The organism is Streptomyces sp. NPDC021100 (assembly GCF_044333095.1).
Lineage (GTDB): Bacteria > Actinomycetota > Actinomycetes > Streptomycetales > Streptomycetaceae > Streptomyces.
This window is the reverse complement of sequence record NZ_JBIRQH010000025.1, coordinates 55540-98422: the sequence shown is the minus strand read 5'-3', so window position 1 is coordinate 98422 and position 42883 is coordinate 55540. Positions and strand designations below refer to the sequence as shown.

General features: G+C 73.2%; 41 protein-coding genes (1 of these 41 cut by a window edge). 17 read left to right on the top strand and 24 right to left on the bottom strand.

Going from position 1 to position 42883, the window contains the following annotated elements; all coding sequences use genetic code 11:
• Positions 1-162: 162 nt before the first annotated feature.
• Entirely contained in the window at positions 163-1947 is a 1785-nt protein-coding gene (locus tag ACH4PU_RS31850) for a sigma-70 family RNA polymerase sigma factor (RefSeq protein ID WP_398279900.1), read from the bottom strand.
• A 948-nt stretch (positions 1948-2895) separates the two neighbouring features.
• On the opposite strand from ACH4PU_RS31850, the gene radA reads away from it, so the two are divergent.
• A complete protein-coding gene (gene radA, locus ACH4PU_RS31845) occupies positions 2896-4413 on the top strand; it encodes a DNA repair protein RadA (protein WP_398279897.1) in 1518 nt (505 codons plus the stop codon).
• 97 nt (positions 4414-4510) lie between these two features.
• Positions 4511-5644 (top strand): DNA integrity scanning diadenylate cyclase DisA, encoded by a 1134-nt coding sequence (disA, locus tag ACH4PU_RS31840; RefSeq protein ID WP_398279894.1) that lies wholly within the window; start codon positions 4511-4513, stop codon positions 5642-5644.
• Between the two features lie 105 nt (positions 5645-5749).
• Here disA and ACH4PU_RS31835 read toward each other — a convergent pair whose 3' ends face one another.
• The 3 genes from ACH4PU_RS31835 to ACH4PU_RS31825 form a co-directional block, all read right to left on the bottom strand.
• The gene (locus ACH4PU_RS31835; RefSeq protein ID WP_398279891.1) at positions 5750-6670 is read right to left on the bottom strand and encodes a hypothetical protein; all 921 of its coding nucleotides are present in this window, start codon (positions 6668-6670) and stop codon (positions 5750-5752) included.
• Positions 6671-6797: 127 nt separating this feature from the next.
• Positions 6798-7334 carry a pyridoxamine 5'-phosphate oxidase gene (locus ACH4PU_RS31830; RefSeq protein ID WP_398279888.1) on the bottom strand — a complete coding sequence of 179 codons (537 nt, stop codon included), beginning with the start codon at positions 7332-7334 and terminating at the stop codon, positions 6798-6800.
• Positions 7335-7440: 106 nt separating this feature from the next.
• A complete protein-coding gene (locus ACH4PU_RS31825; RefSeq protein ID WP_223771148.1) occupies positions 7441-7683 on the bottom strand; it encodes a hypothetical protein in 243 nt (80 codons plus the stop codon).
• 173 nt (positions 7684-7856) lie between these two features.
• Between ACH4PU_RS31825 and ACH4PU_RS31820 the strand changes: the two genes are divergently transcribed.
• The 5 genes from ACH4PU_RS31820 (at position 7857) to cseC (ending at position 12313) form a co-directional block, all read left to right on the top strand.
• On the top strand, positions 7857-8783 hold the full coding sequence (locus ACH4PU_RS31820) for an A/G-specific adenine glycosylase (protein WP_398279885.1): 927 nt from the start codon (positions 7857-7859) through the stop codon (positions 8781-8783).
• A gap of 207 nt (positions 8784-8990) precedes the next feature.
• Positions 8991-9539 carry a SigE family RNA polymerase sigma factor gene (locus ACH4PU_RS31815; RefSeq protein WP_004949546.1) on the top strand — a complete coding sequence of 183 codons (549 nt, stop codon included), beginning with the start codon at positions 8991-8993 and terminating at the stop codon, positions 9537-9539.
• Positions 9527-10213 carry a hypothetical protein gene (locus ACH4PU_RS31810; protein ID WP_398279882.1) on the top strand — a complete coding sequence of 229 codons (687 nt, stop codon included), beginning with the start codon at positions 9527-9529 and terminating at the stop codon, positions 10211-10213. The genes ACH4PU_RS31815 and ACH4PU_RS31810 overlap by 13 nt, the downstream gene beginning before the upstream one ends.
• A gap of 16 nt (positions 10214-10229) precedes the next feature.
• Entirely contained in the window at positions 10230-10940 is a 711-nt protein-coding gene (gene cseB / locus ACH4PU_RS31805; protein WP_398279879.1) for a two-component system response regulator CseB, read from the top strand.
• A 71-nt stretch (positions 10941-11011) separates the two neighbouring features.
• A complete protein-coding gene (cseC, locus tag ACH4PU_RS31800) occupies positions 11012-12313 on the top strand; it encodes a two-component system sensor histidine kinase CseC (protein ID WP_398279876.1) in 1302 nt (433 codons plus the stop codon).
• Positions 12314-12560: 247 nt separating this feature from the next.
• Here cseC and ACH4PU_RS31795 read toward each other — a convergent pair whose 3' ends face one another.
• Positions 12561-13283, bottom strand: coding sequence for a M23 family metallopeptidase (locus tag ACH4PU_RS31795; RefSeq protein ID WP_398279873.1), 723 nt, complete (start codon positions 13281-13283; stop codon positions 12561-12563).
• 343 nt (positions 13284-13626) lie between these two features.
• Here ACH4PU_RS31795 and ACH4PU_RS31790 point away from each other — a divergent pair, with 343 nt between their 5' ends.
• From ACH4PU_RS31790 to ACH4PU_RS31780, 3 genes are read left to right on the top strand one after another with little or no spacing between them, the layout of a single operon-like run.
• On the top strand, positions 13627-13977 hold the full coding sequence (locus ACH4PU_RS31790; protein ID WP_185942249.1) for a trypco2 family protein: 351 nt from the start codon (positions 13627-13629) through the stop codon (positions 13975-13977).
• Positions 13974-15938 carry an NACHT domain-containing protein gene (locus ACH4PU_RS31785; RefSeq protein ID WP_398279870.1) on the top strand — a complete coding sequence of 655 codons (1965 nt, stop codon included), beginning with the start codon at positions 13974-13976 and terminating at the stop codon, positions 15936-15938. Before ACH4PU_RS31790 ends, ACH4PU_RS31785 begins: the two co-directional genes overlap by 4 nt.
• Positions 15865-17223 (top strand): hypothetical protein, encoded by a 1359-nt coding sequence (locus tag ACH4PU_RS31780; protein WP_398279868.1) that lies wholly within the window; start codon positions 15865-15867, stop codon positions 17221-17223. The genes ACH4PU_RS31785 and ACH4PU_RS31780 overlap by 74 nt, the downstream gene beginning before the upstream one ends.
• A 75-nt stretch (positions 17224-17298) precedes the next feature.
• On the opposite strand, the gene ACH4PU_RS31775 is transcribed toward ACH4PU_RS31780, so the two are convergent.
• Positions 17299-19824 carry an ATP-dependent Clp protease ATP-binding subunit gene (locus ACH4PU_RS31775; RefSeq protein ID WP_004949520.1) on the bottom strand — a complete coding sequence of 842 codons (2526 nt, stop codon included), beginning with the start codon at positions 19822-19824 and terminating at the stop codon, positions 17299-17301.
• Between the two features lie 500 nt (positions 19825-20324).
• Between ACH4PU_RS31775 and ACH4PU_RS31770 the strand changes: the two genes are divergently transcribed.
• Positions 20325-21134 carry an SCO3374 family protein gene (locus ACH4PU_RS31770; protein WP_398279863.1) on the top strand — a complete coding sequence of 270 codons (810 nt, stop codon included), beginning with the start codon at positions 20325-20327 and terminating at the stop codon, positions 21132-21134.
• On the opposite strand, the gene ACH4PU_RS31765 is transcribed toward ACH4PU_RS31770, so the two are convergent.
• From ACH4PU_RS31765 to ACH4PU_RS31715, 11 genes are all read right to left on the bottom strand, one after another.
• Positions 21065-21403 carry an Lsr2 family protein gene (locus ACH4PU_RS31765; RefSeq protein WP_004949517.1) on the bottom strand — a complete coding sequence of 113 codons (339 nt, stop codon included), beginning with the start codon at positions 21401-21403 and terminating at the stop codon, positions 21065-21067. The two genes, ACH4PU_RS31770 and ACH4PU_RS31765, sit on opposite strands and share 70 nt — an antisense overlap.
• A 165-nt stretch (positions 21404-21568) precedes the next feature.
• Positions 21569-22117, bottom strand: a complete 549-nt coding sequence (locus ACH4PU_RS31760) for an amino-acid N-acetyltransferase (protein WP_185942251.1) — start codon at positions 22115-22117, stop codon at positions 21569-21571.
• 9 nt (positions 22118-22126) lie between these two features.
• Positions 22127-22522 (bottom strand): BlaI/MecI/CopY family transcriptional regulator, encoded by a 396-nt coding sequence (locus ACH4PU_RS31755; RefSeq protein ID WP_398279859.1) that lies wholly within the window; start codon positions 22520-22522, stop codon positions 22127-22129.
• Positions 22523-22708: 186 nt separating this feature from the next.
• The gene (locus ACH4PU_RS31750) at positions 22709-22891 is read right to left on the bottom strand and encodes a hypothetical protein (RefSeq protein ID WP_398279856.1); all 183 of its coding nucleotides are present in this window, start codon (positions 22889-22891) and stop codon (positions 22709-22711) included.
• An 85-nt stretch (positions 22892-22976) separates the two neighbouring features.
• A complete protein-coding gene (locus ACH4PU_RS31745) occupies positions 22977-23792 on the bottom strand; it encodes a hypothetical protein (protein WP_398279853.1) in 816 nt (271 codons plus the stop codon).
• 89 nt (positions 23793-23881) lie between these two features.
• Positions 23882-24679 carry a type III pantothenate kinase gene (locus tag ACH4PU_RS31740; protein ID WP_398279850.1) on the bottom strand — a complete coding sequence of 266 codons (798 nt, stop codon included), beginning with the start codon at positions 24677-24679 and terminating at the stop codon, positions 23882-23884.
• On the bottom strand, positions 24679-25677 hold the full coding sequence (gene nadC / locus ACH4PU_RS31735) for a carboxylating nicotinate-nucleotide diphosphorylase (RefSeq protein ID WP_398279847.1): 999 nt from the start codon (positions 25675-25677) through the stop codon (positions 24679-24681). The genes ACH4PU_RS31740 and nadC overlap by 1 nt, the downstream gene beginning before the upstream one ends.
• Positions 25674-27380 (bottom strand): L-aspartate oxidase, encoded by a 1707-nt coding sequence (locus ACH4PU_RS31730; protein WP_398279844.1) that lies wholly within the window; start codon positions 27378-27380, stop codon positions 25674-25676. The genes nadC and ACH4PU_RS31730 overlap by 4 nt, the downstream gene beginning before the upstream one ends.
• Positions 27377-28255: a pantoate--beta-alanine ligase gene (panC, locus tag ACH4PU_RS31725; protein ID WP_398279841.1), complete on the bottom strand. Its 879-nt coding sequence runs from the start codon at positions 28253-28255 to the stop codon at positions 27377-27379. Before panC ends, ACH4PU_RS31730 begins: the two co-directional genes overlap by 4 nt.
• Positions 28252-29262: a Rossmann-like and DUF2520 domain-containing protein gene (locus ACH4PU_RS31720; protein WP_398279838.1), complete on the bottom strand. Its 1011-nt coding sequence runs from the start codon at positions 29260-29262 to the stop codon at positions 28252-28254. Before ACH4PU_RS31720 ends, panC begins: the two co-directional genes overlap by 4 nt.
• Positions 29263-29762: 500 nt before the next feature.
• The gene (locus ACH4PU_RS31715) at positions 29763-30062 is read right to left on the bottom strand and encodes a hypothetical protein (RefSeq protein ID WP_398279835.1); all 300 of its coding nucleotides are present in this window, start codon (positions 30060-30062) and stop codon (positions 29763-29765) included.
• 105 nt (positions 30063-30167) lie between these two features.
• Between ACH4PU_RS31715 and ACH4PU_RS31710 the strand changes: the two genes are divergently transcribed.
• Positions 30168-31286 carry a DUF5937 family protein gene (locus tag ACH4PU_RS31710; protein ID WP_398279938.1) on the top strand — a complete coding sequence of 373 codons (1119 nt, stop codon included), beginning with the start codon at positions 30168-30170 and terminating at the stop codon, positions 31284-31286.
• Positions 31287-31299: 13 nt separating this feature from the next.
• On the opposite strand, the gene ACH4PU_RS31705 is transcribed toward ACH4PU_RS31710, so the two are convergent.
• Positions 31300-31902, bottom strand: coding sequence for a short chain dehydrogenase (locus ACH4PU_RS31705; protein ID WP_398279832.1), 603 nt, complete (start codon positions 31900-31902; stop codon positions 31300-31302).
• Positions 31903-32015: 113 nt separating this feature from the next.
• Between ACH4PU_RS31705 and ACH4PU_RS31700 the strand changes: the two genes are divergently transcribed.
• Together ACH4PU_RS31700 and ACH4PU_RS31695 are read left to right on the top strand one after the other, a co-directional pair.
• On the top strand, positions 32016-32888 hold the full coding sequence (locus ACH4PU_RS31700; RefSeq protein ID WP_398279829.1) for a LysR family transcriptional regulator: 873 nt from the start codon (positions 32016-32018) through the stop codon (positions 32886-32888).
• A gap of 59 nt (positions 32889-32947) precedes the next feature.
• Positions 32948-33517, top strand: a complete 570-nt coding sequence (locus ACH4PU_RS31695) for an HXXEE domain-containing protein (protein WP_398279826.1) — start codon at positions 32948-32950, stop codon at positions 33515-33517.
• A 22-nt stretch (positions 33518-33539) separates the two neighbouring features.
• Here the strand turns inward: ACH4PU_RS31695 and ACH4PU_RS31690 are convergent, their stop codons facing one another.
• Together ACH4PU_RS31690 and ACH4PU_RS31685 are read right to left on the bottom strand one after the other, a co-directional pair.
• Positions 33540-34223 carry a response regulator gene (locus ACH4PU_RS31690; RefSeq protein WP_398279823.1) on the bottom strand — a complete coding sequence of 228 codons (684 nt, stop codon included), beginning with the start codon at positions 34221-34223 and terminating at the stop codon, positions 33540-33542.
• Between the two features lie 65 nt (positions 34224-34288).
• The gene (locus tag ACH4PU_RS31685) at positions 34289-35500 is read right to left on the bottom strand and encodes a sensor histidine kinase (RefSeq protein WP_398279820.1); all 1212 of its coding nucleotides are present in this window, start codon (positions 35498-35500) and stop codon (positions 34289-34291) included.
• Between the two features lie 160 nt (positions 35501-35660).
• Between ACH4PU_RS31685 and ACH4PU_RS31680 the strand changes: the two genes are divergently transcribed.
• Together ACH4PU_RS31680 and ACH4PU_RS31675 are read left to right on the top strand one after the other, a co-directional pair.
• Positions 35661-36680, top strand: coding sequence for an SAM-dependent methyltransferase (locus tag ACH4PU_RS31680; protein ID WP_398279817.1), 1020 nt, complete (start codon positions 35661-35663; stop codon positions 36678-36680).
• Positions 36681-36692: 12 nt separating this feature from the next.
• Positions 36693-37835, top strand: a complete 1143-nt coding sequence (locus tag ACH4PU_RS31675; protein WP_398279814.1) for an NADH-quinone oxidoreductase subunit D — start codon at positions 36693-36695, stop codon at positions 37833-37835.
• A gap of 171 nt (positions 37836-38006) precedes the next feature.
• Here ACH4PU_RS31675 and ACH4PU_RS31670 read toward each other — a convergent pair whose 3' ends face one another.
• The 4 genes from ACH4PU_RS31670 to ACH4PU_RS31655 form a co-directional block, all read right to left on the bottom strand.
• Positions 38007-39002, bottom strand: a complete 996-nt coding sequence (locus tag ACH4PU_RS31670) for a hypothetical protein (RefSeq protein ID WP_398279811.1) — start codon at positions 39000-39002, stop codon at positions 38007-38009.
• Positions 39003-39201: 199 nt separating this feature from the next.
• On the bottom strand, positions 39202-40188 hold the full coding sequence (locus tag ACH4PU_RS31665; protein ID WP_398279808.1) for an ABC transporter substrate-binding protein: 987 nt from the start codon (positions 40186-40188) through the stop codon (positions 39202-39204).
• A gap of 126 nt (positions 40189-40314) precedes the next feature.
• Positions 40315-41055: an ABC transporter permease gene (locus ACH4PU_RS31660; RefSeq protein WP_398279805.1), complete on the bottom strand. Its 741-nt coding sequence runs from the start codon at positions 41053-41055 to the stop codon at positions 40315-40317.
• Positions 41055-41819, bottom strand: a complete 765-nt coding sequence (locus ACH4PU_RS31655; RefSeq protein WP_398279802.1) for an ABC transporter permease — start codon at positions 41817-41819, stop codon at positions 41055-41057. The genes ACH4PU_RS31660 and ACH4PU_RS31655 overlap by 1 nt, the downstream gene beginning before the upstream one ends.
• Positions 41820-41958: 139 nt before the next feature.
• Here ACH4PU_RS31655 and ACH4PU_RS31650 point away from each other — a divergent pair, with 139 nt between their 5' ends.
• Positions 41959-42883: the 5' portion of an ABC transporter ATP-binding protein gene (locus tag ACH4PU_RS31650; RefSeq protein ID WP_398279799.1), read on the top strand. The gene runs 254 nt beyond the window's last position; the window shows 925 of its 1179 coding nt (coding positions 1-925); the start codon lies at positions 41959-41961; its stop codon lies beyond the right edge, outside the window.

Below are 42883 nucleotides of genomic sequence, written 5' to 3'. Positions count from 1 at the left end.
GTCCGCCCAGGACCACGGGTCCGCCCAGGACCACGGGTCCGCCCAGGACCACGGGTCCGCCCAGGACCACGGGTCCGCCCAGGACCACGGGTCCGCCCAGGACCACGGGTCCGTCGGGGGCGGCACTTGCCGCCCCCGACGGACCCCGTCCTCCGCGTCGCCTCAGATGGCCTCGGTCCGTCGGAGCCGTCCCGGGCCGTCGACCGGCACCGTGGCGGGGCCCGGGGCCAGGCGGACCTGGGTCCGCCAGGGGTCGGCCGGTTCCCGGTCGGGGTCGGTGGCGACCGTGAAGGTCAGGGAGCGGCCGGGCAGGAGCACACCGCCCGTCCGGCCGAGGCGCAGCCAGGCCGCGCCGGGCGTGGCCGCCCAGTGCACCTCTCCGCCGACGGCCGTGACCGTGACGAGCGTGTCCTGACCGCTCGGCTGGGCAGCCACGGTCAGCCGCCCGAAGCCGGGCCACGGACCGGACGGGCCGGACGGACCGGGTGAGGCGGGCCGGGCGGACGGTGCGGGACGGGCGGCGGCGCGCCGCGGCGCCGTGGGAGTGGCGGTCGAGGCGGCCGGGGCCTCGGGCGCGACGATGCGTGCGGCGGGCGGAGGTGTGACGGAGGCGGTCGCGTCGGCGGTGTCGGTCCTGGCGGTGAAGACGGTCGCGTCCGTGGCGCCTGAGGCGGCGAAGGCCGCGGGCTGCGCGAAGTCTTCTGAGGGCCCGGCGGCACCGGGGCTGCCGGAGCCGCGCGGGATACCGGCGCCACTGCCGATGCCGTCGATGCCGCCGACGGGTCCGGGGGCATCCGTGGCATCCGTGTCGCCGGGATCACCGGCTTCACGGGACGCGGCGCGATCCGCCGCCCGCTCCTCGTCGTCCGGATCGGGAACGGGCGCGCGGGAGGGGCGCTCGGAATCGTCGGCGGGCGCCTCGCCGGCCGTGACGGCGCCCTCTCCCGATTCCGCGCCGTGCCGGTCGCCCGACGGCGTCTCCCTATAGGCGGCCCACAGCGCCAGGGCGGGCGCGGCGGCGACCGTCGCCACGACGGTGGTGGTGACCGCGCGGTGGCGCAGCCTGGTGCGCCGGCCCGACCGGTCCGCGGGCGGCAGCGGGAAGCCCTCGCGGTCGTAGCGCGGGCTGCCGGGGCGGGTGGCGCGGGCGTGCCGCAAGGCGGCCTGGAGAGCGCCGAGAGGGGCTTCGAACAGGGGGAGTTCCGCGCGTGACGCGGTGGTGCCCGGCCAGGGGGCGCCCGCGGTCACCCGCTCCGCCGTACGCCGGCAGCCGGGGCACTCGTCCACGTGCCGGACCAGTTCCCGGCGGGCGGCCGGGGCGAGCGGGACCCCGGGGCCCCCGCCGGCGGCGAAGCGGGCGACGGCCTGGCAGCGGCCGGCGGCGACGACGGCGAGCGCGGTGCGGGTGCGTTCGACCTCGCAGGCGGCGCCGGCGAGCAGGGCACGTGCCATCTCCGGTTCGAGCCGCAGCACGGTGGCGACGGCGTCGGACGGCAGACCGTGCCGTACGGACAACTCCAGCGCCTCGCGCTGCACCGCGTCGGTCCCGGCCGCCTCCGGCCAGGCCAGCGGATCGGCCCCGGGAGCCCACCGGGGCGCCGCTGGGCCGGCGGCGAGGCGCCGCCGGCAGGCCCAGCGGGCCAGGGCGTACAGCCAGGGTCTGGCCGGGCCGTAGGGGGCACGGTCGGCCCGGCGTTCGGCCAGGGCCAGGGCCTCGGCGAGCGCACAGGTCGCCGCGTCGGGCTCACGGAGGAGGAACAGGCAGTACGTGTAGAGGCCGTTGAGGTAGGGGGCCACACGGGAGAGGTGGAGGTGGGGCACCACAGGGGGCGGCGGGTCGTCGGGGTCGGAAGTGACGACCGAGGGCCGCGGTGAGGCCGCCGCGCCGTGGGGCGGCCGGGACCCGCCGGGGGCGTGCGGGGGCTGCTCGTACCTGCTCGTCATCATTCCGGCGACCGTAGGGGGACCCGGATGGGCGCTTCGCGGTGCTCGGCAGGGTTTACCCCGTACGGGGGAGCTCATCCCGAGAAGGGCCGCTGTATCAGTACGTTCCGGGCGACTCGACGGCGCGGAGCGCGCCGGGGCACGCCGGGGCGGGACAGGTGCGCGGGGGCGGCGGGGCACGCCGGGCGCGTACGACGGGAGCCGGCTCGGACGGACGGCCGGACGCTTCGGACGCCCGGACGCCGGGAGGCGACCGACGCCGGGAGGCGACCGACGCCGGGAAGCGGCCGGACGCCGGGAAGCGACCGGACGCCGGGAAGCGACCAGCACGTGCCGCGGCCTCTCAGGGCGGCGCTGCGTATCAGGGCGCCGCCGTGGCAGCCCCGGACGGCACGGGACGTGCACGGATGGCGCGCCGGACTCCGCCGCGCCCCGGCCCCGGGGTGTGGCGCCGGAGGGCGGACGCCCCGGCCCCCGGCTGCGGATGAGCAGGACGGCCGGTCCGCACACTTCCGAGCCGGGGGTGAGACACCCCGTCCGCCCCCGGCGGGCCCATCCGCCCCGGCGACGGCAGCGGGACGCCCGAAGCCGGCGAGGGGAAGCATGAGCAGCTCCGTCCGCCCCACCGCCGGGCGCGAGCGGCGAACCCGGACCGTCCCCACGCCGATGGCCATCGTGACGACCCGCTCACGCCCACCGACGGGCAGCGGCACGGCGCATCCGCCTACGGCAAAGGACGACGAAAGCGCCCCGCCCACCCGGTCCAAGCGCAGCGGAGCGGCCCGCCCACCCCGGCCAAGGCCGACAAGACGCCCCACCCGCCCCCGGCCAAGGCCCGCAGGACGGCCCGCCCCCACCCGCAGGCCGCGGAACACACCCCGCGCCCCCGCGCCCCTCGCCGAACCGCAGAGCGGCCGAGCGTTGTCAGTGGTTGCCGCTACGGTGACTCGCATGGCTGCTGCCCGTACCTCTCGTTCGTCCGCCAAGGACCGGCCCTCCTACCGCTGCACCGAGTGCGGCTGGACCACCGCGAAGTGGCTCGGCCGCTGTCCGGAGTGCCAGGCGTGGGGGACGGTCGAGGAATACGGCGCGCCCGCCGTGCGGACGACCGCGCCCGGGCGGGTCACGTCCGCCGCGGTGCCCATCGGGCAGGTGGACGGCCGGCAGGCCACCGCCCGCGGCACGGGCGTCCCGGAGCTCGACCGGGTGCTGGGCGGCGGCCTGGTGCCGGGGGCGGTGGTGCTGCTGGCGGGCGAGCCGGGGGTAGGCAAGTCGACGCTGCTGCTGGACGTCGCGGCGAAGTCGGCGTCCGACGCGCACCGGACGCTGTACGTGACGGGCGAGGAGTCGGCGAGCCAGGTGCGGCTGCGGGCGGACCGCATCGGCGCGCTCTCGGAGCACCTGTACCTGGCGGCCGAGACGGACCTGTCGGCCGTCCTCGCCCACCTCGACTCGGTCAAGCCCTCGCTGCTGATCCTGGACTCGGTGCAGACGGTCGCCTCCCCGGAGATCGACGGCGCCCCCGGCGGCATGGCCCAGGTGCGCGAGGTGGCCGGCGCCCTCATCCGCGCCTCGAAGGAGCGCGGGATGTCAACGCTCCTCGTCGGCCATGTGACGAAGGACGGCGCGATCGCCGGCCCCCGGCTGCTGGAGCACCTGGTGGACGTCGTCCTGCACTTCGAGGGCGACCGGCACGCCCGGCTGCGCCTGGTCCGGGGCGTGAAGAACCGCTACGGGGCGACGGACGAGGTCGGCTGCTTCGAGCTGCACGACGAGGGCATCACCGGCCTGGCCGACCCCAGCGGCCTGTTCCTCACCCGCCGGGCGGAGCCGGTGCCGGGCACGTGTCTGACGGTCACCCTGGAGGGCCGCCGCCCGCTCGTGGCCGAGGTGCAGGCGCTCACCGTGGACTCCCAGATCCCGTCGCCCCGCCGCACCACCTCGGGCCTGGAGACGTCCCGGGTCTCGATGATGCTGGCGGTGCTCGAACAGCGGGGCCGCATCAGCGCCCTGGGCAAGCGGGACATCTACAGCGCGACCGTCGGCGGTGTGAGGCTGTCCGAGCCGGCCGCCGACCTGGCCGTCGCCCTGGCCCTGGCCAGCGCCGCGAGCGACACCCCGCTGCCGAAGAACCTGGTGGCCATCGGCGAGGTGGGGCTCGCGGGCGAGGTCAGACGGGTCACGGGCGTCCAGCGCCGGCTGGCGGAGGCGCACCGGCTCGGTTTCACGCACGCCCTGGTGCCGTCCGATCCGGGCAAGGTGCCCGCCGGGATGCGGGTGCTGGAGGTCGCCGACATAGGCGATGCGCTGCGGGTACTCCCCTGCGGCCGGCGCCGGTCCGGCGGAGCCGACGGCGGGGACGAAGGCAGGGGTGACGGCAGGGGTGACGGCAGGGGTGGCGGCGGCGGGAAGGCCGCGTCGCGGGCCCGGCCGGAGGACGCCCCTCTTCAATCGGCTCGACGCCAGTAGACTTTCCCCTGGTCCCGCCCTCCCCCAGCACGCGACCGGAAACGGGGGCGCGGGGGCGGCCCGCGGCCACCGTTGACCATGCGACCGGAGGAGTGCAGTGGCAGCCAACGACCGGGCATCGGGCCCCGGCAGGGCCGGGGGCGGCTCCGGTGGCTCCCATGCCGACGGGCTGATGCGCGCCTCGCTGAGCGCCGTCGCGCCCGGCACGGCCCTGCGCGACGGCCTTGAGCGCGTTCTTCGCGGCAATACGGGCGGGCTCATCGTCCTCGGCATGGACAAGACCGTCGACTCGATGTGCACCGGCGGTTTCGTCCTCGACGTGGAGTTCACCGCGACCAGGCTCCGCGAGCTGTGCAAGCTCGACGGGGCGCTGATCCTCGACAAGGACATCACCAAGATCGTCCGGGCGGGTGTGCAGCTCGTCCCTGACGCGTCGATCCCGACGGAGGAGACCGGCACCCGGCACCGCACGGCGCAGCGGGTCTCCATCCAGTGCGGCTTCCCCGTCGTCTCCGTGAGCCAGTCGATGCGGCTGATCGCGCTGTACGTGGACGGGGAGCGGCGCGTGCTGGAGGAGTCCGGCGCGATCCTGTCCCGCGCCAACCAGGCGCTGGCCACCCTGGAGCGGTACAAGCTCCGCCTGGACGAGGTGGCCGGCACGCTCTCCGCCCTGGAGATCGAGGACCTGGTCACGGTCCGGGACGTCACGGCGGTCTCGCAGCGCCTGGAGATGGTGCGGCGCATCGCCACGGAGATCGCCGAGTACGTCGTCGAACTGGGCACCGACGGGCGCCTGCTCTCCCTCCAGCTCGACGAGTTGATCGCGGGCGTGGAGCCGGAGCGCGACCTGGTGGTCCGGGACTACGTCCCCGAGCCGACCGCCAAGCGCACCCGGACGGTCCCCGAGGCGCTCGCCGAGCTCGACTCGCTCACCCACACCGAGCTCCTCGAACTGCCCATCGTGGCGCGGGCCCTGGGCTACAGCGGCTCGCCGGAGACGCTGGACTCGGCCGTCTCGCCGCGCGGCTACCGCCTGCTGGCGAAGGTGCCGCGGCTGCCCGGCGCGATCATCGAGCGGCTGGTCGAGCACTTCGGCGGGCTGCAGAAGCTGCTGGCCGCGAGCGTGGACGACCTCCAGGCCGTGGAGGGCGTCGGCGAGGCCCGCGCCCGCTCGGTCCGCGAGGGCCTGTCCCGCCTGGCGGAGTCGTCGATCCTCGAGCGGTACGTGTAGCGGGACCGGCCCGGCGCGTAACGGTTGAAGGGGGCCCCGGCCGGGGCCCCCTTCAACCGTACGAAGCTCGCCGTCCGGCGCTCGGCTCCTTGTCCGGGACGGCGCTCAGCCCTTGTCCAGGACGAACTGCCCGCGGTCGACGACGCCTCCGACCTTGACCTCGACCCGGTAGGTGCCCGCCACGGCCACCGCGCCGGCCGGCGGGGCGGCGCACTGCGGGGCGCTGCGCTTGCGGTCCCACTCCAGGGTGCGCTTGGTCTCGCCCGAGCCGGGCACCTCCACCAGCACCTCGCCCCGGCCGCGCGGGCAGTCGTCGGACGCCCAGACGTGCTGTGTCCCGGCCGGGTCGGTGATCTTGAGGACGGCGGTCGGCGAGCCGATGTCGACCTTGCAGGCGCCGCTGCCCGTGTTCTTGAGCACGATCTCGAACTTCGGCCGCTCGCCCGGCCCGTAGGAGCCCTTGACGCTGCGTACCGTCACCCGGAACGAACCTGACGTGCAGTCAGGCACCGAAGCGTTCTTGGCCAGCACCTTGGCGTCACCGGCCCCCAGCACACCCGCGGCCGGCCCCGCACCGGAGCCACCGCCCGTACCACCGGAACCACCGGCACCGCCCGCGGAACCGGCGCCGCCGCCCGAGCCACCGCCCGTACCGCCGGCCCCGCCGCCGCTGCCGCCGCCGACGGTGCCGAGACCGCCGACGCTGCCGCCCTGGTCCTGGCCGGAACCACCGCTGCCACCGCCACTGCCCGTGCCGCCGGCACCGTTCGACTCGTCACGGCCGCCCGGCCGTTGGCTGTAGTGCGGCCCGGACGGGGTCGGGCCGGGGGTGATGGTGGCACCGCCCGAGTCGCCGCCGCCCTTGGACGCGCCGTTCTTGCCGTCGGACGACCCGTCCTCTCCGCCGAGCGTGAGCAGCCACACCACCAGGAGGGCCAGGAGGCCGAGCACGGCAAGCGCAACTCCCCTCCGGCGCCAGTAGATGGAGGAGGGAAGCGGCCCGATCGGATTGCGCAGTGATCCCACGCGAAAACTCTACGAGAGATCCGGCCGGGCTCCACCCCGTACCCGCCGTATGAGTGCCTACTTTTCTCATCATCCGACCGGCGGGATGCGCTTTTCTGTCGTTTCACGCAGCAAATCTCACGCCCCTTCAGCAGGGCGCGCCCTGCCGCCGCCATTCCGTCCGGTGCCCGAACCCCCGTCCGTTGTCGATGAGTCGGAGCCAGTCGGGGCGCAGCTCCCAGAGTTCGGTCCGGTCCATCGCCTGCCGCAGCCGCTCCGAACGTTCCACGTAGGGGAAGCGGGCGCGGTACGCGTCCCAGGCCGCCGCGCGTTCCGCGCCCCCGAGGAGGCGGCAGGTGCCGCGCCCCTGCACGCCGGTGAGGGCGGTCCACTCCTGGCCGTCGCGCTGCGCGGTGAACGCGACGCGGGCGTTCCCGGATGCGAGGGCACGGCCGTGGCGGGTGGTGGTGGAGGTGACGAAGACAAGAGAGATCCGCTCATCTCCGCCGCTTTCCCCGGGCGAACCGGGCTCGTACGGCGGCCGGTTGCGCACCGCGTAGAGCACCGCGCACGCCTGCGGCCCCTCGTCGTCGCCGTAGGCGAGGGTGAGGGTGGTGTGCGCGCCGAGGGCCGCGCGGATCTCGGGCGGCGGGTCCGCGACCGGACCGGTGTGCGTCTCCGTCATGGCCCCAGTCTCCGTCATGGCCCCGTTCCCCCGCCGGGCAGGATTCCCCCGCCGGGCAGGAGCCCTCTCGCCGGTCAGGGACCAACCCGGGTCCGGTCACATCGCGTTACGACCGGTGGCAGATGAAGCGGCGGCTCCCGTTCGCCGTCGTCTCGACGATCGCGCTCGGGCACCCCTCGGGGCAGAGCGGAGCGGCGGCGGCCGTGTTGCGGTAGCGCTCCGGCGGGTGTTTGCAGGCGGAGCAGTACCAGCCCGGCGCCAGGCCGGGGACGGGCGTCATGTCCCACCACAGCGGGTTCGCACACGCGCGGCAGCGGACCAGGGGCGGAGCTTCACGGCGGCCTTCCACGGCTCCATGGTCGGCGGACGGGCGGGCCGCCGGGCCGTCGGCCGTCCGGGATCACCCGTACGAGACCCTCGCTCCCGCGCCGTTCCGTCTCTTCCCCCGCACGAGCCTCCGAAGCACCCCCTGAAGTCGGCGTTTCCCACCCCGCGCGCGCCCGTGCCAGGATCGGGAGCGCCATGACTACGACTCCCGCCCTGCCGAAGCAGACGCCCCCTTCCGCTTCGGGCTCCGGAACCGCCCTGCACCTCCCGGTGATCGCCTGGTTCGAGGCCCACGCCCGGGACCTCCCCTGGCGGCGCCCGGAGGCCGGCCCCTGGGGCGTCATGGTCAGCGAGTTCATGCTCCAGCAGACGCCCGTCAGCCGCGTCCTGCCGGTGTACGAGGAGTGGCTCGCCCGCTGGCCGCGCCCCGCCGACCTGGCCGCGGAGCCGCCGGGGGAGGCCGTGCGCGCCTGGGGCCGGCTCGGCTACCCGCGCCGGGCACTGCGGCTGCACGCCGCTGCGACGGCGATCACCGAGCGGCACGGCGGCGCGGTGCCGGACGACCACGCCGAGCTGCTGGCGCTGCCGGGTGTCGGCGAGTACACGGCCGCCGCCGTGGCGTCCTTCGCGTACGGGCAGCGCCACGCCGTCCTGGACACCAACGTGCGCCGCGTCCTCGCCCGGGCGGTCACCGGCGTCCAGTACCCGCCGAACGCCACCACCGCCGCCGAGCGCCGGCTGGCCAGGGAGCTGCTGCCCGGCGAGGAGGCGGTGGCCGCCCGCTGGGCGGCGGCGTCCATGGAACTGGGCGCGCTGGTGTGCACGGCCCGCACGCCGGTCTGCGGGCGCTGCCCGATCGCCGCCCGCTGCGCCTGGCGCGCCGCCGGCTCCCCCGAGCACGACGGGCCGCCGCGCCGCGGCCAGACCTACGCGGGCACCGACCGCCAGGTCCGCGGCAAGCTGCTTGCGGTGCTGCGGGAGGCGGTGGCGCCGGTGCCGCAGGAGGCGCTGGACGCCGTCTGGGACGAGCCCGTGCAGCGGGCCCGGGCGCTGGACGGGCTGGTGGCGGACGGGCTCGTGGAGCCGCTGGAGGACGGGACGTACCGGCTGCCGCTGACGTAGCGGAGCCCGTCCCTGCCGCCTCTTGAATCGGACAGAGCTGCCCTTACCCCCCACCTGTTACACAACCTATGGACAGCTGTGCACCAGCCGCAGTGCTGCTGCACATCGCGTCGCAACAGCTCCTCCGTAGCGTCCTCTCTCGTGCTGGAAGACCATCCGGCGCGCACCGGCAGGCACGGGGACGCAAGCGGAATGGAGGCTGCGAGTATGGCCAGCAGCGGCAAGGTTCTGGACTTCGAGGAGTACGTACGCAACCGTCAGGACGCTCTCCTGCGGAGTGCGCGGCGGCTCGTCCCGGACCCCATCGACGCTCAAGACCTGCTCCAGACCGCGCTGGTCCGCACCTACGGCCGCTGGGACGGCATAGCGGACAAGTCGCTGGCCGACGCCTACCTCCGCCGTGTCATGATCAACACTCGTACGGAGTGGTGGCGGGCCCGTAAGCTCGACGAGGTGCCCACCGAGCAGCTTCCCGACGCGAGCGTCGAGGACGGGACCGAGCAGCACGCCGACCGCGCGCTGCTGATGGACGTCCTCGGGGTCCTGGCGCCCAAGCAGCGCAGCGTCGTCGTCCTGCGACACTGGGAGCAGATGAGCACCGAGGAGACGGCGGAGGCGCTCGGCATGTCGACCGGCACGGTCAAGAGCACCCTGCACCGGGCGCTGGCGCGGCTGCGCCAGGAGCTGGAGAACCGGGACCTGGACTTCCACGCTCTCGATCGTCACGAGCGGGGGCAGGAACGGTGCGCGGCCTGAGAAAGGCGATCGGCGAGGAGGCCGGCCGGACCGATCCGGCCACGAGACCCGCCCGTCCCGCACTGATCGCCGGCGGGACGGTCACCGCGTTCGCCGCGGTCGCCGGGCTGCTGCTCGTGGGCTGCAACACCAGCAGCGAGGGCGTCCGCAAGGAGGGCCCCGCCCAGCCGCAGTCGGCGGCGAAGGCGGAGAAGCGCACCGCGACGCCGTCCGCGCCGCCCACCCGGCGGAAGATCGACGCCGCCGCCCTGATCAAATCCGATCCGAAGATCAGCGACGCGGTCAAGAAGAACTTCAAGCCGTGCGTGAAGGACCAGTACCCGGTCGACGTCATCTACGGGCAGCTGACCGGCGGATCCCGGGACGACGTCGTCGTGAACATCCTGACCTGCGGCGACGCCATCGGTGTCGGTTCGTATGTGTACCGTGCCAAGGGCGACTCGTACGAGAATGTGTTCTCGTCCGAGCAGTCGCCCGTCTACGCCGACATCGACCGCGGTGACCTGCTGATCACCTCGCAGATCTACGGTTCGGGCGACCCGGTCGCCGACCCCTCGGGCGAGGACGAGGTGACGTACCACTGGTCGGACGGCAGGTTCCGGGAGACGGGACGTACGCACACCGACTTCAGCAAGGTCGGCGGCAGCACGGGCAAGAGCGAGAATTCGGGCTAGGAGGGCTGGGAGCGGCGTGGCCGATACGCATGTGCTCTTCGTCGAGGACGACGATGTGATCCGCGAAGCGACGCAGCTCGCCCTCGAACGGGACGGCTTCGTCGTCACCGCCGTGCCCGACGGGCTCCAGGGCCTGGAGCGGTTCCGGGAACGGCGACCCGACATCGCCCTGCTCGACGTGATGGTCCCCGGCCTGGACGGCGTCAGCCTCTGCCGGCGCATCCGCGACGAGTCCACCGTCCCCGTCATCATGCTGTCGGCGCGCGCCGACAGCATCGACGTCGTCCTCGGCCTGGAGGCCGGCGCCGACGACTACGTGACCAAGCCCTTCGACGGCGCCGTCCTGGTCGCCCGGATACGCGCCGTGCTGCGCCGCTTCGGGCACGCCAGCGGCGCGGCCGGGGCCGCGGGCGCGGACGAGCACGGCGGCATCGAGGGCGGCGGCCTGCTGCGCTTCGGCGACCTGGAGGTCGACACGGAGGGCATGGAGGTCCGCAAGAGCGGCACGCCCGTCGCCCTGACCCCGACCGAGATGCGGCTGCTGCTGGAGTTCTCGTCGGCCCCCGGGACCGTGCTGTCCCGCGACCGGCTGCTGGAGCGCGTCTGGGACTACGGCTGGGGCGGCGACACCCGCGTGGTGGACGTCCATGTGCAGCGGCTGCGGGGCAAGATCGGTCAGGACCGCATCGAGACGGTCCGCGGTTTCGGCTACAAACTCAGAGGCTGAACTCTCGTGACCCGCCCCCACCAGGTCGCACCCCTCCGCAGGGACGCGGTCCCCCAGGAGCCCCACCCACCATGGTGAACCTCACCCTCCGCAGCGGTCTGCGCTGGAAGGTCAGCCTCGCCATCGCCGGTGTCGGCGCGCTGATCGCCATCGCGCTCAGCCTGGTCGTGCACAACGCCGCCCGCGCCTCCATGATCAACAGCAGCCGCGATGTGATGGACCAGCGCATCCAGCTGGCCGAGCGCTACTACCGGACCAGCCAGGGCCGGACCACGCTGCACGCCAAGGTGGACGACCCCGCGCTGCCCGAGCAGCTGCGGGAGGCCGCCGCCCTCGGGCAGCGCGCCACCTTCGTCCAGGACACCGGCGGCTCCGCCCCGCAGGTCTGGGCGTCGGTCCCACTGGCCAACGGCAAGATCCTCTCCATGCACCAGCCGTTCCAGGACCGGCTGAAGATCCTCGACGAGATGGACCGGGCCCTGATCATCGGCTCTGTCTCGGTGGTCCTCGGCGGCTGCGCGCTCGGCATCCTCATCGGCGGCCAGCTCTCCCGCCGGCTGCGCAAGGCGTCCGCCGCCGCCCGCAAGCTCGCCGACGGCGACCGCGACGTCCGGGTGCGGGAGGCCATCGGCGGCCGGGTGCGCGACGAGACGGACGACCTCGCCCGCGCCGTCGACGGCATGGCACAGGCGCTCCAGGACCGCCTGGAGGCGGAACGGCGGGTCACCGCCGACATCGCCCACGAGCTGCGCACCCCCGTCACCGGCCTGCTGACGGCCGCCGAACTGCTGCCCCCGGGCCGCCCCACGGAGCTGGTCAGGGACCGCGCCCAGGCCATGCGGACCCTCGTCGAGGACGTCCTGGAGGTGGCCCGGCTGGACGGGTTCGCCGAACGGGCCGAGATGCAGGAGATCGAACTCGGCGAGTTCGTGGTGCGCCGGGTGCGCGCCTTCTCGCCCGAGGCCCGGGTCACCGTCACCCGGCACGCCTACGTGAACACCGACCCCCGGCGGCTGGAGCGCATCCTCGGCAACCTGCTCGCCAACGCCGCCAAGCACGGCCGGGGGCCCGTCGAGGTCACCGTGGAGGGCCGCGTCCTGCGCGTCCGCGACCACGGACCGGGCTTCCCCGAGGACCTGCTGCGGGAGGGCCCCTCCCGCTTCCGCACCGGCAGCGAGGACCGCGCCGGCAAGGGCCACGGCCTCGGCCTGACGATCGCGGCGGGCCAGGCCCGGGTGCTGGGCGCCCGCCTCACCTTCCGCAACGCGGACCCGGAGGCGGCGGGCGGCGGCGGGGCGATCGCGGTGCTGTGGCTGCCGGAGTCGTCGCCGACGAGCACGGGGACGTTCCCGATCATCCGGGTCCCGGACTGAGCTCATCCGGGTGCCGGACCGCGCGGGACGAGGGCTCTCGGCGCGTCCCGATCGCCGTCCCCGGCCGCGACCGGGTCCTGGACCGGGGCGCGGAAGCCCGCACCGGCGGTACCGCGGGAGCCGGAGGCACGGGCGGGCGGCGGCCCGGCCAAGGCCCTGACACGGCGGAGTGACGACAGCCTCCTGACACGCGAAAGGGCGGGAACCCCGAAGTGGGATTCCCGCCCTTTTCATCGGCCGGCGTGCGTCAGAGCTTCTCGCCGTGACCGCTCAGGAAGCCGAGCGGCTCGACCGAGGAGCCGTAGTTCGGGGTCGTACGGATCTCGAAGTGCAGGTGCGGACCGGACGAGTTGCCGGTCGAGCCCGACAGGCCGATCTGCTGGCCGGCGGTCACGCTCTGGCCGACCTGGACGGCGACGGACGACAGGTGCGCGTACTGGGAGTACGTGTTGTCGTCGTGCTTGATCACGATGGCGTTGCCGTACGCGGCACCGTCACCGCCACCGTTCGCGCCGGCCTTCACGACGACACCCTTGTGCACGGCCTTCACGGCGGTGCCGCTGGGCACGACCAGGTCCTGGCCGCTGTGCTTGTTGGCCCACATGTTGCCGTCCTTGCCGAAGGGCTGGCCGATGACGTACTCGTCCACCGGCTTCACCCAGGCATCCAGCGCGGCACGGGCCTGCGAACGGTTCGCACGCTCCTTGGCGGCGCGCTCGTCGTCCTTGGCCTTCGCCTCCTTGGCGTCCTTCTCGGCGCGCTCCTTGTCGGCGACCTTCTTCTGCGTCTCGGCCTGCGCCTTCAGCGACTCGCCGAAGGCGGTCGCGGAGTCGGCGGACAGCACGGAGAACCCCTGCGCGACGGGCTCCGCGGCCAGCGCCACGCCCGCACCCAGTGCCAGCGACGCGCCCAGGCCGACGGCCAGAGTGGTGGCGGTGCGGCGGGTACGGAAGACGTTGCGCTTCGACATAAAGAAAAACCTCCAAGACAGGAATCGATCCCGGCTGCGGACCGGGATCGCCCTACCTTGATAGCCGCCGCTTCCCAGCCGCTCCAAGTGGCCTCTCTACGACCACCGCTAGTAGCCAGGGCCAAGTAATCGAGACCCTTGCCCCCCGGAATTCCGGGTGCGCTTCCCGCAATTCCGAAGGCGCCTTTCCTGCTAAAGCGGGTAGTACTCCGGAAATACCCTGTGTGCCTTGTCACCGCGCCGGGACCTCCGGCTCCCCCGTTCCGGGACCAAAGGCCCCCCGCCGCCGGTACGCTCCCGGTCAGCAATCGCCTACGCACCGCGACGCCCGGGGGTCCACGACATGACCGACGCATCACCTTTCGACGGCATCGAACTGGCAGAGGCCGTCGAAGCCATCCGCACCGGCCTGACCAGCGCCGCGGCGACCGGCGAGGGCAAGGACCTGGGCTTCGAGGTCGGCGACATCACCATGGAGTTCGGCATCGAGATGCGCCGCGAGCTCAAGGGGTCCGGCAAGGTCCGCGCCTGGGTCGTCGACGCGGGCACCGACGCCACCCGGGGCTCCTCCCGCACCCACAAGGTCACCTTCACCCTGACCCCGAAGGACATGCGCACCGGCACCGGCTGGAAGGTCGGCAACCAGCGACCGGGCGGGGTGTCGAACTTCGGGACGGTGGAGCCGGGGCAGTGACGCCGGAGGATCGCGTCGTCGCGGTCCTGGGGGCACGGCAGGGCAGCGGCGTGCTGCTGACGCCCGACCTCGTCCTGACCAGCGCGCACGTCCTGGACGTCGGCACCCCGGTGGAAGCCGTCGCCCTGGGCAACACCGCGCCGACACCCTGCGACGTTCTCTGGCACGGCACGCCAGACGCCAGCGACGCGGCACTGCTCCGGACCCACCGCCCGCTGGTGACCGCGGAGGCGCTGCCGCCGCTGCGGTGGGGCGTCCTCTCCACCCGGGAGCCGGTGCCGGGCTGCCAGGTCCTGGGCTTCCCGGACGTGGAACGGTCCGCGCTCGGCGACCTGGACATCGCCCAGGTCCCGGGAACGCTCACGCCGGGCTCGGCCCGGATACGCGGCCGGTGCGTCCTCCGCACCGACCACCACCCACCGGCTCCGTCCCGCCCGGGCACCTCGCCCTGGTCGGGCCTCTCCGGCGGCCCGGTGTACGCCGGGCCGCTGCTCGTGGGCGTGGTGTCAGAGGACCGCGAGGGCTGGCAGCACTCCGCCATCGAGTCCGTCCCCCTCTTCCGCATCCTCGGCGAACCGGGATTCGCCGCGGCCCTGGCCGAACACTGGCCGGACGCCCCCGCCCCCATCCCGCTGCACCACCCCCGCGTCGACGACTTCGCGTACGAAGCGCGCTACGCGAAAGCGGTCAAAGCCCGCTACGGGCAGCTGGAAGTGTTCGGCCTCGACGATCTGGGCGAACACGAAAGGCGCTGGGACCTGGACACGGCGTACCTGAGCCTCCAGGCGGAGGCCGCCCCGGGCCGGGAGGGTGCCCGGGCCCCGCAGGAGCCCGGCCGCGTCGAGGACCTGCTGGCCCTCCACCCGCGCGCGATCCTCCGCGGCGAGGCCGGCGCGGGCAAGACGACGCTCGTGTGGTGGCTCGCCTCGCACGCGGCCTGCCAGACCCTGCCGAAGAAGCTGGCCGCCCTGAACGGACTCGTCCCCTTCGTCGTCCCCATGCGCCGCCTCGCCGCCCTCGGCATGACCAGCCCCTCCCCGGCCCAGCTGCCCGGCATCGCCGTCCAGGAGGACGGCATGCCCGACGGCTGGGCGGGCCGCATGCTCGACGCCAGCCGGGTCCTGCTCCTGGTCGACGGCCTGGACGAACTCCCCCGAGAGGCCCGCGGGCCCGCCCGCCAGTGGCTCGACGAGTTCCTGCGCCGCTACCCGCTGACCCGCTGCCTGGTCACCGTCCGCCCGCGCGCCGTAGAGGACGGCTGGCTGGACTGGCAGGACTTCCAGGAGCTCAGGATGCTGCCGATGAGCGACGCGGACATCCAGGAGTTCGTGAGGGCCTGGCACAACGCCGCGCGCCTGGGCAAGCACGGCGAGGAACGCACCCGCCTGGACGAGCTGGAACGCAACCTCGCCTCCGAGTTCCAGCGCAACAGGGCCCTCAGCGACCTCGCCCGCACCCCTCTCCTCTGCGCCGTCATATGCGCCCTCCACCGCCGCCGCAGCGGCCTCCTTCACCCGCTGGGCCCTCTACCGCTCGGCCCTCGCCATGCTTCTCGGCGACCGCGACGTCCGCCGGGGCATCGGTGCTCCCGAGGGCATCGAGCTGGAGGCCGAGGACGCCCAGCAGCTCCTCCAGCACATCGCCATCTGGCTGGTCCGCAACCGGCAGACGGAACTCACCCGCAAACAGGGCGTCCGCCAGATCGAATTGGCGATGCGCAGCCTGCGGCAACTCCGGACGTACACGGCCGACGCCCTGATGGACCACTTGCTGAATCGCAGCGGCCTCCTCCAGGAACGGTCACCGGATTCCCTCCAGTTCATTCACCGGACGTTCCAGGACTTCCTCGCGGCCAAGGAGTTCCAGGATTCCGACTGCCTGAAGGAATTGCTCGACCACGCCGGAGAGGAACAGTGGCAGGACGTCATCCGGCTGGTCATCGGACACTGCAACCGTCGTGAGACCGAAGCAGTGATCTCGGGCCTCGTGGCCGCCGGCGACACCACCGGGGAACGGGAGACGCGGTTCGCGCTCCGCGCCCTCGCCGTGGAGTGCGCGATGAGCGCGGGGGCACTCGAGGACAGCCGGCACGACGAGGTGTGGGAAAAGCTGAGGGCGATGGGCGCTCCATGCACCGAACAGGAGGTCCTCCACCTGGCCTCACTGGGCCCGGACGCCTTGGCCGTGATTCCCGAGCCGGAGGGTCTGCGCCCGGCGGACGCCGTCGGATATGTGCAGGTGCTGAGGCTGCTCGGCGACGCCGGACTTTCCCGCCTGGCGCGCTATGGCCGGCTCGACGCCCGGGAGGTCCGCGCGGAAATCGTCGCGTCGTGGCCCTACCTGGACACGCCGCAGTTCGCGGAACAGGTCCTCGCGGGCATGCGATTGGACGACATGGGCGTGCGCGTCTTCCGCCGTTCCCAGCTCGTCCAGCTGCCGCGCCTCGGTCACATCGACAGACTGCTCATCTCCGGGGATTGCGACGCGGAAAGTCTCCGGACGGCCCTGCGTGGCTGCACCATGCGACAGCTCTCGCTCGTCCGCAACAACGCACTCGCCGACCTCGGCCTGCTGCGTGACCATCCGGAAATCGAAGAGCTGTCGATCCATCGCTGCCTCATGGTGAAAGATCTGTCAGCGCTGGCCGGGCTGAATCTGACGGCGCTCGATGTGACCGACCACCGTTTGCGCTTCACCGCGTTGACCGTCCTCCCCAGCCTCGCCGGCCTCCGCACCCTGTGGCTCGACCCCCTTGCCGAAGGCGACGGACGGTTCCCGGATCTGCCTCCCGGCCTAGAGCATCTGACAGTGGTCTCGTCCGACGCACTACGGCTCGACAGCCTTGCGCCATTGCCGAACTTGAAGAGTTTGTTTCTCTACGCGGAACTCGCAGGGTCACGGGCACTCCAGCATGTGCGGGGACGGCCGCACCTGACGGAACTGGGATTGTGGGAAACAACCCTCAGCGAGCTGGACGACAGAGACTGCCTGCCCGGCATCCGACGACTCGTCCTGGATGTGATCAAACCCGTCCTGGCGCCCGACCTGCGTCGCTACTTCCCAGGGCTGCGGAAGGTCCACATCATGGACAGACGGCACGACGTCGAGCAGGCTCTCGACCTAACGGCCCTACAGGGCGAACCGGCCCTCGAAATCGAGGTCGATAACCCCACGGGCCAGCCGACCGTCCTCGACCCCCACCACTTCGGCGACCGCCTGACCATCAACGGCCAACCCGCCGCATAAAGCCATCGGCCCCGGTCCCGCATCCGCGGTCCCGGGGCCGACAGCCCTACTCGGTAAGCGCTACCGAAGCGTCGCTCACGCGTCCTTCGACAGGTTAGGACCAGCGCCGCCGGCCGCCTGCTCCACCGGCGGGGTGTCCGGCAGAGCCGACTTCTCCTCGCCGCGGAAGGTGAACTTCTTCTCCTCGCCCTCACCCTCGGTGCCGACGACCACGATGTGCCCGGGCCGCAGCTCACCGAAGAGGATCTTCTCGGAGAGGATGTCCTCGATCTCGCGCTGGATCGTCCGGCGCAGCGGACGGGCGCCCAGGATCGGGTCGTAACCGCGCTTCGCGAGCAGCTGCTTCGCGTCGCCGCTCAGCTCGATGCCCATGTCGCGGTCGCGCAGCCGCTCGTCGACCTTGGCGATCATCAGGTCGACGATCTGGATGATGTCTTCCTGCGACAGCTGGTGGAAGACCACCGTGTCGTCGACACGGTTGAGGAACTCGGGCCGGAAGTGCTGCTTGAGCTCCTCGTTGACCTTGGCCTTCATCCGCTCGTAGCCGGTCTTGACGTCGCCCTGGGCGGCGAAGCCCAGGTTGAAGCCCTTGGAGATGTCCCGGGTGCCGAGGTTGGTCGTCATGATGATGACCGTGTTCTTGAAGTCCACGACCCGGCCCTGGGAGTCGGTCAGGCGACCGTCCTCCAGGATCTGCAGCAGCGAGTTGAAGATGTCCGGGTGGGCCTTCTCGACCTCGTCGAAGAGGACCACGGAGAACGGCTTGCGCCGCACCTTCTCGGTCAGCTGGCCGCCCTCTTCGTAGCCCACGTATCCGGGCGGGGAGCCGAAGAGGCGCGAGACCGTGTGCTTCTCGCTGAACTCCGACATGTCGAGGGAGATCAGCGCGTCCTCGTCGCCGAAGAGGAACTCGGCGAGCGTCTTGGACAGCTCGGTCTTACCGACACCCGAGGGGCCGGCGAAGATGAACGATCCGCCCGGGCGCTTCGGGTCCTTCAGACCCGCACGGGTGCGCCGGATGGCCTGGGAGAGCGCCTTGATGGCGTCCTTCTGGCCGATGACGCGCTTGTGGAGCTCGTCCTCCATGCGGAGCAGACGCGAGGACTCCTCCTCGGTCAGCTTGAAGACCGGGATGCCGGTGGCGGTGGCCAGGACCTCGGCGATGAGCTCGCCGTCGACCTCGGCGACGACGTCCATGTCGCCGGCCTTCCACTCCTTCTCCCGCTTGGCCTTGGCGGCCAGCAGCTGCTTCTCCTTGTCGCGGAGGGAAGCGGCCTTCTCGAAGTCCTGCGAGTCGATCGCGGACTCCTTCTCCCGGCGCACGTCGGCGATCTTCTCGTCGAACTCGCGGAGGTCCGGCGGCGCGGTCATCCGGCGGATGCGCATCCGGGAACCGGCCTCGTCGATCAGGTCGATCGCCTTGTCCGGCAGGAAGCGGTCGGAGATGTAGCGGTCGGCCAGGGTGGCGGCCTGGACCAGGGCCTCGTCGGTGATGGAGACGCGGTGGTGCGCCTCGTACCGGTCGCGGAGGCCCTTGAGGATCTCGATCGTGTGCGGCAGCGACGGCTCGGCGACCTGGATGGGCTGGAAGCGGCGCTCCAGCGCGGCGTCCTTCTCCAGGTGCTTGCGGTACTCGTCGAGCGTCGTGGCACCGATGGTCTGGAGCTCGCCGCGGGCCAGCATCGGCTTGAGGATCGAGGCGGCGTCGATCGCGCCCTCGGCGGCACCCGCGCCGACGAGCGTGTGCAGCTCGTCGATGAACAGGATGATGTCGCCGCGGGTGCGGATCTCCTTGAGGACCTTCTTCAGGCGCTCCTCGAAGTCACCGCGGTAGCGGGAGCCCGCCACCAGGGCGCCGAGGTCCAGGGTGTAGAGGTGCTTGTCCTTGAGGGTCTCGGGCACCTCGCCCTTGACGATGGCCTGGGCCAGTCCCTCGACGACGGCGGTCTTGCCGACGCCGGGCTCGCCGATGAGGACGGGGTTGTTCTTGGTACGGCGGGACAGCACCTGCATGACCCGCTCGATCTCCTTCTCGCGCCCGATGACCGGGTCGAGCTTGGATTCGCGGGCGGCCTGCGTGAGGTTGCGGCCGAACTGGTCCAGGACGAGCGAGGTCGAGGGGGTGCCCTCGGCCGGGCCGCCGGCGGTGGCGGCCTCCTTGCCCTGGTAGCCGGAGAGCAGCTGGATGACCTGCTGCCGCACCCGGTTCAGATCGGCGCCCAGCTTCACGAGGACCTGGGCGGCGACACCCTCGCCCTCGCGGATCAGGCCGAGCAGGATGTGCTCCGTACCGATGTAGTTGTGGCCGAGCTGGAGGGCCTCGCGGAGCGACAGCTCCAGGACCTTCTTGGCACGGGGGGTGAAGGGGATGTGCCCGGACGGGGCCTGCTGGCCCTGGCCGATGATCTCCTCCACCTGCTGGCGGACCGCCTCGAGCGAAATCCCGAGGCTCTCCAGGGCCTTAGCGGCGACACCCTCACCCTCGTGGATCAGGCCCAGGAGGATGTGCTCGGTGCCGATGTAGTTGTGGTTGAGCATCCGGGCTTCTTCCTGAGCCAGGACGACAACCCGCCGCGCACGGTCGGTGAACCTCTCGAACATCGTTAATCGCTCCTCAGAGCGGTCAGGCAGTAAGGGGTCGGTCCCCTCCCTGTCCTTCCGCATGCTAGTCCCGCGGGACGGGACAGCTCATTCCAACTGCCGACATCCGTCCGGATCACCCCCGCGTCGACGGGGAAACCTGCTGCCGAACAGCCGACAACTCCTCCAACCCGATGGTGGGAGACGATGTTCCCGCAGGCCAGGCATATACGCCCACCGCCACTACGCCGATGGCGAACGCACCCCTGGTCCGGCCGGACCGGCCGTACCCCCGGATCTTCCCGGCGGACGCGCCCCGAGCCCTGCGGTACCGCCTCTTCCCATGGTGGGATCCCTACCCCCAGGGGCGCACGCTCCATGCGGCGCGGGCCGGCGCACTCCGCTACGGGCGAACACCCTCGCGCTACCCGGAGCACTTGTGCGCCCCACCCCTCTTGTACGGAGAGTGCCCGCTTACGGACAGTGCGTAACCTCAAGGGGTCGGCTCAGTTGCACCGTTCATGGCCCCCGCCCTGCCGAAACCCCGCCCCGGAGACCTCACCGGGGACGTCGCCGAAGACAGCGCCGGCACCCTCCCGGCGGACCGTCGCCGGCGCTGGTACGAGCACGAGCTCGGCTGGCCCACCACCCCCGGCGAACCGCTCGGGCTGCCGACCGGGCTGCGCTTCGACGCGCTGGGCCTGCCCGCGGACGCGGGCGTCGCGGTGCTGGCGCGGGTGCGCCCCACCGGACCCGTGGCGCTCGACCGGCGGGCCGGAACGCTGTGGTTCCTGACCGCCGTGGGCAGCGCGGACGAGCTACCGGAGCTGCTGCGCTGGCTGGAGTGGGACGGCATCGCCCTGGACCTCACGGCGCTGGGCTCCGGCGGCCGGATCCCCGCGCCGGCACCCGTGGGCGTCCGGCTGCCCCGGTCCCCTACGAGCGGGACTTCCGGGACGGCCCGGCCGGAACGGCAGGCCCGCATGGACCGCGAAAGCCGCGCGCCCCGGGAAAGCCGGGAAATCCCGGAAACCCCGGGAAAGGGGCGACCCCGGGAAAGGGGGCCTTCCGATCCGCGGGAGGCCGTGTGGTTGCGGCCTCCCCGGCCTGGTCGCGAGGTGGAGCCGACACTTCCGGTGACCGGCCTCGGGGGCGGCAGGCTCGCCCCCGATTACGTACGGCTGGTGAGCGCGGCGGCCACGGAGTGCCACCGAGCCCGGCTGCTGCGCGCCGGACGGTCGCGCAGGGGGCCGACGGGGGATCAGCCGTTGGCCTTCTCGTACGCCTCACGGATCTCGGCGGGGACGCGGCCCCGGTCGTTGACGTTGTAACCGTTCTCCTTGGCCCACGCGCGGATCTTCGCGGTGTCCTGGCTCGCCCCTGCGGAGGCGGCGCGGCCACCACGGCTGCGGCCCGCCGAGCGACCGCCGGTACGACGGCCGTTCTTGGCGTACGGCTCCAGCAGCCCGCGCAGCTTGTCGGCGTTGGCGGTGGTGAGGTCGATCTCGTACGTCTTGCCGTCCAGAGCGAACGTCACCGTCTCGTCCGCCTCGCCGCCGTCGAGGTCGTCGACAAGAAGGACCTGAACCTTCTGCGCCACGGGGGGATTCCTTTCATCAGCAGAAAAGGGATTACGGAGGAATAGCAAACCGCCTTTCCCGGAAAAACACAAACCCCCGGGGAAGGTTCAGTCGTCCTTCCGCACGGGAACCACGGCTTCCAGGACGGCACGATAGGGGCGCGATTCGGACATAGGGACCGGCGATCACAGATGCAGAAGCATCCGGCTGTTGCCAAGGGTGTTCGGCTTCACCCGTTCGAGACCCAGGAACTCGGCAACACCCTCGTCATAGGAGCGCAGCAGCTCGCTGTAGACATCACCGTCCACCGGGGTCTCACCGATCTCGACGAAGCCGTGCTTGGCGAAGAACTCGACTTCGAAGGTGAGGCAGAAAATGCGCCGCACCCCCAGCCAGCGCGCCGTCTGCAGCAGCTTGTCGAGTACCGCGTGACCGACACCGCCGCCCTTGACCGCGGGGTCGACGGCCAGCGTGCGGACCTCGGCGAGGTCTTCCCACATCACGTGCAGTGCGCCGCATCCGATGACCGTACCGTCTTCGTCGCGTTCGGCGACCCAGAACTCCTGGATGTCCTCGTAAAGGGTCACCGTCGCTTTGTCGAGGAGGATGCGGTCGCGGGCGTAGGTGTTGATGAGCCGGCGCACGGCGGGCACATCGGAGGTCCGGGCCCTGCGGACGGTGAGGACTTTAGCCGGGGCGGACCGGCCGGAAGCTGCTTCGGAAGCTGCGGGCATAAGCGGACGCTATCGCCCCGGCGACGGCTCGTCCTCGCCGGGCCGACCGAGTTGGACGACGCGGATCGCGTCCCGGAGGGCTTCCCGTTGTTCGGCCGACATCATGCCGAAGAAGGCGACGAGAGCGGCCGCGGGGTTGTCACTGACAGACCAGGCTTCGTTCATCAGTGCGGCCGAGTAGGCGGCCCGGTTGGACACCGCCTCATATCGATAGGCCCGGCCTTCGGCTTCCCGGCGCAGCCAGCCCTTCTGATACAGGTTGTCCATTACGGTCATGACGGTGGTGTAGGCGATCGACCGTTCCCGCTGAAGGTCTTCGAGGACTTCTCGAACAGTGACCGGCCGGTTCCACTCCCACACGCGCGTCATGACGGCGTCTTCCAGATCACCGAGGCGTCGAACCACACGCGAATAATAGTGGGAGATGTCTCGAATGCCGGTTTATCGGGCCGCGGCCCGCGAAGAGGAGTGCGAAGGGGATGGGGAAGGGGCGGGGGAAGAGGATGGGGAAGAGGGCCGCGAAAAGGGCGTGCGGCCCGGGAAATACCCCGGGCCGCACGCCCTTGTCCGCCGTCGGGTTTCCGGCGCGGTTCACGCTCCCGCGGTCTTGGCCTCCGGAGAACCGCCGGCGGCCTCGGTGCGGGCCATGGCGTCGACGATGGCGTCTTCCTTGGCCTTGTTGGCACCGCCCTGGCTCTTGACGATCGTCACGACCAGCGCGGTGAAGGCGATCGCCATCACCACGGGCGGGACGAGCGCGGCGACATAGTCCATGGCCGTCGGCTCCTTCTGGGTGGGAGGGGTCTGGAGGGGCGCGTGCGCCCGGAGGGCCCGGACGCGGCCGGGCGCCCCGTCCAGATTACGCGCGCGCCAACGGCGGCCCGCCGGGGACCTCCGTCCCGCACCCGGCACCCCGGCCGCCCGCTCCCTCGGCGGGCGGCACCGGCTTGCGGCGCGGCGGGAAGACCTCGCCGGGGGTCGGGATGGGGCGGCCGCCGGGCCGCGGGGCCTTGGGCGCCGGCGCGGGCGGCGTCTTCGGCCGCTCGGAACCGGGCGCCGGACCGGGCGCAGGACCCGGTGCGGGGCCCGGCACCGGGCCGGGTTTCGCGGCCGGCCTGGCGCCCGGCTTGGGGGCCTCCGGGCCCCAAGCCGGCGGCAGCGCGTCGTGCGCGCCCTGGCGCGGCCGGGCGGCCGGCACCGCGGCGGGGGCGGCCAGGAGGGCGCTCGCGGCGGTACCGCGGGGGACGGGGGCCGTGCAGTCGGCGAGCCGGGTCCGTACGGCGGCCTCCGTCAGCCGCTCGCAGCGCTGGAGGAGGGACCGGCGGCGGCCCGTCTCGGCGGCGCCGGCCGGGGCGGCGCACAGGGCGCGCAGGGCGGCCAGGTCCTCCGCCCCGGGGCGGTGGCCGGCCGCCAGGGCGTCCTGGAGCCGTTCCACGTAGCCGGGCGCGGTGCCGGGGAGGGCGGCGCGGTAGCGGGCGAGGTCCGCGCGGAGGAAGGCGCGCAGCCTGCCGCCTTCCCTGGCCGCTTCGTCCACGGCCTGCGCGAGCCGGAGGCAGCTCTGCTTCTCGGCGTGCTCGGTGCGGGGCTGGAGGGCGATGGCGAGGGCACGGCGGAGCACGCGCAGCTCGTCGGCGCTGAACGCCATGCCACCGTGGGATCCATAGGGCGTAGGCATGGGCCGACTTTAAGTGCTAAACGGACAATTTTCGCTTAGCGCGGCCCCTGCGGCGTGGCTCGAACACGCCCCCTCGCCCGGACCGGTCCCTACGCCCGCGCCACGTTCCGCTCGTACACCAGCCGCAGGCCGATCAGCGTCAGCCAGGGCTCGTGCTCGTCGATCACCGTGGCCTCGCCGAGCACCAGCGGCGCCAGGCCGCCGGTGGCGATGACGGTGACGTCGTCCGGATCGTCCGCGAGCTCCCGCGCCATCCGGTTGACGACGCCGTCCACCTGGCCGGCGAAGCCGTGGATGATGCCGGACTGCATCGCCTCGACGGTGTTCTTGCCGATCACGCTGCGCGGCCGGGCCAGTTCGATCTTGCGGAGCTGGGCGCCCTTGACGCCCAGCGCCTCGACGGAGATCTCGATGCCCGGCGCGATGACCCCGCCCACGTACTCGCCGCGGACGCTGACCGCGTCGAAGGTGGTGGCCGTGCCGAAGTCGACGACGATGCAGGGGCCGTCGTAGAGCTCGACGGCGGCGACCGCGTTGATGATGCGGTCCGCGCCGACCTCCTTGGGGTTGTCCATGAGGATCGGCACGCCGGTCTTCACGCCCGGCTCGACCAGGACGGCCGGGACGTCGCCGTAGTAGCGGCGGGTCACCTCGCGCATCTCGTGCAGCACCGACGGGACCGTCGAACAGATGGCGATGCCCTCGATGCCGTCGCCCAGGTCGTCGCCGAGGAGCGGGTGGCGCCCCATGAGGCCCTGGAAGAGGACGGCGAGCTCGTCGGCGGTGCGCCGGGGGTCGGTGGAGATCCGCCAGTGCTCGACGATCTCGTCGCCGTCGAAGAGGCCGAGGACGGTCTGGGTGTTGCCGACGTCGATGGTGAGCAGCATCAGACAGCTCCCTCCTGCTCCCGCAGGTCCAGGCCGATGTCGAGGATCGGCGAGGAGTGCGTGAGCGAGCCGACGGCCAGGTAGTCGACGCCGGTGGCGGCGTACTCGTGCGCGTTGGCCAGGGTGAGCCGGCCGGAGGACTCCAGCCGGGCGCGGCCGTCGACCAGGGTGACGGCCTCGCGGGTCTGCTCGACGGTGAAGTTGTCGAGCAGGATCAGGTCGGCGCCCTCGGCGAGGACCGGCGGGATCTGCTCCAGGTGGTCGACCTCGACCTCGATCGGCAGCTCGGGGAACCGCTCGCGGACGGCCCGGAACGCCTGGGCGACGCCGCCCGCCGCGACCACGTGGTTGTCCTTGACCAGCGCGGCGTCCGAGAGGGACATCCGGTGGTTGACGCCGCCGCCGCAGCGGACCGCGTACTTCTCCAGGGCGCGCAGACCGGGCGTCGTCTTCCGGGTGTCGCGGACCGCGGCGCCGGTGCCCTCCAGCACGTCGGCCCAGAGCCGGGTGGCGGTGGCGATGCCGGAGAGGCGGCAGATCAGGTTGAGCATGCCGCGCTCGGCGGTGAGCAGGTCGCGGGTGCGGGTGGTGACGGACAGCAGGCGCTGCCCGGCGTCGACCCGGTCGCCGTCCTCGACGTGCCGCTCGACCTCGAAGTCGTCGGTGCAGACGACGGAGAGGATCGCCTCGGCGACCCGCAGCCCGGCCACCGTGCCGGCCTCGCGGGCGGTGAAGTCACCGGTGGCGACGGCGTCCTCGGGGATGGTGGCCACGGAGGTGACGTCCACGCCGCCGTCCAGGTCCTCCTCGACCGTCATGTGCGCGATCTCCTCGACCAGCAGCGGGTCGAGACCGGCGTCCGCGAGCAGCGCCGCGAGGCCGCTGTCGAGCCCGCACTCGTAGGCGGAGGCCCCCTCGCCGCAGGCGCAGTCGCCGCCGCAGCCCGGTTCGTCGGTCAGGGTGGTGAGCCGGTACTGGAGGTCGTCGGGCGTGGTCACGCGGTGCTCCTCGGTGCGGAATGCGGGGAAGAGGGGGAAGACGGGAAAACCGGGGGGAAGGCGGCCGTCTCCGTGGTGGAGACCGCAAGCGTACGGTCCGGGCGGAGGGCGACGAGGAGGTGGCGGCGCCACCGGTCGTCGTCGCGGTCGGGGCGGTCCTCGCGCCAGTGGCTGCCGCGGGTCTCCTCACGGCGCAGCGCGGCGGCGACCAGGACGCGGGCGACCAGCAGGAGGTTGGTGGCCTCCCACGCCTCGGTGCCGGGCTCGGCGCTCTTGCCGTCGGTGTGCGCGGCGCGGCGGACGGCGTCGAGGCGGTCCGCCGCCTCGGCGAGGCCGGCGGCGGAGCGCAGGACCCCGGCGCCCCGGGTCATGATCCGCTGGATCATGTGGCGGTCCTCGGGGGCGACGAGCGGTTCGCCGGGGCCGTCCGCCGGTACGGGCTCGCCGGGAACGGTCCCGTCGGCGGTCACGGCCGCCGTGATGCGCTCGGCGAAGACCAGGCCCTCCAGCAGTGAGTTGGACGCCAGCCGGTTCGCGCCGTGCACGCCGGTGCAGGCGACCTCGCCGCACGCGTACAGGCCGGGCACGGTCGTCCGGCCGTGCGCGTCGGTACGGACGCCGCCGGACGCGTAGTGCGCGGCCGGGGCGACCGGGATCGGCTCGGTCACCGGGTCGATGTCGTGCGCGCGGCAGGCGGCCAGGATGGTCGGAAAGCGCTCGGCCCACATGGCGGCGCCGAAGTGCCGGCCGTCCAGGAACATGTGGTCGGCGCCGGTCTCCTGCATCCGGCGCATGATGCCCTTGGTGACGATGTCGCGCGGCGCCAGCTCGGCGAGTTCGTGCTGCCCGACCATGAAGCGGACGCCGTCGGCGTCGACCAGGTGGGCGCCCTCGCCGCGGACCGCCTCGGAGACCAGCGGCAGCTGGCCCTCGGCGTCCGGGCCGAGCCAGAGCACGGTGGGGTGGAACTGGACGAACTCCAGGTCGGAGATCTCGGCGCCGGCGCGCAGCGCCAGGGCGACGCCGTCGCCGGTGGAGACGGCGGGGTTGGTGGTCGCGGCGAACACCTGGCCCATGCCGCCGGTGGCGAGCACCACGGCCCGGGCGCGGACGGCGCCCACCCCGTCGTGCCGGCCCTCGCCCATGACGTGCAGGGAGACGCCGGCCGCCCGGCCGGCGGCGTCCTTGATGAGGTCGAGGACCAGAGCGTGCTCGATGATCCGGATGTCCGCCGCGCGGACCGCCGCGACCAGGGCGCGCGAGACCTCGGCGCCGGTCGCGTCGCCGCCCGCGTGCACGATGCGGTTGCGGTGGTGGCCGCCCTCACGGCCCAGCTGGACCTCGCCGGTGGCCGGGTCGGCGTCGAAGCGGGCACCGGTGGCCATGAGCCGGCGGACGGCGTCCGGGCCCTCGGTGACGAGCGTGCGGACGGCCTCCTCGTCGCAGAGGCCGACACCGGCGACGAGCGTGTCGTCGAGGTGCTGCGCGGGGGTGTCCCCCTCGTCGAGGGCGGCGGCGATACCGCCCTGGGCCCAGCGGGTGGAACCGGCGTCGAGGCGGGCCTTGGTGACGATCGCGACCCGCGCGCCGGCGGCCGCGCTGCGCAGCGCGACGGTGAGGCCGGCGACGCCCGACCCGATGACGACGACGTCCGCGTCGACGGACCAGCCGGGCCGCGGAGCCGTGAGTCGTATACCGGTCATGACCGTTCCCCCAGGGTGAAGTCCAGCACGATGTTGTCGATGAGACGGGTGGTGCCGACCCGGGCGGCGACCGCGAGGACCGCCTCGCCGGTGAACCCGGCGGGCACCTCGGTGAAGTCGGCCGGATCGACCAGCGCCAGGTAGTCGAGGACGACCGGGGGCTCCAGGGTCGCCGCGGCGTCCAGGACCGCGCGGGCGGTCTCGCGGACGGCGGACGGGCCGCGGTCCGCGGCGCCGGCCGCGGCGGACAGGGCGCGGGAGAGCGCCAGGGCGGAGGCCCGGTCGGCGGCCGAGAGGTAGCGGTTGCGGCTGGACAGGGCCAGGCCGTCGGCCTCGCGGACGGTCGGCACGCCGACGATCTCCACCGGGAAGTTGAGGTCCCGGACCATGCGGCGGATCATCGCGAGCTGCTGGGCGTCCTTCTGCCCGAAGAGGGCGGAGTCCGGCCGGCTGAGGTGCAGCAACTTGGCGACGACCGTCAGCACGCCGTCGAAGTGGCCGGGGCGGTGGGCGCCTTCGAGGCGTTCGCCCATGGGACCGGCGCTGATCCGCACCTCGGGCTCGCCGCCCGGGTAGACCTCGGCGACGGACGGGGCGAAGACGGCGTCCGCGCCGGCGTCCTCCGCGAGGGCGACGTCGGCGTCGAGGGTCCGCGGGTAACGGTCGAGGTCCTCGTTCGGGCCGAACTGGAGCGGGTTGACGAAGACGGTGACGACGACCTGGCCGTCCGGCCCGGCGAGCCGGCGGGCCTCGCGGATCAGGGTGGCGTGGCCCTCGTGGAGGGCGCCCATGGTCATGACGACGGCGCGGCGGGCCGCGGGGTCGCGCGGGAGCGCCTGGAGCTCCGCGGTGTCGCGTACGAGCCGGATGGTCACTCGTCTCCTCCGTCCGCCGGGCCCGAACCGGCCGTTCCGTCCGTCCCGTTCCTCCTGCCCGGCCCGTTCGTCCTACCCGGTCCGCCCGCCTCGTTCGCCTCGTTCGCGAGGACGCCGAGCAGGTCTTCCGCCAGCTCCGGCTTGAGCAGGCCGTGCGCGAGCGCGCGGTCCGCCGTCGTCCGGGCCATCGCCAGGTACCCGGCGACCGCCTGCGGCGCGTGCCGGCGCAACTCCGCGACGTGGGCGGCGACGGTGCCCGCGTCGCCGCGCGCGACCGGGCCGGTCAGCGCGGCGTCACCGCTGCGGAGCGCGTTGTCGAGCGCCGCGCCGAGCAGCGGACCGAGCATCCGGGACGGGCTGCCGACACCGGCCGCGGACAGCAGCTCCATGGCCTGGGCCACCAGGGTGACCAGGTGGTTCGCGCCGATGGCCAGGGCCGCGTGGTAGAGCGGCCGGGCGGCCTCGTCGATCCACTCCGGCTCGCCGCCCATCTCGATCACCAGCGCCTCGGCGGCGAGCCGCAGTTCCTCGGGCGCGGTGACGCCGAACGAGCAGCCGGCCAGCCGCTGGACGTCCACCGGCGTGCCGGTGAAGGTCATGGCGGGGTGCAGGGCGAGCGGCAGGGCTCCGGCCCTGGTCGCCGGGTCGAGCACGGCCGCGCCGTGCCGTCCGGAGGTGTGCGCGAGCAGCTGCCCGGGGCGGACGGCCCCGGTCTCGGCCAGCCCGGCGACGAGCCCCGGCAGGACGTCGTCCGGGACGGTGAGCAGGACCAGTTCGGCCCGCGCCAGCACCTCGGCGGGCGGGACGACGGGGACGCCCGGCAGGATCTCGGCCGCGCGCCGCAGCGAGGCGTCGGAGACGCCCGAGACGGCGACGGGCCGGTGCCCGGCGAGCTGGAGCGACGCGGCGAGGGCGGGGCCCACCCGGCCCGCGCCGACGACGCCGACCGTCAGGCGGGCGGGCCGGTCTTGCGGGCTCGGCCGGTCGGGGGTTGGTTGTGCGTTCACGCGGCGGGGTGCCTTCCGTTCCAGTCCGCGGGGGTACCGGACGATTCCGCTGTCATGCTACGCGCTCCCGATCGCTCGCGAGGAGGACGGCGGCGGCCCGGCGAGGGGGCCGTCCGGGCCCGCCGGCAGGGGCGGGCCGGGCTGCCGGCGGGGCCGCGCCGGACCGGTCCGGGCGGGGCCGCGCGTCGGTGCCGAACCGGGCCCGCCGGGGCGCTGCCGGGGTTCCGCCACGGCCGGGCCCGGGAGACGGCGGCCTGCCTCCGCGAGGGCCGCTCGGCACTCGTCGGCGGGGGGCGAGGGCGGGACACCCGCCCGCGCTGCTCCGGGGCCGAGCCAGAACGCGCCAGTGCCGCGACGGGCCCGCGCCGGAACGCTCCCGGCGTATCGCCGGTTACGCCGGGGCCCCTCCGGGCCCGCGTCAGGCCCGCGTCCGGGCCGTGCCCAAGCCGTGTCCGGACCGGCCCCGGAACGCGTCACGCCCGGGCCCTTACCGGAGCGCGTCACGCCCCGGCCGCCCCCGAGCCGCACCCCGTACGCGCCCGGACCGCATCGGCGGGCTCAACGCCCCGCAGGTCCCCGGCACCCTGCGGCACCTGCCGCACCGCCGCACCGGCGGGCCGTCGCGCCGGCCGCCCTCGTTTCCTCCGCTTCACCCGCCCGTCCAGCACGGCCAGGAACTCCCGCCACATCCGGATCTGCCGGACCGTCTCCACCTCGTACGTCCCCGGCGCGGGCGGGGCGGTCTCGCCCCGCCGGGCCGCGCGGTAACTGTCGAACATCTGCTGCTGCGTTGCGTCCATGCCTCCACGGTGCGCCGCGGACCCGCCCTCCCGCGCGTCGATTGACGCGGACCGTCAATCGATCGGGGACCGGCCCGCGAAGCGCACAGAATGAGGGGCATGACCCTGTTGATCGACGTCACGGGCCTGCCGCCCGAGCGTGTCGTCTTCGCCGCATCGCCCCTCACCGAGCTGGGGCACGCCCTGCACGTCCTGGCGCAGCCCAAGCACCACCCCGGACTGCACGGCTGGGTGACCGCCACGGCGGCCGGCCTCAAGCCGGACCTCGCGGACCGGCTCTGCGACGCCGACTTCCTGTGGACGACGGGGATCTCCGACATCTTCGACGCCTTCGCCGCCCTCCCGGACACCGGCGGCCGCCCGGGCGCCACCCTCAAGGACGACCTGGACCTGCTCGACCGGCTCGACGACGAGCAGTACGTCTCGGCGGCACTGGAACTCGCCTGCTCGAACTACTACGCCCCGAACTCCGACTCACCGCTGCGGGACCCGGTCGCCCGCGACCGCGCCCTGGAACGCGCGGCCGCCCGCGGCCCGCGCCAACTGCAGTTCGCGCACCGCATGCTGAGCGACCCGCAGGACGTCCGGGCCTGGCTACGCCGCCTGTTCGAGGACTGCGAGGAGGCGTTCTTCGGAGACGTCTGGCGCCGGGTGGGCTTCCAGCTCGCGACCGACATCCGGCACAAGAACGAACTGCTGCGTCACAAGGGACTGCGCGGGGCACTGGCCGAGGTGTCGCCCGCGGTCACGCTGGAGGAGGAGGCCGCGTCCACCCGCATCCGGGTGGACAAGCTGTCGTCCGGCCGGACCACCGCCCTGGACCCGGCGGTCGCCCCCGGCATCACCCTCCTCCCGTCCGCCTTCGGCTGGCCCCACCTGCTGGTGCTGGCCGCCCCGGGGTGGCGGCCGGTGATCCACTACCCGATCGACTCCCCCGAGGCGGCCGGCCCCGCCTCCCTGGAACTGATCGAACGCCGCCTGGAGGCCCTGGCCCACCCCATGCGGCTGCGGATGTGCCGCTGGCTGGCGCGCAGCGCCTGCACCACCGGCGAGCTGGCCGCCGAGCACAACATCAGCGCGCCGGAGGCCTCCCGCCACATCAAGGTGCTGAAGAAGGCCGGGCTGATCACGACCCGGCGGCGGGGGCGGTACGTCCTCCACCAGCTGGACCTGACGGTGGTGGCACGGCTGGGCAGCGACTTCCTGGAGGGGGTCCTGAGGTAGGCGGTCCGCCCGGTCAGTACCCGACCCGGAACGTCCGCCCCGTCAGCCGCCCCTCGATCGACCGCACGTACGCCTGCGCCACCTGCTCCGCCGACACCGTCCCCATCCCGGGGAACGCGCTGTCGTACGCGTCCGACGACTCCGCGACGACGCCCGGGCTCACGGCGTTCACCCGCTGCGGCGCCAGCTCCACCGCCGCCGCGCGGACGAAGGCGTCGACGGCGCCGTTGGCCGCCGCGGCGGCCGCGCCCGCGGGGATCGGCTCGTGGGTGAGCACGCCCGTGACCAGCGTGAACGAGCCGTCGGCGGCGATGTGGCGGGCGCCCTGCCGGACGAGTTCGAGCTGGCTCAGCGCCTTGCTGCGGAGCGTGGCGGCGAGGTCGTCGTACGTCAGCCCGCCGAGCGGCGCGAAGACGGCGTCGCCGGCGGCGACGGCGACCGCGTCCAGCCCGTCGACCTGCTCGTAGAGCCGGGTGACGGCGGCGGGGTCGGAGACGTCGGCGCGCAGGTCGCCGCCGGTGCGGCCGACGGTCACCACCTGGTGGCCGCGCCCGGTCAGGACGGTGTGGACGGCGCGGCCGATGGTGCCGGAGGCGCCGACGAGGAGGATCTTCACGGGGGGCTCTCTTCCCTGAGGTCACGAGATGCGGACTGACTGCCGAGAACGACCGTACGGAGCCCGTCGCACGCCCGGAAATGCCGTCTGCGCAGGCACTATGCTCCTCACGCATGGATGTCGAACTGCGCCATCTCCGCGCCCTCGTGACCATCGCCGACGAGGGCACCGTCACGGCCGCCGCCGCCCGGCTGCACCTGACGCAGCCGGCCCTGTCCCGCACGCTCGCCCGGCTGGAACACCACGTCGGCGTGGCCCTGGTCGACCGCTCCTCCCGCCGGCTCGCCCTCACCCCCGCCGGGCGCACGCTGTACGACCACGGCCGGGCGATCCTCGCGCACGTCGACGCCGCCCTCGCCGACACCGCCGCCGTCTCCCGGCCGCTGCGCCTGGGCTACTCCTGCGCGGTGCTCGGCCGGTCCACCGTCCCGCTGCTGCGGAGCTGGCGGCGCGACCACCCGCACGTCCCGCTGGAACTGCGCCGCCGGGACGAGGGCATCGCCGGGCTGGCCACCGGCGACACCGACGCGGCCGTGATCCGCGCCGACCCCGGCGACCCGCGGCTGCGCGTCCTCGCCCTCTACACGGAGGACCGTTTCGCCGCCCTCCCCGACAACCACCCGCTGGCCGCCCGGCCGGAGGTCACCCTCGCCGAACTCTCCGACGAGACGCTGACCCTGTGGCGCGAGGACAGCACCTCAGGACCGGTCCTGTGGGGCGACACGCGGCGGCCGGCGACCGGGGCCGCGGTGCAGGACGTCGACGAGTGGCTGAACGTCATCGCCGTCGGCGACAGCATCGGCGTCGCCGCCGCGGGCACCGCCGAGAGCCACACCCACCCTGGAGTGCGCTTCGTCCGGATCACCGACGCTGAACCGGCCACCGTCTACCTCGCCCACCCCGCCCAGCCCACGCATCCCGGCACGCACGATCTGGTGGTGGCGGTGAAGGAGTTGGTGAGCGGGGACGCGTTCCCCGCGATGTGAGCAACGTCCGTGACGGGAGGGGGTGACGGGCCCCAAGGGGCTTGCCAGAGTGACCGTTCATGACAGGACCCACGGAACCATCCGCGCGAACGGCCCCGTACGCGGGCCCCGTCCCCGCCGTCACCCTCGGCCTCCTCGCCGCCTGGGCCGTGCACGACGCCGAGGAGCTGGCGACGATGAACCGCTTCGTCCGCGGCCGTCTCCCCGAACTGCGGGCCCGCCACCCGCGCGTACCCGAACGGGCCTGGCACGCGGTCGAGTCCATGGGCGGCCCCGAGTTCCCCGTCGCCGTCGCGGCGATGGCCGTGATCGTCGGCGCGGCCGCGGCCGACGGCCGGCGGACGGGCGGGCGTTCCGCCTTCTACCAGGCCGCCCTCGACGGCTTCGGCCTGCACGGCCTGGTCCACCTGGCCCAGGCGGCGGCCACCCGGGGCTATACGCCCGGCGTCGTCACCACCCCGCTGGTGGTGCTGCCGTTCACGGTGTGGGCCCGGGGACGGCTGCGCCAGGCGGGCGTCCTGCGGCCGGCGAGCCCCCGGCGGGCGGCGGCCGGACTGGCCTTCGCCGGGGCGGCGGCCTTCGGCTCGCACGCGCTGGCGCGGCGGGCCCTGCGGGCGGCCGGGCGGTGAGCCCGCGGCCCGGCGGCGCGCGTCAGCCCGCGCCGCCCCCGGCCCGTACCAGGCCGCTCTCGTAGGCCATCACCACCACCTGCACCCGGTCCCGCAGTCCGAGCTTGGTCAGGATGCGTCCGACGTGCGTCTTGACCGTCGCCTCCGAGAGCACCAGACGCGCCGCGATCTCCCCGTTCGACAGGCCCTGGGCGACGAGCAGCATCACCTCGCGCTCACGGCCCGTCAGGCGGTCGATCTCGGCGTTGACGGGCTCGCGGGCGGTCCCGGGGAGCATGGGGGTGAAACGGTCCAGCAGGCGGCGGGTGGTGCTGGGCGCCACCACCGCGTCGCCGCTGTACACCGAGCGGATGGCGCCGAGCAGTTCGGCGGGCGGCACGTCCTTGAGCATGAAGCCGCTGGCCCCGACCTTGAGCGCCGAGAACGCGTACTCGTCGAGGTCGAAGGTGGTGAGGATCAGTACCTTGGGGGCCCGCTCGCGGTCCTGCGGGGCGCAAATGCGGCGGGTGGCCTCCACCCCGTCCATCCGCGGCATCCGGACGTCCATCAGCACCACGTCCACCTCGGTGCCCGCCAGCACCTCCAGGGCCTCCGCCCCGTCACCCGCCTCGGCGACGACCTCCATGTCGGGCTGCGCGGCCAGCACCATGCGGAAGCCGGTGCGCAACAGCACCTGGTCGTCGACGAGCATCACGCGGATCGCCATGCGGAGGTTCCCTTTCCCAACTGGACTGTCCCACTGAACTTTCGCAAATGAACGGGTGAGCGTGGTCAGCGGCCCGGTCTGGCGGGCAGGAGCACACTGATCCGGAATCCTCCGCCGGGACGCGGCCCCGCGTCCAGCGTGCCCCCGACCATGCCGACGCGCTCCCTCATCCCGATCAGCCCGTGGCCCATGCCGTCGGCGCCGCCGGACTCGTACAGCTCGTGCTGCGCGCCCCGCCCGTCGTCCTCGACGAGCAGCCCCAGCCCGTCGTCGAAGTAGGTGAGCCGGACGCTGGCACCGGCGTCGGGGCCGCCGTGCTTGCGGGTGTTGGTCAGCGCCTCCTGCACGATGCGGTAGGCGGTCAGCTCCACGCCGCTCGGCAGCGGGCGGGCGCTGCCCTCGACCCGGTAGTCGACCGGCAGGCCGGCGCCGCGCACCTGCTCGACGAGCTCCTCGATCTGCTCGACGTCGGGCTGCGGCACGTACTCGCCGGCCGGCGCGGAGCCGTCCTCGGTGCGCAGCACGCCCAGCAGCCGGCGCATCTCGGCGAGCGCCTGGCGGCCGGTGCCGGAGATGGTCTCCAGCGCCTGTTTGGCCTGCTCGGGCGAGGAGTCGAGGACGTAGGCGGCGCCGTCCGCCTGCACCACCATGACGGAGACGTTGTGCGCGACCACGTCGTGCAGCTCGCGGGCGATCCGGGCGCGTTCGGCGGTGACCGCCATCTTCGCCTGCTGCTCGCGCTCCTTCTCCAGCCGCGCGGCGCGCTCCTCCAGCTGGTCCCAGTAGGCGCGGCGGGTCCGCATCCGGTCGCCGAGGACCCAGGAGAGGAGGAAGGGGAAAGCGGCGAAGGCGAGGCCGAAGAGGTCGTGGGTGACGGAATTGCTCGACTTGTCGGGCCAGCGCAAGGAGTACAGGACGGGCGCCAGCACACCGCCCGCCAGCGCCACCCGGGAGGCCCAGCGGTGGGGGCCGGACGCCACCGTGTAGACGATCACCAGCATCGGGACGTCGTAGAGGTTCGCCCCGACGTCGAGCGCGAGCTGGGCCAGCCCGACGACGATCGCCAGGAGCAGCATCTTCTCCGGCATCCGGCGCCGCAGCGCCACCACCGTGCACATGAGCAGCGAGACCCCGACCGCGGCGGCCCGCTGCACCGGACTCTGCAGCCCGTTCGAGTTCTCGGTCAGCGTCAGGGCGCACAGCCCCAGCAGCAACACGGCCCAGAAGCTGTCCACACCTGTGGGGTGTCTGCGGAGGAATTCGTAGAGGCGGTGCACGTCACCCAGCGTAGGCACCCCGCCCGCGTGCCGGGGTCCCTCCGGCGATCGATCCCGGTCCGCTTCGCCTACTCCCCAAGGTGGAGGGAGGCGGCGGGATGCGAGGGGTGCCGGGAGGGCCGAGGCCATGCGAACGGCCGGGGGCGCATAGCGTGGGGACATGACATCCGGGACGCGCACCTGGCGGGCGGCGGCCGAAACCGCCCTCTACGGACCCCACGGCTTCTACCGACGCCCCGAGGGCCCCGCCGGCCACTTCCGTACCGCCGTGCATGCCTCTCCGCTCTACGCCGGCGCGATCGCCGAGCTGCTGCGGAGGGTCGACGGCGCCCTGGGGTCACCGGAGGAGCTGGCCTTCGTCGACATGGGCGCCGGGCGCGGCGAACTGATCACCGGGGTGCTCGCGCAGTGCCCGCCCGCGCTGGCCGGCCGGCTCCGCCCGTACGCCGTGGAGCGCGCCGACCGCCCCGACGGCCTCGACGAACGCGTCCTCTGGCGGGACGCGCCACCCGAAGGGGTGACAGGGCTCCTCTTCGCCAACGAGTGGCTGGACAACGTCCCGGTGGACGTCGTCGAGACGGACGGCGGCGGCACCCCGCGCCTGGTGCTCGTCCAGGAGGACGGCGAGGAACTGCCGGGCGACCCGGTGGCGGGCGCGGACGCGGAGTGGCTGGCCCGCTGGTGGCCGCTGGAGGGCGCGCCGCCGGGCAGCCGCGCGGAGATCGGCCGGACGCGGGACGAGGCGTGGTCCCGGGCCGTCGGCAGCCTGCGGTCCGGCCTGGCCGTCGCCGCCGACTACGCGCACGAGCGCGCCACCCGTCCGCCCTTCGGCACCCTCACCGGCTTCCGGGAGGGCCGGGAGGTCCGCCCGGTGCCCGACGGGAACTGCGACATCACCGCGCACGTCGCCCTCGACGCCTGCGCCGGGCCCGGCGCCACCCTGCTCAGCCAGCGCGCCGCGCTCCGCGCCCTCGGCGTGGACGGCCGCCGGCCGCCGCTCACCCTCGCCTCCTCCGACCCGGCCGCCTACGTCCGGGCCCTGGGCGCGGCGAGCGAGGCCGGCGAACTGACCTCACCCGGCGGCATGGGCGGCTTCCGCTGGCTCCTCCAGCCCGTCGGCCCGGAGTGCGCGGACCTCCTCACGGAGGACACGAGCGCGCGACCGCCCTGGCCCGGCTGAGAAACTGTTCCCATGACGGAGACGACAGTCGGCATCGGCGGCGCGGCGGAGAGCACGGACATGGTGCTCAACATCGGCCCGCAGCACCCCTCCACCCATGGAGTGCTGCGGCTGCGCCTCGTCCTCGACGGGGAGCGCATCCGCAGCGCCGAGCCGGTGATCGGCTATATGCACCGCGGCGCGGAGAAACTCTTCGAGGCCCGCGACTACCGCCAGATCGTCATGCTCGCCAACCGCCACGACTGGCTGTCCGCGTTCTCCAACGAGCTCGGCGTCGTCATGGCCGTCGAGCGCATGCTGGGCATGGAGGTGCCCGAGCGCGCGGTGTGGCTCCGCACCCTGCTCGCCGAGCTGAACCGCATCCTCAACCACCTGATGTTCCTCGGCTCCTACCCGCTGGAGCTCGGCGGCATCACGCCCGTCTTCCACGCCTTCCGCGAGCGCGAGGTGCTCCAGGCGGTGCTGGAGGAGGTCTCCGGCGGCCGGATGCACTACATGTTCAACCGCGTCGGCGGCCTCAAGGAGGACCTGCCCGCCGGCTGGACCGGCCGCGCCCGGCAGGCGATCGCCGAGGTCCGCTCCCGCATGGACGTCCACGACCGCCTGGTCCTCGGCAACGAGATCTTCCGCGGCCGGACGCGCGGCGTCGGGGTCCTGTCCCGCGAGACCGTGCACGCGTACGGCGTGAGCGGCCCCATCGCCCGGGCCTCGGGCGTCGACTTCGACCTCCGGCGCGACGAGCCGTACCTGGCCTACGGGGAGCTGGCCGACGTCCTCAAGGTCGTCACCCGCGAGGAGGGCGACTGCCTCGCGCGCTTCGAGTGCCTGCTCGACCAGACGCACAACTCCCTCGCCCTGGCCGACGCCTGCCTCGACCGCTTGGCCGACCTCCCGCCCGGCCCGGTCAACCAGCGCCTTCCCAAGGTTCTCAAGGCTCCGGAGGGCGCCACTTACGCGTGGACCGAGAACCCGCTGGGGCTCAACGGGTACTACCTCGTCTCCAAGGGAGAGAAGACGCCGTACCGGCTGAAGCTGCGGTCCGCCTCGTACAACAACATCCAGGCGCTGGTGGAGTTGCTGCCGGGGACGCTGGTGGCGGACATGGTGGCGATTCTGGGGTCGCTGTTCTTCGTGGTGGGGGACATCGACAAGTAGGGCGGGCGTCCTGTTGCAGGGGCTGCGCCCCCGCACCCCCGGGACGGGCTGACCATTCAGCCCGTCCGGCGTTTGAGGACAACCGCGCGGAGCGCGGTTTCGGGGGTCTGGGGGCTTGCCCCCAGGAATCGGCGAAGGGGCGGGACCGGGGCACAGCCCGCCGCAGGCGCGTCAGATCGCGTCGCGCAACTCCACCACATCGATCTGCTCGGTCTCGTCATGAGCCGTCAGATCGATGACCCGCTCGTCGGCACCCCGCTCCGCGGCCAACGCCTCCTCGCCCACCACATCGGCGAGATCCTGCTCCTCGACAGCCGTCTTCGCCGCGGCAGCGGCCTGCTTGGCCTGGTGCTGCGTCCCGAAGAAGTCGAACCCGCCCGTGGCACGCCGTACCGGAGGCGCGGGCCGCCGCACCGGCATGGCGGGCCGGGCGTCGCGCACGGCCAGGGCCGCGCCGCCCTCGGCGACGGCGGGCGCGGCGGGCGCGGCAGGCGCCGAAACGACCGGCGCAGGAACAGCGGGAGCCGGAACGGCGGGGGCCGACACGGGAACGGCCGGCGCACTCACAACCGAACCCGAACCCGAAGCAGGGACAGAGGCAGAAGCCGAAGCCCGGTCCTCCGCCTCCCGCTGCACAGCCCCGTTCCGCGCCAGATCCCGCAGCGCGTCCGCCGCCCGGCGGTACTCGCGCTCCCCGACCCGCCCGTCGGAGCGGGCCCGCACCAGGGAGCGGGCCTGCATGGCGGTCTCCAGCGCCCGCGCGGCCTTGGGCACCCCGGCCTTCTCGTCGTCGTTCCCGGCGGCCTCGCCCGTGGAGCGCTCCGTCTCCAGCAGCCGCCGGCCCTCGAGGGCACTGGCCCGCTCGGTCTCGGCGGTGGCGTAGCGGCGCAGCAGGTCGGCGTGCTCGGTCCGGAGCCGGGCCAGCTCGGCGCGCTTGCCGCGGAGCTTGGTCTCCAGGCGGGCGCGGGCCTGGCGGGTCTCCTCCAGGTCCGTCTCGAGCTCGGCGAGGCGCTCGTCCGTCTTCCACTCGTCGCGGGCGCGGGCCGCGGTGAGCTGGGCGACCTGCTTCCCCGCCGACCGGTCCCAACGGCGCATCAGCACCGAGCCGACCACGGCCGCCACGGCGGCACCCGCGGCGAGGCCGCGTATGACGACCGTTTCGCCCACTGTCCAGGCTCCGGCCGCACAGGCGACCGAGGTCGCGGCGACCAGCGAAGAGGGAAGAAGCCGGTGCAGGGATGTGGAATGGCGGTGGCGTCCTCGTGGCATGGCCAGAAACTTACCGTGCGTTGCGACGAAAGTGTGACTCCGGCACCAAACCGTTCCCTTGATCTTACTTGTTCCCTACTCGCCTCCCACTTGGCTCCTACTTCCCCAGCAGCCCCTTGTCCTTGAGGTACTGCGCGGCCACATCGGCCGGCTTGAGCCGCTCGGCGTCCACCTTCTTGTTGAGTTCGGTGAGGTCCTCCGTGGTCAGCACCTTGTTGAGTTTGCCGAGCGCTTCCACGACCTGCGGTGAACCTGCCTTCCGCGCATTCACCACCGGCAGCACGTTGTCGGAGTTCTGCAGTTTCTTGTCGTCCTTGAGCACGACAAGACCGAACTGTTCCAACGTGGCGTCCGTGGTCGTCGTGAGGACCATCTGGTCCTTGCCGTTCCTGACCGCCTGCTTGGCCTGGGTGCTGCCGACCTCCAAGGGGTCTATGCCCGCGACACGGATGCCGTAGGTCTTCTCCAGACCCGGCTTGCAGAACGGCCGCTCGGTGCACTCGTCCCCCGCCGCGAGCTTGACCGACTCCTTCGACGCCCCGAGGTCCGAAAGCGTCTTGAGCTGGTGTTTCCCCGCGAACTCGGCCGACACGGCGAACGCGTTCTGGTCCACCGCGCGCCCGGCGTCCAGCACCTTGAGTCCCCGCGGTTCGGCGAGTTTCCGCAGCGCCTTCAGCGTGGTGTCGGAGTCGGCGGAGGCGACCTGCGGGGCGTCCTTCCCGTTCTGCTTCTTGTTCAGGAATTCCGCGAGCGTCGCCGCGTACTCCGGGACGACATCGATCTGCCCCTTCTCCAGAGCCGGTTCATACAGCTCGCGCGCGTCCACCGTCTTGATCGAGGTGGAATATCCGGCGTCCTTCAGCAGGGCCGCGTATATTTCCGCGAGCACCTTCGACTCGGTGAACGAAGCGGATCCGATCACGAGGGATCCCCGGCCCGACGCACTGGATCCCCCGTCACCGCCCCCGGACTTCTCCAGGCTGTCCCCGCCGCACGCGGCCAGGCCCGCCGTCAGGGCGGCGACTCCCGCCGCCGCCAGCGCGGCGCGGGCGATCCGCGCACGGCGCGGGGTGGTGCTGGTCATGCGGCACTCCATCCATGTCGGCGGACGCCGGGCGCGACCGCCTTCCGGTCCACCCGGACGTCTCGTTTCTGACGTCGCATCAGTTGATAGGCCGTCACTTTCGCGCGTCGCCGGGTCACTTCCGGCTCAGGCGGCGCTCCCGGCGGTCCGAACGGTGTCGACGTCGGCGGCGGACGCGTCGGATATCCGGTACGCCCCGGCGGCTCCCCGCCGCCGGCGTCCCAGCCGGCGCTCCAGCAGCACGAACGCCCCTTCCACCACCAGCGCGAGGACGGCCACCAGCACGGCGCCGGCCACCACCTGCGGGGTGTCGGTGAGACGGAAGCCCGCGGTGATGATCCGCCCCAGCCCGCCCCCGCCGACGATCGCGGCGATGGAGACCGTCGCCACCACCTGCACGGCCGCCGACCGCACCCCGGTCATCACCAGCGGCATGGCCAGCGGGAGTTCGACCCGGCCGACGACCTGCCGGCCCGACATCCCCATCCCCCGCGCCGCCTCCACCACGTCGCGGTCCACCTCGCGCATGCCCACATAGGCGTTGGTCAGCAGCGGGGGTATCGCGAAGAGGACGAGGGCGATGATGGTGGGCCATGAGTCGTACGTACCCAGCGGGCCCAGGGTCAGCAGGACCAGCACCGCGAAAGTGGGCACGGCCCGGCCCGCGTTGGAGAGGTTGACGGCCAGGGCGCCGCCCCGGCCGGTGTGCCCCAGCACCACGGCGAGGGGCAGGGCGATGGCGCAGGAGAGGGCCAGGCACACCACGGTCAGCTCGAGGTGCTCGGCGAGCCGGTGCCAGACGCCGTCCGGGCCGGACCAGTGCGATCCGGTGGCGAGCCACGTCCACGTCCTGGAGACGACGTCCATCAGGCCACCGCCTTCTTCCGCTCACCGCGCGCCGCACGCGCTTCCCCGGCTCCCCCGGCTCTTCCGGCTCCCCCGGACCCCCGCCGCGCCCGCGGCTTCCTCGTCCAGGGCGTCAGCAGCCGCTGGACTCCCAGCAGCAGCACGTCCGCCACGACGGCCAGCAGCACGCAGAGCACCGAGGCGGTCAGGACCTGGGCCTTGAAGACGCTGTGCAGCCCCTCGTAGATCAGATTGCCCAGCCCGCCGTAGCCGGTGAGCGCGCCGACGGTGGTCAGCGAGACCGTGGACACGGTGGCGATCCGGACCCCCGCCATCACCGCCGGCAGGGCGAGCGGCAGCTCCACCCCGAACAGCAGCCGTATCGGCCCGTACCCCATGCCGCGTGCCGCCTCGCGGGCCTCCTCCGGCACGGCGGCCAGCCCGGCCAGGATGTTCCGCACCAGGATCGTCAGCGAGTAGAGCACCAGACCGGTGATCACCACGGCCGCCGAGAGCCCGAAGACCGGCACCAGCAGCGAGAACATCGCCAGCGACGGCACCGTGTAGAGCACCGTGGTCAGCCCGAGCACCGGGCCCGCCACACCGCGCCAGCGGCGGGCCGCCAGCGCCAGCGGGAACGCGACGAGCAGCCCGATGCCGACGGACGCCAGCGTGATGCCGATGTGCTGCAGGGTCGCGTCCACGAGCTCATGGCTCCGCGTCCGCACGTACTCGCCGCAGATCCAGTCATTGTCGATCAGGCAATTGCCGCCCTGCCCCGCCATGCGCGCTCACCTCCCCCTTGGCCTTCACCGACGGTTACTGGCGACCCTAACGCCCACCACTGACAATCGCCTGTGGGCCGTCACACAGCCAGGGCTCCGGCACGTCATGGCAGGGGAAGATGTGGCAACAATGGGGGGCGTGATCCGATTCGAGCACGTCACCAAGCGCTACGCCGATGGCACGACCGCCGTGGACGACCTGTCCTTCGAAGTGGCGGAGGGCGAGCTGGTCACGCTCGTCGGACCGTCCGGCTGCGGCAAGACCACCACGATGAAGATGGTCAACCGGCTGATCGAACCGACCGAGGGCCGGATCCTGCTCGACGGCGAGGACATCGCGGAGACCGACCCGGTCGCCCTGCGCCGGCGCATCGGCTATGTGATCCAGCAGGTCGGGCTGTTCCCGCACAAGACGGTGCTCGACAACACCGCGACCGTGCCGTACCTGCTCGGCTGGCAGCGGAAGAAGGCCCGTGACCGCGCCGCCGAGCTGCTGGAGCTCGTCGGGCTCGACCCCGCCGTGCACGGCGGCCGCTACCCCGACCAGCTCTCCGGAGGGCAGCGGCAGCGTGTGGGCGTCGCCCGCGCGCTCGCCGCCGACCCGCCCGTCCTCCTGATGGACGAACCGTTCGGCGCCGTCGACCCGGTCGTCCGCGAACGGCTGCAGAACGAATTCCTGCGCCTTCAGTCACAGGTGCGCAAGACCGTGCTCTTCGTCACCCATGACATCGAGGAGGCCGTCCGGCTGGGAGACCGCATAGCGGTTTACGGCCACGGCCGCATCGAGCAGCTCGACGCGCCCTCGGTGGTACTCGGCGCCCCCGCCACGCCCTACGTCGCCGACTTCGTCGGAGCCGACCGCGGCCTGAAGCGGCTCTCCGTCACCCCGATCGAACGCGGCGACCTGGAGCAGCCTCCCGTCGTCCACCTGGACGACCCGGTGGAGGCCGCCCTCAGCCTCCTCGCCGGCGAGAACGCCGACTGGGCCGTCGTCCTCGACGACGGGGAGAAGCTGCACGGCTGGGTGGCCGCGGACGCGATCGTCCACGCGAACGGCGGAACCG

What these genes read in the sequence shown, in the direction of transcription:
- ACH4PU_RS31760 (WP_185942251.1), bottom strand. Translation starts at nt 22,117, where the DNA reads ATGCCCGCAGCTTCCGAAGCAGCTTCCGGCCGGTCCGCCCCGGCTAAA.
- ACH4PU_RS31690 (WP_398279823.1), bottom strand. Translation starts at nt 34,223, where the DNA reads ATGGCGATCCGCGTGATGCTCGTCGACGACCAGGTGCTGTTGCGCACC.
- ACH4PU_RS31775 (WP_004949520.1), bottom strand. Translation starts at nt 19,824, where the DNA reads ATGTTCGAGAGGTTCACCGACCGTGCGCGGCGGGTTGTCGTCCTGGCT.
- ACH4PU_RS31740 (WP_398279850.1), bottom strand. Translation starts at nt 24,679, where the DNA reads ATGCTGCTCACCATCGACGTCGGCAACACCCAGACCGTCCTCGGCCTC.
- ACH4PU_RS31815 (WP_004949546.1), top strand. Translation starts at nt 8,991, where the DNA reads ATGGCCAGCAGCGGCAAGGTTCTGGACTTCGAGGAGTACGTACGCAAC.
- ACH4PU_RS31675 (WP_398279814.1), top strand. Translation starts at nt 36,693, where the DNA reads ATGACGGAGACGACAGTCGGCATCGGCGGCGCGGCGGAGAGCACGGAC.
- ACH4PU_RS31770 (WP_398279863.1), top strand. Translation starts at nt 20,325, where the DNA reads ATGGCCCCCGCCCTGCCGAAACCCCGCCCCGGAGACCTCACCGGGGAC.
- ACH4PU_RS31660 (WP_398279805.1), bottom strand. Translation starts at nt 41,055, where the DNA reads ATGGACGTCGTCTCCAGGACGTGGACGTGGCTCGCCACCGGATCGCAC.
- ACH4PU_RS31745 (WP_398279853.1), bottom strand. Translation starts at nt 23,792, where the DNA reads ATGCCTACGCCCTATGGATCCCACGGTGGCATGGCGTTCAGCGCCGAC.
- ACH4PU_RS31730 (WP_398279844.1), bottom strand. Translation starts at nt 27,380, where the DNA reads ATGACCGGTATACGACTCACGGCTCCGCGGCCCGGCTGGTCCGTCGAC.
- ACH4PU_RS31750 (WP_398279856.1), bottom strand. Translation starts at nt 22,891, where the DNA reads ATGGACTATGTCGCCGCGCTCGTCCCGCCCGTGGTGATGGCGATCGCC.
- ACH4PU_RS31795 (WP_398279873.1), bottom strand. Translation starts at nt 13,283, where the DNA reads ATGTCGAAGCGCAACGTCTTCCGTACCCGCCGCACCGCCACCACTCTG.
- ACH4PU_RS31695 (WP_398279826.1), top strand. Translation starts at nt 32,948, where the DNA reads ATGACAGGACCCACGGAACCATCCGCGCGAACGGCCCCGTACGCGGGC.
- ACH4PU_RS31655 (WP_398279802.1), bottom strand. Translation starts at nt 41,819, where the DNA reads ATGGCGGGGCAGGGCGGCAATTGCCTGATCGACAATGACTGGATCTGC.
- ACH4PU_RS31700 (WP_398279829.1), top strand. Translation starts at nt 32,016, where the DNA reads ATGGATGTCGAACTGCGCCATCTCCGCGCCCTCGTGACCATCGCCGAC.
- cseC (WP_398279876.1), top strand. Translation starts at nt 11,012, where the DNA reads ATGGTGAACCTCACCCTCCGCAGCGGTCTGCGCTGGAAGGTCAGCCTC.
- ACH4PU_RS31830 (WP_398279888.1), bottom strand. Translation starts at nt 7,334, where the DNA reads ATGACGGAGACGCACACCGGTCCGGTCGCGGACCCGCCGCCCGAGATC.
- ACH4PU_RS31850 (WP_398279900.1), bottom strand. Translation starts at nt 1,947, where the DNA reads ATGATGACGAGCAGGTACGAGCAGCCCCCGCACGCCCCCGGCGGGTCC.
- ACH4PU_RS31680 (WP_398279817.1), top strand. Translation starts at nt 35,661, where the DNA reads ATGACATCCGGGACGCGCACCTGGCGGGCGGCGGCCGAAACCGCCCTC.
- radA (WP_398279897.1), top strand. Translation starts at nt 2,896, where the DNA reads ATGGCTGCTGCCCGTACCTCTCGTTCGTCCGCCAAGGACCGGCCCTCC.
- ACH4PU_RS31715 (WP_398279835.1), bottom strand. Translation starts at nt 30,062, where the DNA reads ATGGACGCAACGCAGCAGCAGATGTTCGACAGTTACCGCGCGGCCCGG.
- ACH4PU_RS31820 (WP_398279885.1), top strand. Translation starts at nt 7,857, where the DNA reads ATGACTACGACTCCCGCCCTGCCGAAGCAGACGCCCCCTTCCGCTTCG.
- ACH4PU_RS31665 (WP_398279808.1), bottom strand. Translation starts at nt 40,188, where the DNA reads ATGACCAGCACCACCCCGCGCCGTGCGCGGATCGCCCGCGCCGCGCTG.
- ACH4PU_RS31790 (WP_185942249.1), top strand. Translation starts at nt 13,627, where the DNA reads ATGACCGACGCATCACCTTTCGACGGCATCGAACTGGCAGAGGCCGTC.